The sequence below is a fragment of the Nostoc commune NIES-4072 genome, assembly GCF_003113895.1.
GTDB lineage: Bacteria > Cyanobacteriota > Cyanobacteriia > Cyanobacteriales > Nostocaceae > Nostoc > Nostoc commune.
The window spans coordinates 5,247,608-5,305,278 of the sequence record NZ_BDUD01000001.1 but is presented as its reverse complement, the minus strand read 5'-3'; the positions used below and the strand labels follow the sequence as shown (position 1 = coordinate 5,305,278).

The following is a 57,671-nucleotide window of genomic DNA, read 5'->3' as shown; positions in this document are numbered from 1 at the left end:
TTTGCTACTTTAAATACGCCTTTCGTTAAGGTTCCAGTTTTATCAAAAACAACTGTATTCACTGCATTTAAAGCATCCAAAAAAGTAGAGCCTTTAACTAAGATACCACGTTTAGCTGCACCTCCTACGCCTCCAAAGTAACCTAATGGAATACTTATAACTAGTCCACAGGGACAGGAAATAACTAGTAAAATTAAAGCGCGATAAACCCATTCTGAAGAAGTTGCGCCAGCAATCAATAAAGGAGGCAATATTGCAACTGCTAGGGATGCAAAAACTACTATTGGCGTGTAATATCGGGCAAATTTGGTAATAAATTTTTCTGTTTCTGCTTTTTTACTTTTGGCATTTTGCACCAAGTCTAAAATTTTGGCAATGGAAGAGTCATTAAATAGTTTTGTTACTCTAATGCTGAGAACACCCATTTTATTAATCATCCCAGCTAAAACCGTCTCTCCCAGCCTTACTGAGCGCGGTACAGACTCTCCAGTTAATGCAGATGTATCTACTTGTGAATTCCCATCTATAATTTCACCATCTAAGGGAATCTTTTCCCCAGGTTTGACGACGATAATATCTCCAACATTTACTGTATTTGGGGATACTCTTATTAGTTCTCCCTTTGTTTGAATATTGGCATAATCTGGACGTACTTCTAATAAAGCTTTGATGGAATTACGGGAACGGCTAACGGCAATATCTTGAAACAATTCCCCAATTTTATAAAATAACATGACTCCCACAGCTTCGGGTAACTTATGAATTGCGATCGCCCCTAGTGTCGCTACTGCCATTAAAAACGTTTCATCGAATATTCTACCTTTGAGGATATTGCGCCCAGCAGTTTTTAAAACACTCCATCCACTTAATAAATAAGCAGGAATAAACAGCAGATATTCACCTATTGAATAGAATGTATTGTGTAATTGATTTTCAAAAATTACACCAGGCGCATATAAACTTAAAATCCCTACCAAAGGCAATAGTTCATCTTTCAGATTGAATTCTCCACCGTGATCGTGATTGTGGTCATGGTTATGATTCTCATCATGATTATGATCATGGTTATGATTCTCGTGATGATCATGTTCACAGTTGCAACAACCTGAAGGTTCTGAATGTACTTTCCGCTTCATTTTTTCTGTTAAGGCTAGTAAATTACTTAATATATGAGCCTTTTTCCAAATGTAATGAAAAAAAGAAATTTTTACAAGTTTATAATTTAAGAACGAGAATCTATATCAAACTTATTGCTAAATATTTATCCTATTTTTAGCTAGAATTAAGCTTTTTAAGCTTCTTAAAGATAGCTATACTGATTTTTAGTTGTATAGAATAATGTACGACATGACTTTTGTTCGTAGTGAGCGATTTATCGCTCTGGATAAGACATCAAAGGAAAATTGCTGACATCAAGCTAACAATCACTATCTTGGGGATATAAAGCGGATTTAAAGTTGCTGAAGTACACAACTTAGGTTTTAAAGCCAGATATCAAGCCTGTTTGACTTCTAAGTTCTGCTGTAGCAGCTAATTTGCGATCAAACTGGGTAGATGGGGAACATTCTTAGGTAACAAGTGTCACGCTAGCTATTCTTAGGGAAAATCCACTTGAAGTTTGAAAGTGAATCGAATACCCTAAACTAGTAGACAATTTTCTTAAGTAAATCTATGAACAAAAAAATTCTTCTGAATTTGCTTTCCACTTCCTCAATCTTTATGTCGATGATGTCTACGCTGGTGGCATTTCATCCGGCCCACGCTAGTACTTCTATTACACAGCGATTACTGCACACAGAAGACGGTCGTACCTGTATCACTAACCCACATGGTGGAAAAGATTTTGTGTGCATTCGAGATTCAGAGAGAAAGCAACCCTATACCTCTGCACGTTCTGCAACCATTGTTACATCAGTATCAGATCAAAATATTGCCATGTTGAATTTTACTGACGCGGAAAGCGATCGCGCAATTCAGTTATTTGGTTGCGACTGTCCACTATGTATAAATTCTTTGCGGCAGTTGCAGGGTACTGGAAACTTGGTGTATTAGGCTTGAAAAGCGCTGATAACAACTATAACTTCTGTTAGATAGGCGTGATTAATCACGTATAGAACATATACGAAACCAAACAAGCATTTTTAACTAAATACCACTACTACTCTGTCAAGTTTAAATGAATGGGTAAGTGAGTTCGTAGTAAGGACTTTAGTCCTGATCTTTTAAGCACCCTTTGTGCTTACTACAAACCCTCAAAACTAGCTTGGACATTGTACTACTATTATTTGGTCAAATCTAAATTTATTCTTGGTACAGTTTGTAGGGGCAATTCATGAATTGCCCCAGAGTGCGTTTAGTTTTGCCTAAAAGCGTCCTGTTTATTCAACCACCTCATTCACAGGGAATCTATCAATCAACTGCATCGCTCGATAAGCATTACGCTGGAAAGAGTCTGGTAAATGGGGAACGTGGGGTATTTGCGATAATAAATCCAACGTCCGCCGTAGAATTCTCACCACGTCGCCTTCATCCAAAGTGGTGTTCTCGCAGAGTTCTATCCACTCCATTCCTAGCGCCCATTGTTCCACGATCGCAATTAATTCAAACTCTAACCATATAGGCAGCGCTACGTTATACCGCCGTTGTAGTTGGAACATTTGGCGGCGAATTCCCCGCAATTTTGCTAAGGCTTCTGCTACTTCATCACTAAGCTCAAAGTTAACTTTGCTATCTGGACGGGGAGTTTCCATCACCAAAGCGGCGGCGGCGGCGGCTAAATGGTGCGGATCTAAGTTGTCCAATTCACCACTAGCGAATACTAAACCCAACCACAATTCATTCTCGCCTCGAATGGCGGCAGCAATTCGCCCTAATACTGTGGGCACTAAGTTATCTAAAGCGCCAAAGTGTTGCAGAATTGCGATTAAATTGAGAAATTCTTCCCAATGACGTTGTGACTGTTGCTCTACTTGCCCTTGCAACTGTTCAAGTTCAGCTTCTAGTTCGACATAGCGGGCCCGACGCTTGAAAAGTGTGGCAGCATTGCCTGATTGATGTAGGGGATGAGCTTCTAATTGCTCTTGGATGGCAGCAGTGCGACTGAGTTGTTCTGCTACTTCTGGAGCCAGATTCAAAGATTCTATCGGATCGGGAATACGCGTGGCGATCGCAAATGTTTCTTGATTACCCCGGCGTGACTGTCCTGGCTTCAAAGGCATCTCTGGCGGTGGTAGTAAATCAGGTGGCACTTCAATTCGCGGCAGTTCGGCATACAAATCGACTACATCCCCTGTCGTTGCCACATACCAGCGATTATCATGCCCCAAGCATACCAAGTAAGGAGCTTGACCAGAACCAGGCGATTTGCCCACTAACACTGCGGTTACAGGTGTAGACACTGTGATGTTTTTACCTTTGAGACTTAACAGAGTTCCTGACACTGCAAATCCCAACATCATCCCCAATTCTTCTTGTCTATCTTCCTGCGCTTGCTCTTGCAAGGTTTTCAATATCTGGCGTTCTACTTTCAGGCGTTGCCGCAATTTCTCATAAATAGCGAGTTCATTTTCATCAACTGCGGCGATTTGCTCATGTAGTTGAGCTAATTGGGTTTGCAGTTCGGCAATCTCATCGTATTCTGGCCGTAAATGCAAGGTGGCCATGTACTGCCCAAAGCTGCGTTCTATCAGTTCCCTGGTTTGCTCTAGGGTGTGTGTTTGCAGCAAGTTGAGTACCATGCCATAACTGGGCGTAAACTGGCTTACAAGGGGGTCTGGCTTGGATGTTCCCAAATACGCCGCTTCTTTGGCTCCTTCAAAGGGAGTTTGGACTGTCACCACATAACCTTGTTTATCCATCCCCCGGCGGCCTGCGCGTCCTGCCATTTGCAAGAATTCGGAAGCGTTCAACAGGCGGTGTCCAGTATCGGTACGTTTGGAAAGAGTAGAAATTACCGTTGTCCGGGCGGGCATATTAATTCCCGCCGCCAGTGTCTCAGTAGCGAATACTACTTTAATTAGCCCCTGCTGAAATAGTTCTTCTACCAGTGCTTTCCAAGCAGGCAAAATTCCGGCGTGATGGGCAGCAATTCCCCGGTATAGGGGTGCAATTTGCCCAGAACGCCCGGCTTCGGGATTGCGGGCTAAAAAGTCATCTATCTGTTGCCGCAAAATCTGGGACTCTTCATTATTTACCAGCCATAAATCACCAACTTCTGCCACGGCTTTATCACATCCCCGGCGGCTGAAGATAAAGTAAATCGCTGGTAGCATATCCCGTTGCTCTAACTGACTCAAGGTAAAAACTATTCCAGGAGCCTCTGGTCTACCATTTCTCCCTCTCTCCTTTTCTCCTCCTCTCCCTTTCTTCTTCTGAATCAGGCGGGGGTTAATTTTGGTTTTGCTATCATTTAGCAGGGGAAATAACCCTTTGGGATTGCAAAAGTGAAATTCCAAGGGAACTGGGCGGAAATCTGAGTAAATCAGGTCAGTTGGGCCGTGAACGCGATTGAGCCAATCGGTGAGTTGATCGCTATTGGCAACCGTTGCTGAGAGGGCTGCTAGTTGGACTTCCCGGGGACAATAAATGATTGATTCTTCCCAAACAGTACCGCGCTGGCGATCGTTCATGTAGTGGCACTCATCAAGTATCACCGCTTCAACGTCTACTAATGAGATGCCGACTTGCCCAATGGGTGTACCATAGAGCATATTTCGGAAAATTTCTGTGGTCATCACCAAAATTGGTGCATCTCTGTTAATGGAAGCATCTCCAGTTAACAGACCGACTTGATCAAACCCGAATTTTTCTCGAAAGTCACGCAATTTTTGATTCGACAGCGCCTTTAGGGGAGTAGTATAAAATACACGTTTTCCTCGCGCCAGGGCGCGATAAATAGCGTATTCCCCAACTAAGGTTTTGCCTGAACCTGTGGGCGCACATACAACTACGGAGCGTCCGGCGTTTAGGGACGCGATCGCTTCTTTTTGAAACTGATCCAGATCGAAGGGAAATATAGACCCTAAGTCAAGTTCTGGAGACGGTGCAGGATAATTCACTCAATCACATTTGCAACCAGATTGTTTACTATACTAACGTTGGGCATTGGGCATTGGGCATTGGGCATTGGGCATTGGATATTGCAAAACTTTTACTTAGTCTTCATTGCCCATCCGCTATCCCCCATGCCCAATGCCCCATTCCCTAGTTTCTCATTTTCCCAGTTCTTGCGATCGCTCTGTGGCAGCTTTGACTGCTTCTATTAAAGCTGAACGAAATCCTGCCTGTTCTAGCTTGGCAATTCCCGCAATGGTTGTACCACCGGGACTAGTAACCCGATCTTTGAGTTCTGCTGGGTGCATTTTGGTTTCATGTAACAGTTTCGCTGTTCCTAGTACAGTTTGCAAGGCTAGTTGATTCGCAATTGCTCTAGGTAAACCTGCGGATACTCCGCCATCTGCAAGTGCTTCTACTAGTAGCGCCACGTAAGCCGGGCCGCTACCAGATAGCCCTGTGACTGCATCCATCAGCCCTTCTGAGACTTCTACGACTTCTCCCACAGCAGAAAAAACTTGCTGTGCTATTTGGTGGTGTTTGGCATTGGTGTATGCACCCGAACAAATGGCGGTAATTCCTGCTCCCACTGTTGCTGGGGTGTTAGGCATTGCTCTAATAACAGGCAATTGTACAAATGCAGCTTCTAGCTGACTCAAAGGCACACCTGCTAATATGGAAATGATTAGAGGTGAGTGTTCTTTATTAAGAAGATCAATATCTGTTAATTCTTGAGCGATCGCGCTGAACACCTGCGGTTTTACTGCCAAAAAGACAACTTCTCTGACTTGAGCGAAAACTTGGCTATTATCTGTAGTTACAGCAACATTGTATTGCTGTTTTAAAAAATCTAGGCGTGAAGATAGCGGTTCGCTAACTATAACTTCTGATGAGTCATAAATTCCACGCGCAATAAGGCGGGATAAGAGCGCTTCTCCCATTACCCCACCACCAATTAAACCAAATTTTATAGTCATTGATTGTTTGTCATCTGTCATTAGTCGGTTGTCCTTTGTCATTTGTCACTATTATCAAAACCTATGACTAATCACAAAGGACAAAGGACTAACAACTAATTTAACTTTATTGTGCCATCCGGTTAGTTTCGTTGCCCCAGGTTTGATTTGGAGTTCCTGTAGGACGAGAAGGGCGTGCTGGCGGTTGTGGTACTTCATGAAGAACGCCACCTTGGGTGCTAACTTGGACACAACTTGGCGTAAACAAGAAGATGCTCTCACCGATGCGCTCTTGATGTCCATCTAGTGCGTAAGTACCACCTGCAACAAAATCTACTGCTCGTTGAGCTTGGTCTGGGTCCATGATTGTCAGATTTAATACCACTGACTTGCGTTCTCGCAACGCTTGAATTGCCTGGGGCATTTCTTCAAAGGTGCGTGGTTCGAGTACTAAAACTTCCGAAATTCCGTTAATTGCTCCTGGCATACCAATCACATTCCCCATTGGCTTTGAACCTGCTGTTATATCATCTCCCATTGTAGGCACTGGTTCCCGCCAGCGTCGATTTTGGGCGGCTGGGTTTTCCTGTGGTGCTGCTGGTTGGGGATTTTCTTGCTGATACAGATTTTGGTAATTACTATCTGTTTCTGGTTCTTCTTCGTAATACTCGTATTCAACTTGCTCATTTAGACCCACAAAGTCTCTGAGTTTGGAAAATATATTGTTCATGGTTTGTGTACTCTCCTGGTGCGAATAGCCGATATTGACTTGGCTTAGGATTGATTGAGTAGGAGCAATCGCTACATCGGTGGATACTACAGCAAGTATACTGCTATTTGTAACCCATACTACTGGTTTTAGCGATGAACTGACACTTCTTACAAGGTCTGTGCATCGCCTAAACATAATAATGAGTCAAGATTATATCCTAAGGTTTGTTCAAAGGAAAGTTCTTTTTACCCCATTTTTCCTTAGCGATTGCTCTTGTCAATACTATATCCTTTGTTTCTAATTGCACCAGTCTGCTACAAAATTCTTGTCATCAAATTCTGATCTCTATTAATACCCAAGAGCAAGGCTGATGAGCAAAGGCTAAGAGCGATCGCCAAACAATATTGTTCCTAATCGTACCATCGTTGCGCCTGCTTGCACTGCCAGTTCGTAGTCGCCTGACATACCCATAGACAAGTGTTGCATTTTAATGTGCGACCAGTTCTGCTCCTGGATTGTCTTTGCTAGCTCACGATTGAGATTAAATACATGCAAAATTTCCGGATCATTTAATCCTGAAGGTGGGATTGTCATCAAACCTTGAATTTGTAAATTTTTGTATTGATCGAGTGTGGGTAAATCAGCCAAAAGTTCTGGCACACTCCAACCAGACTTGTTGGGATCGGGGAGAATTTTCACTTGCAGGCAAACCTGAGGACTCACTCCTAGCTGTTGTGCCAATTGATCTAAACGCTGTGCCAGCTTCAAATTATCGACGGAGTGAATCCAAGAGAATTGTTCAAGGGCTTTTTTGGCTTTATTGCTTTGCAAATGTCCAATAAAGTGCCAGGTAATATCCGGTAAGTCTTGCAACTCGGCTTGTTTGCTGGCGGCTTCTTGGATACGACTCTCCGCAAAATCACGAATTCCTGCGGAGTATGCAGACCGAATGGCCTGGGCAGGAACTTGCTTGCTAACAGCAATCAATTTGACTGAAGTTGGCAGAGAGGAGCGAATGGAAACAATACGTTCGGAAATCGAACTGTTCATTGGAAGGTGCGTTGGAAAACACTCTGAAGCTGATCGTACTCCTGAGATTGTCCACTGCGCCGCAGAGTACGTAAGCGATTTTCCAACATCATTCTCGCCTCAGTACGTCCTAGAGACTGGAATTTAACACCTTTAACATCATTTGCAACCAAAAAAAACAAGCGCTGGGCATAAAGTGTGGTGAACAAATCCTGGTTTTCATCAACCATACAGATTTTGTAAAGTAAACCCCAAGTTGGATGGTTTATGTAAGTTTCTGCGTTTTCTGGATTCATTTAAGAGTCAAGGTGTAGTCAAGGTGGAGTATGTATATCTTTTCGCAGTGAATTCCAAACATTCAGACGATAATACCAACATTCGTCAGAATATTTCCTTAAAATGCAAAACTGTGGTTGCGAAGACCTTGATCTAGTTTCTAATGGGCAGATGAAGCTAGTACCGCAAGGCAAAAGTCAAAAGTCAAAAGGTTTTAATTTTGCGCTTTCTGGTTCTAATTTAATGGTAAGTTGATTTCCGCCGGCCTGTACTAGTGGTAGTGAAGCGAAATGGTACAACATGACACGCGAAGCGTGGACTTAAAGAGTAGAGGCTTGTCGATAGATTTCGCCTTATGCTTTGGTGACTCAAATACACCAACCTGGCGGCACAACGCATAAAACAGTCCTGACCCTCTTATGAAAGTTTAGCGTAGCAAGGGAAAACACCCTTTGAAATTTCCAATGGCAACAGCGAACTTTTCAACTTCTTTCCATACTGCCACAACTATGGATGAATGGCACAAAATTGGAAGTGGGGAGATGAGGAAGCAGGGGGAGAAAGAATAACTAATAACCTATTCCCTATTCCCTACTCCCTACTCCCTACTCCCTATTGATTATTTAGCATTTTCAGGGCTGCCAGTTGTGCCTGGGCTTTGTGCAGAGATTCATACCATTCTTTCTCAGGATCGCTGTCTGCAACAATTCCCGCGCCAACTTGTCCCCAGACAATGTTGAGTGCTGAGTGCTGGGGGATGTGTCTTAAGTGCGGAAATAAAGAAGAATTTACTCCCCCTACCTCCCCTACCTCCCCTGCTTCTTGAGACACGGGAGCTAGTAGCAGGGTGCGGATTAAGATATTTAAATCTAAATGACCACGCCAATCTAAATAACCGCAAGAACCGTAGAACAAGCTGCGCCGCACGGGTTCTAGTTCTTCGATAATTTCCATGCAACGGACTTTGGGACAACCTGTGATTGTGCCACCTGGAAACGTGGCGCGGATCAAATCAATAGGAGTGTATTCGCCTTTTAAAGTACCTTTGATGTTGCTGACAAGATGCATCACATGGCTATATCGCTCAATTGTCAGCAATTCATCAACAGTAACCGTTCCCCATTCACAAACTCGCCCTAAATCATTGCGTTCTAAATCTACCAGCATGATGTGTTCTGCACGTTCTTTGGTGTTGCTGAGTAAATCTTGTGCCAGTTGCATATCTTGTTCTGGAGTGACACCGCGCGATCGCGTCCCAGCGATCGGTCTGGTTTCGGCTTGCCGATTTTGCAACATTACTAACCGTTCCGGCGAACAACTGATCACTTCTCCCCAAGGCGTTTGCCAATAGCTGGCAAAAGGCGAAGGATTGATTTTTTGCAAGGCTTGGTAAATTTCCCAACCAGAAGCCGATGTAGAGGCTTGAAATCGCAATGAAAGATTTGTCTGAAAGATGTCTCCAGCTTGAATATATTTTTTCGCCTGGTTTACAGCTGTTTCATAATCTGCTTGCGATGTCAAAAACTGAGGGGGCGAGGGAGATGGGGAAGAAAATTCTACTTTGTTCCTTAACTCCCCTTTTCTGTTCTCTAATTTGTGCTGGAACTCATCGAATTTACTTGCATCACTAACGGCTAGCCAAAGAATTTGTTGCGCGTGATCTAAAACGGCAAAACAATCTGGTTCATACCAAAACGCTATAGGAAATGGTAGGGGATCAATTTTATGATATGGTAACTGTTCAATTTCCCATGCTACATCATAGCCTAGCCAACCTAACCAACCGCCCGTGAAGGGGAGATGGGGAGGTGGGGAAGCACGCAAAGATGGAGGAGAAAATACTACCTCATCCCCCTCATCCCCCTCATCTCTTCCTACCCCTTGCTGTAATAAGTTTTCTAAGAAGGGAAAAACTTCTCCTACTTCTGGTGTCCACATCTGGGGGATGCCATCAACTAGGCGAGGAGCGCCTGCACAGATAGAATATCGGCACAGTTGGGGATGATCGATTGGCGTTGGGTAAGGACTTTCCAGTAGGGTAGCAATTTTCGGTGCGGAGGTGGAGTGAAAAAGAGCAGCAAAAACTTCCGAACCTGTGCGCTTTTCTAAGGGTAGCGATCGCCAATACCAAGCCTTAATCATACTGTTTATAAGCGTTGCAAAATTAGACCTGAGTTCCTATAGCTAGCCGTATTCCCCAGAATAAAATTAAAGTTGCGATCGCCAGCCAGTCACGCCCTTTAAATCGTAAATCATGCCACTGCACTCGATGCTCGTTGGGACTGGTAAAACCCCGCACCATCATTGCATTCGCCATTTGATCGGCTCGTAAGAGCAGATTTTCTAACAGTCTCTCTGCGACTGTCATCCAAACTTTGAATCCTCCTTTCAATCCTAGCTTTTTCCAATTAATTGCCCTTGTCATCACGGAGCGAAATAAGTTTTGCACTTCTTCTAAAACCAAAGGGATAAAGCGCAAGGATAAGGTTAAAGTTAAAGCAATTTCGGTGACAGGCCACTTGAAGCGTCTCAGGGGTTGCATTAGGCTTTCTATGCCAGATGTGATTTCTTCTGGTGCGGTTGTCAGCAGATACAGGTTGGTGCTGTAAATTACGGTAAATATAATTGTACTCAGACGTACAGCCAAATCCAAGGAGCGGCGAGTTACTTTGACTGGGCCTTTGTGAAATAGCACATAGCTGTATTTGCTATTACTTGCTGGTTCTTGAACAATATTTTTAGGATTTACTGGCTGGGTTAATATTTGTTCATTAGGTGGGAGGCGTGGCTGATAATCTACACCCATTGCATCAGGACTGATAGCTCCGATCGCTAAGATAAAAAATGATAGCATTAATAGCCAACCCATTTGCTGCTGCCATACTCGGCGGGGAATTCTAGCAATTAAGGTGGCAAGAATCAATATTACTACCAGCAGCACCCGCCAAAAGTTGTTAGCTAAAACATAGCTTGTTAAAAAGCTCATCAACCAGGCGAACTTGACTCGCGGATCGATTTTATGCAACCAAGTTTGGGGTTGTTCTAAATAAAGTCCAAGTGGCAGCGATCGTAATAAATCCATTTTAAAGTTAGGAGTTAAGAGTTAGGAGTTTTGACTTTTGAGTTAACCTATTATGTTGACATAGGCTTAAAAATAGCAATTTTAGCTTTAACTCATAACTCCTATAAAGACCCGATTAATCGCATCTCCCTTGTACAGACGCGATTCATCGCGTCTCTCTTGTCTTTGATTCATCGCGTCTCTCTTGTCTTTGATTCATCGCGTCTCTCTTGTCTTTGATTCATCGCGTCTCTCTTGTCTCCTAACTTATTTTGACGCGAGTTGCTCGATTAACATTACCAATTTCGGCATCACGAACTTTTTTGCTCCGCCACAGCAAAATAATTGGTGTGCCTTTAAATCCTAGCTGTTGCCGGAATTGGCGTTCAATGTAGCGGCGGTAGTTGTCGTTGAAGCGTTTGGAATCATTGACAAATAGTGCGATCGTTGGTGGTTGGCTACTTACTTGTGTACCATAATAAATCTTGCCCTGACGCCCACCACGGGATGCTGGCGGTGAATGCCAGCTAACAGCGTCTGTTAAGACTTCGTTAATTACTGATGTGCTAACACGGCGTTTGTGTGATTCAGCCGCAGTTTTCACCAATTCGAGAATCTTCTCTACCCGTTGTCCTGACAAGGCACTCACAAAAATTGTTTCTGCCCATTCAGTAAAATGTAACCGTGATTGCAGAGTTTTTTCGTAGTCGTAGATTGTGTAAGAGTCTTTTTCGACAGCATCCCACTTATTAACGACGATGATGCAAGCTCGACCTTCTTCGATAATCCGCCCAGCTAATTTTTGGTCTTGCTCAGTGACTCCATCAACGGCATCTATTACTAATAAAACCACGTCAGCACGGCGAATCGCTTTGAAAGCACGGTTAATACTAAAAAATTCCGTGCCGTATTCGATGTGTTTCTTTTTACGAATGCCGGCGGTATCAATCAAACGGTAGGTTTGCCCCTCTCGTTCAATGACGGTATCAATAGCATCGCGGGTAGTACCGGAAATCGGGCTGACAATTGCCCTTTCTTCCCCAACAAAAGCATTGAGTAAGCTCGATTTGCCCACATTCGGACGTCCCACAATTGCTACTTTGATTTCATTAGTTTCTGGGATGTCTTCAATAGCAGGGATGTGGTTAACTAACTCGTCGAGTAATTCTCCTGTGCCACTGCCATGAATCGCGGATATGGGATAAGGTTCGCCCAGTCCCAATTCCCAAAACTCGGCAGCTTGCATTAAGCCTTGTTCTGGAGATTCACATTTATTTACAGCTAGTAGCACAGGTACAGTTTGTTGGCGCATCCATTCGGCAATTTCTAAATCTGCCGAGGTGGGGCCTGTTTGACCATCTACAACAAAAATAGCGCCACACGCTTCTGCAAGGGCTGTCATTGCTTGTTGGCGAATCAGTGGTAAAAATTCGGTATCATCATTAAAAACTAAACCACCAGTGTCTACCACTAAAAATTCACGACCATTCCAGAAAGCTGGTAGATAAGTGCGATCGCGTGTCACTCCCGGTTCATCATGGACAATCGCCGTTTGTTCCCCGGCGAGTCGATTAACCAGGGTGGATTTGCCCACATTTGGGCGTCCGATAATTGCAACAATTGGCAGTGCCATAAAACCAGGGTAAGTGAGAGGTGTAGTATATCACGTACTTACATTTTACTCGCTTTAAACTGGAAGTTTTAATAATTTCCCAATCATCTGAAGCGATCGCCAGCCTTGGGCAAACTAGCAGCAAGACCGAGAATATAGTAGTTGCCGAGAAGGATATTATACCTTGATACGATCCAATACACCAACCGATGGCTAGGTATAACTTCAATAAATTTGCGATTTGCTGCTCGTGAAAAGTACCCGTGGGGGTACTTTTTAAATTTAATTGGATATTTTATACTAGTGACAAAGGTTTTATTGAATGTCCTAAAACCTATGATATCCAGTTGTCTTGTACATTGAATAAAGACTTTCAAACAACATAAAAGTGGGGAAAGAAGCCAAAATCCCAATAGACACCTCCGAAAAAGAATTGTTTTGACGTAGCAGTGCTATGTCTCTACAAGATTTCTGGGTAAGACATATTTAATTTCTGGAGATGTCTAATAATTATTATCTGAGCAATTTAGAAATTTTAGAAATTATAGCTCCAGGAAATACGAATAACCATGACTCGTAACTTATATGCTTTGCTTATTGGTATTGACAATTATCCTGATTTAAATCATCACCTCCAAGGTTGTGTAAACGACATTACAGCAATAGAAGAGTATCTTAACGAACGATTTGATCAAAAAGAATACCAATTACATTTACAAACGCTTAAAGATCACCAGGCAACCCGTCAGGCAGTCATTGATGGTTTCCGCAAGCATCTTCGTCAAGCTGGGCAAGATGATATAGTTTTGTTTTACTACAGTGGTCACGGTTCTCAGGAGTTGGCACCAAAAGAATTTTGGCACTTAGAACCCGACCATCTAGATGAAACTTTAGTTTGTTATGACAGTCGTACTGAAGGCGGCTGGGATTTGGCAGATAAAGAATTAGCAAAACTTATTGCCGAAGTAGCAGAAAAAGACCCGCACATTACCATTATTATGGATTGCTGCCACTCTGGTTCCGGCACCAAAGACCCATTGCAAGAGAGAGGAATACGTCGCTTACCTACAGACAAGCGAGAACGCCCACTGGATAGTTTTATTTTTTCGCTCGCCGACTTAACGCAACTTTCAGATTCCCGTGACCCGGAAAAACACCCCACTGGCTGGAAAATACCGAAAGGTCGTCATGTACTTCTAGCAGCTTGTCGAGACTACCAAACAGCGAAGGAATACTACGGCGGTGACAAACATCGAGGTAGTTTCTCTTATTTTTTGATGGATACACTTGCTAAAGCCAATGGCAAATTGACTTATCGAGATTTGTTTGGGCGGACAAATGCGATCATCCGCAGTAAAATTACAGCCCAGTCTCCTCAGATGGAAGTGAATAATCCTGAGGATGAAAACAAATTTTTCCTTGATGGAGCGATCGCAGAACGTTACCCCTACTTTATTGTTAAAAATGACCCAAACTATAGCTGGGTAATTGATGGTGGTGCTGTTCACGGAGTGCAACCACCCAAAGACGGCGAAACCACTTTACTAGCACTATTTTCCTTTGATGCCAATATCCAAGACCTGCGTGACCCAACAAAGTCTGTGGGTACAGCAAAACTGACTAGGGTGCTACCAACGCAGAGTCAGGTAGATATCAAAGATGTGCCAAACCTAACTGCTGATGGTACTTCTTTTAAAGCAGTTATTACCAGCCTACCGCTACCACCTTTAGGCGTTCACATTGAGGGAGATGAAGGCGGTGTAACTCTCGCACGCCAAGCACTAGCAACAGCTGGACTTGATGGTAAAGTTTCACCCTATGTGCGCGAGGAGAAAGAAGTAGGTAAAGCCGAGTTTCGCCTACTTTGTCGTCATCAACAGTATTTAATTTCCCGACCGACAGATGACCGACCTTTAGTGGCTCAAATTGATGGCTATAGTCCAGATAATGCAAAACAGGCAATTAAACGTTTAGAACATATTTCCCGTTGGACAACAATTGCGGAACTCTCAAATCCAGCAACTAAGATTATAGCCAATGATGTAGAGATGAAACTCATCTTTGAAAATGAAGAATCATCTCAATTGCAGCAGATGCGTTTGCAGTACACCTATAGGGATGGTAAGTGGCAAAATCCAGAATTTAAACTGAAACTCACCAATAAAAGTCAGAATCCACTTTACTTTGGCTTAGTCAACCTTTCAGACAGTTTCGCGATTAGCGCCCCATTTTTTGAAGCAGGTAGCATTAGGCTACAACCAGGAGAAGAAGTACTGGCTTTAGACGGCGAAAACTTGATACTCGAAGTCCCAGACGAGTTGTGGTCACAGGGGATTACTGAGTACAAAGACATAATTAAATTGATTGTCAGTAACGAGGAATTTGATGCTAAATTGCTGACTCAAAATAAACTTGATGCTCCTCGTCCACCTGCCACAAGAGATTTAGAATCTGCAAATCAAAGTAGCCTTGACCGTTTGATGAATCGAACTCAAAATCGTGAAATCAAAGCCAAAAGTGCAGCAAAGTATGACGATTGGTTTGCACAGGAAATTACCATTACCACTATACGTCCCTTAGACTCTACCCCAGTTTCTCAGACAGAACAAAAATTATTAGGAGTAGGGGTGAAATTACAGGTGCATCCTAGCTTGGTGGCAAATGCTCGCCTAACTACCACACCGCAAGTCAGCCGAGATTTAGGAAATCAAATTTTGCCCCCTATCCTGCGGGAAGATGCAGAAGTTACTCGACCTTTCCAATTTACTAGCAGTCGAGGTACTGACCCTGGATTAAGTGTATTGGAATTGAACGAGATTCAAGATTACACAGTTGTCACCCCAGATGCACCTTTGAAGTTATTAGTAGATGCACCGTTAGCAGACAATGAATATCTTCTTGCTGTTGGCTATGATGGGGAATTTTTCTTGCCTTTAGGTCGCGGTAAAAAAACTCAAGATAGCAAAATAGAAATTGAGATAGAACGATTAACAGCTCCAGTTAGTCAGGGAGAACGTAGCCTGCAAGGGTCTATTCGCATCTTCTTTGAAAAAGTAATCAGTCGCCATTTTGGACGGGAATTTAAATATCCCATTTTAGCAGTGGCTGAGGTGGGAGATGATCGTAAAGTAACTTATAAACGCGATGTGATTGATGTTCAGCAGCGAGTCGCAAAAGCACAAAGAATTGCCCTCTATCTACACGGTATTATTGGCGATACCGAAAGTTTAATTAGTAGCATTAATCAACCAGTATTGCAACCAGATGGGCAAAAGCTTTCTATCAGCAAACTTTACGATGTAGTTCTTACCTTTGACTACGAAAACCTGAATACTTCAATTAAAGAGAATGCTGAAAATTTGAAACGGCGACTAACAGAAGTGGGTTTAGGAGCAAACCACGGTAAAGAACTGCACATTATTGCTCATTCAATGGGAGGTTTAGTTTCTCGTTGGTTTATTGAACGAGAAGGAGGTAATAAAGTTGTCCAACATTTAATTATGTTAGGTACACCAAATGCCGGTTCTCCTTGGCCAGTTGTTGAAGATTGGGTAAAACTCACTTTGGGTATTGGACTCAACAGACTTTCTACAGTTGCTTGGCCTGTAACAGTGCTGACAGGTTTGATGGGAATTCTGGAAAAAAATATTAGAGTAGCTCTAGCTGAGTTAAACCCAAACTCTGATTTTCTCAAATCTTTGGCAGCAAGTGAAGATCCTGACATTCCCTACTCAATTATCGCTGGCAATACGTCTATTATTCCGGCAGCATTGGAGCAACAGCTAGAGAAAAAATCTAGCGTTTTAGAACGGTTACAGCGAAGTTTATTTAACAAAGTTGTAAATTTACCTTTCTTTGGTGTACCAAATGATATTGCAGTCACTGTAGATAGTATTGAGAATATTCCCAAAGGGCGATCGCTTGCACCCTTTATTCAACAAGTAGCTTGCGACCACTTAAGTTACTTCAGCATCGAATTACCAGAAGTCGGCTTAGACGCTTTGATTACAGCGATCGTCGCCCAACAGAAAAAGTAGACAGTTGAAAGGCAAAAATAAGCATTTCCTTTTGTTATTATTGCCTTGATAAATTATATACCAATACAGTTAACTTAAAGATTGTTTGTAGAGATTTGATATGTATTGAGACGTTGCATTGCAACGTCTCAAAGCGAGGTTATCAGTCGAACAAGTTATCTTAACTTAAAAGTATTGTGGTAAAGGCATCAGACCTGCTCGAAAACGAAAAGGATACAGAGCAACTGAATTGATTGATGGGGATCATTAATTTTGAATTTGGAATTTTGAATTCGGAGCAAAGCGAGGTGATGCTTTGTCTGTGCGTGAGATTTTCATAAGTATTCAACTGGAATTGATATTAGATGAGGTCTACTAATGTCTAAGCATAAGTTCAACCGGAATTTTGCGATTATTATCGGTATAAATGACTATATAAATGGTATTAGAGAGTTAGAAACAGCAGTTCCTGATGCTCACAAACTTGCTCAAATTATCCAAAAGCAACATCAGAATCTCAAACAGCAATATCAAGCACAAAATAAATATGAAGTCCAGTTGCTATTGAATAAACGTGTTACCTTTAGCAAACTCAAACAACTGATTGAAGACTTCAAACAAGGACAAATACCTTTTGACAACGAAAAAGTGGCAATTACCGAGAGCGATCGCGTCCTCTTCTATTTTGCTGGACATGGTATCGCCTTAGAGGCTCTAGAAAATCAAGAGGGGCCAGTAGGTTATTTGATTCCCCAAGATGCCACATTAGGAGATAGTAGTACCTACTTGCCGATGCAGGAGTTACATGATGCCCTGAATGCACTCCCTTGTCGGCATCTGTTAGCAATTTTAGATTGCTGTTTTGCAGGCGCTTTTCGTTGGGCAAGTCTCAAGCGAGAGATTCTGCCCAAAGTCACAGTCTATAAAGAACGCTACGATCGCTTTATCAGTGATGCAGCATGGCAAGTAATTACTTCTGCTGCTGATGACCAAAAAGCCCTGGATTCCCTTGGACAGCGCGGAAAAGTACAGGATGGAAACGAGGTTAACTCTCCCTTTGCCAAAGCTCTTTTTGATGCGCTACGTGGGGATACAGAAGAAAGTGCCGACCTGAATAAAGATGGTATCATCACAGCAACCGAACTTTACTCATATCTCAGGGATCAAGTAGAAATTCTCACAGAAAATCATTACAAAAGACAAACTCCAGGTTTGTGTCCCTTGAGAAAACATGATAAAGGGGAATTCATCTTCTTGTTACCTAATTTTGACCGAGATAAATTAGAAGATGCTCCACCACTAATTCCAGAAAATAATCCTTATCGAGGATTGGAATCTTATGACGAAAAAGATAGCAACTTGTTTTTTGGTAGAGAAAATCTCATCAAACAACTTTATCAGCATGTCGTTTCCAAACAGCAAGCTTTGACAGTAGTACTGGGTGCTTCTGGAACAGGAAAATCTAGCTTAATGAAAGCTGGTTTGTTACCGCGCTTGCGTCATTCCCAAGAGCATCAATTTCAGATTTTACAAGTTATGCGACCAGGGGAAACTCCTTTGGAAGCACTAGCACAAGTGTGTTCATCAATTGCAACTGGAATCACTGCTGAAGAGCTAGCAAAAGATGAATACGCCTTAGCAACTATTGTTGAAAACAGGTGTAAGGCTGATCCCAAAACTCAATTATTACTGCCAATTGACCAGTTTGAAGAGTTGATAACCTTATGTAAGAGTGACGAGGAACGAGAGCAATTTCTGAGACTGATCAAAAATGCGGTCGCCAAATTTTCCAAATATATCGATGTAATTGCCACCCTGCGACTCGATTTTGAAGCCCAGTTTCAAAATTCTGTACTCAAAGACTTTTGGAATGATGCTCGGTTTGTTGTACCACCAATGACTCAGGATGAGTTGCGAGAAGCAATTGAGAAACCTGCATCAGAGAAAGTTGTGTACTTCGAGCCTCCCAGCTTGGTGGATGAATTAATTAACGAAGTCGTACAAATGCCAGGTGCTTTACCCTTGCTTTCCTTCACCCTCAGTCAATTGTACCTGAAATATTTGGAGGAGCGAAGGGACAACCGCGCCTTAAAAAAGGAAGATTACGAAAAGTTGGGAAGAGTAGTTGGTTCTTTGACCAAACGCGCTAATCAAGAATACGAGCGGCTAGTTGCAGAAGACATTGCTTATAAAAATACAGTGCGTCGGGTAATGTTGCGGATGATTTCATTGGAGGGTGGGGAGTTAGCACGGCGACAGGTTCCCAAGTCTGAACTGGTGTATCCTGAGCAAGAAGAAAGCGATCGCGTGCAAACAGTCATCAAACGTTTTTCTGAAGCTCGTTTAATCATTGAAGGCTCCAATCCTCAAGGTGAACCTTATGTAGAACCAGCCCATGATGCTTTGGTGCAGGGGTGGGATAAGTTACTAACGTGGAAAAAAGAAGAAGAGGAAAATTTAATTTTGCAGCGGCGGCTAACACCTGCGGCTGAAGAATGGAACAATATCAAAGAGCAGGAAAAGCAACCTAATTCTTTAGTGAAAACATGGGAAAAAGCAGAATCTTTGGCAATTGGAAAAATACAGACTTGGCGACGTAATTGGCAGCGCAGAAAGCAAGAAGAAACTAATATTTCTAGAGGTTCAAGTGTAAAATCAATCGCTTATCTTTGGGATGATGACCCTCGGATCGATCAGTTAAATCAAGTCCTTGATGCCGATGATCGAACAAATAGAGTCCAAAGGCTACACAATGCGGAAGAAGACCATCAATCTCAATATCTAAAAGCAGTTGCCTTTAGTCCTGACGGAAAATACATTGCTGCTGTTAAAAGTACTGAGATTATGCTTTGGGACATCAATGGTAACAAACTTAATTTTCAACAACAGGAAATACCCTCTGATGGTATACAAAATATAAGTTTCTGCTCAGTTGTATTTAGCCACGATAGCAAAAGCATCTATACAGGAGAATGTCAAGGAGACGGCAATTTTCCGATGCCTTCATATAAAGTAGAGGTCTGGCGTACTGAAGAGAAGAATAAATCTCTAATTCAAGAAGAACCAGAACAAAACTTTATATCTCAACAGGGTCAACAATTTTTGTCTCTTGCTGCGTCTGCTGATGGAATGATTGCTAGTGGTAGCACAGACGGCACTATACATCTGTCCCATTCACCAGCAGAAGTTTCACCCATTCTTCGAGGACATACAGATTGGGTCAACTCTATTGCTTTTAGTCCCAAGCAGAAACAACTTGTTAGTGCCAGCAACGATGGCACGATTCGTCTTTGGGATTTAAGCGATTACTTTAGTAGTGCCAAAGTTAAATATGAGGTGGATTACATTTGGGATAATGTCCATGCTGTAGCTTTTAACCCAAATAATAATGAATTTGCTATTGCTCGTAAGAATTCTGTAATGGTATTCAACAAAGAAGGTAATCATGTCGAGCATACCTTTGACCATCTAGAGACGGTCAATTCTATTGCTTATAGCCCCGATGGTAAGACCATTGTCAGTGGCGCTGATGACAAAACTTTACGTTTGTGGGACTTGGAAGGTAACAAACCGCCAATAGTTTTCCAAGGACATGAGGATAAAGTTACTTCTGTTGCTTTCAGTCCAGATGGTAAGAAGATTGTCAGTGGCAGCAAAGATAACACATTGCGTTTATGGAACTTGCAAGGCAATCAACAGCAAGTTTTTCAAGGGCATCAGGAGAATACTGACGAATTTGGAAATAAGGGAGGCGTTAACTCTGTTGCTTTTAGCCCAGATGGTAAAACCATTGTCAGTGGCGCTGATGACAAAACTTTACGTCTGTGGGACTTGGAAGGTAACAAACCGCCGATAGTTTTCCGAGGACATGAGGATAAAGTTACTTCTGTTGCTTTCAGTCCAGATAGTAAGAAGATTGTCAGTGGCAGTGCTGATAAAACCCTGCGTTTTTGGGATTTGAAGGGCAGACTTGTAAGTCCCCAAGTTATTAAGGGACATACTGAGGTTATAAGGTCTGTAGCATTTAGCCCCGATGGAAAAATGATTATTAGTGCTGGTGCAGATAATATGTTGAAATTTTGGAACTTGGATGGTTCACCAGCATTTGTACCCTTCGAGGACTCAGAGGCTACGGGTAGATATCTAAGCGCATTTGCTATTAGCCCTGATAGTAAGACAATCCTGAGTAGCATGGGGGGTACTCAATATTTTTCAAGCAGTTTGCGTATGATACAGAATAAGGATAATTGGGAAAAATGGCTTGAATTAGCATGTAACCGTTTGCATAATCATCCTGTGCTGCTAAACCCTCAAACTGATGCAGAGAAAGGAGCTAAGGCTACCTGTGAGGCAAATGTCTGGAATCGAAAATGAGCTGTTTGTCACTGTTTGTAGCAGAGCAACTTTTTTTTAGATGAAGACAGCACTGCTAAGTTGTTGCTAATTAGCTGATTCGATGAACTGCTCGAAAAGCTTTAATCTGAGGGGGTGACTATTTGTAAAACAACCCTAATCAAAGCGATCGCTATCTCTGTGACAATGTACTATCAACCCCTGCAAATCCCAACAAGTAAGTTCAGGTAAAAGTGATATATGCATTTATTGATATTAGAAGAGGTGCATTAATGTCTAAACATCAATTCAACCGTAATTTTGCGATTATTATTGGTATAAATGACTATGTAAATGGTATTAGAGAGTTAGAAACAGCAGTTCCTGATGCTCACAAACTTGCTCAAATTATCCAAAAGCAACATCAGAATCTCAAACAGCAATATCAAGCACAAAATAAATATGAAGTCCAGTTGCTATTGAATAAACGTGTTACCTTTAGCAAACTCAAACAACTGATTGAAGACTTCAAACAAGGACAAATACCTTTTGACAACGAAAAAGTGGCAATTACCGAGAGCGATCGCGTCCTCTTCTATTTTGCTGGACATGGTATCGCCTTAGAGGCTTTAGAAAATCAAGAGGGGCCAGTAGGTTATTTGATTCCCCAAGATGCCACATTAGGAGATAGTAGTACCTACTTGCCGATGCAGGAGTTACATGATGCCCTGAATGCACTCCCTTGTCGGCATCTGTTAGCAATTTTAGATTGCTGTTTTGCAGGCGCTTTTCGTTGGGCAAGTCTCAAGCGAGAGATTCTGCCCAAAGTCACAGTCTATAAAGAACGCTACGATCGCTTTATCAGCGATGCAGCTTGGCAAGTAATTACTTCCGCAGCAGACGATCAAAAAGCTTTGGATTCTTTGGGTATGCGGGGGGAAGTAAAAGAAGGTAACGAGGTTCACTCTCCCTTTGCGAAAGCTCTTTTTGATGCCCTACGCGGAACTGACAAAAAAGCTGACTCGAATGATGATGGCATCGTTACGGCAACTGAACTGTACTCATATTTGCGAGATCAGGTTGAAGTTGTCACAGAAAAGAATTACAAGCGGCAAACTCCAAGTCTGTGTCCCTTGAGAAAACATGACAAAGGGGAATTTATCTTCCTACTACCTAATTTTGACCGAGATAAATTGGAGGATGCACCACCACTTAATTTAGAAAATAATCCTTATCGAGGATTGCAATCTTATGACGAAAAAGACAGTAAGTTGTTTTTTGGTAGAGAAAACTTAATCAAACAGCTTTATCAGCAAGTCGTTGACAATAAACAAACGTTGACAGTGGTACTAGGCGCTTCTGGAACAGGTAAATCCAGCTTAATGAAAGCCGGGTTATTACCGTGTCTGCGTGATTCCCAGGAGCATAAGTTTCAGATTTTAGATCCCATGCGTCCAGGGGAAAGTCCATTGCAGGCTTTAGCACAGGCGTGGGGAGCAATTGCAACTACAATTACTGTTGCAGAATTAGCAAAATCCGAGCAAGCTTTAGCAAACATCATTGAACGTTGGAGCCAGACTAATCCTCAGATTAAGCTATTGCTAGCAGTCGATCAGTTTGAAGAGTTGATAACTCTGTGTAAGAGTGACGAACAACGAGAGCAATTTCAGAAATTGATCGAGAATGCGATCGCTAAATATCCCGACAAAATCCATGTAGTTATCACCTTGCGACTCGACTTTGAGGGTCAGTTTCAAAACTCCATACTCAAAGACTTTTGGAATGATGATACCCGATTTGTCGTCCCACCAATGACCCAAGATGAATTTCGGGAAGCAATTGAGAAACCAGCGTCTGAAAAAGTGGTATATTTCGACCCTCCCAGCTTGGTGGATGAACTGATCAACGAAGTCGTACAAATGCCAGGTGCTTTACCCTTGCTTTCTTTTACCCTCAGCGAATTGTACCTGAAATATTTAAAGGAACGAAGGGACAACCGCGCCTTAAAAAAGGAAGATTACGAGGAGTTGGGAAGAGTTGTTGGTTCTTTGACCAAACGTGCTAACCAAGAATACGATCAACTAGTTGCAAAAGATCCCGCTTATGAAAAGACAGTGCGGCGGGTAATGCTGCGGATGATTTCATTGCAGGGTGGTGAGTTAGCAAGGCGACAGGTTCCCAAGTCTGAACTAATTTACTCTGACAAGAAAGAAAGCGATCGCGTGCAAACAGTCATCAAACGTTTTTCTGAAGCCCGTTTAATTGTTGAAGGTTCTAATTCTCAAGGTAAACCCTATGTAGAGCCAGCCCATGATGCTTTAGTACAGGGATGGGATAAATTACTCAAGTGGAAAAAAGAAGAGGAAGAAGACATAATTTTACAACGGCGGCTGACACCGGCTGCCGAAGAGTGGAAAAGTGTCGCTAGCAAGGAACAGCCATCAGGTTTGCAAGCCAAAGCTGAAACTGTAATTGATCGGTTAGATCGCTGCTTTTACGTTGTTGAAAACTTATCTAGCAAATTTAGTAAAAAAATCATAACTTGGCTTTTTCAAGGATTGCAGCAAAGACAGCATCAACAAGAGGGTTTAAGAGAGAAACCTATACAGTTTCTTTGGAATAGTAATCCTTATCTTGATGTATTGAATTGGCAACTCCAGTCTCATGACAATTGGTTTAATAAGTTAGAAACAGAATTTGTCCAACAAAGTGTTTTACAGAAACGCCGGAACATTAGTTGGCAATGGCGGATTGCGATCGCAATCATTCTTAGTTTAAGCGGGTTAACTCTTTGGGCGCTGTTTAGTCAAAGAAGTGCAAAGATTGGTGAAACCAGTGCTTCTAGAGAAACGGCAGAAGCAAAGCTACCGCAGCAAGGGTTAGATGCGTTAGTTTATAGCTTACGAGCAGGAAGGTCACTGCAATACCCACTGTTGCAATTATTTAGTCCAGGTGAACAGCTACAAAATCAAGTGACAGGAACGCTGCAAGAAGCAGTTTATTCAGTCCGAGAACGCATTCGCATGGAAGAGGCTAAAGGCACAGTTAGAAGCTTTCTTAGTCCAGATAATCGGCTTCTGGCTAGTGCTGGAAATGACGACACTATCCGCCTGTGGGATTTAAAAGGTCATCTTGTAAAAAAATGGTCAGCAGAGCAAGGCTTGGTCACTAATCTTACTTTTAATCCAGATGGCCAACTAATAGCTACTGCCGGTCGCAATGATACCGTCCGCCTGTGGAACTTACAAGGTCATCTTGTAAAAGAATTGTCAGCAGATCAAAGCTTTGTCAAAAGTATCAGTTTTAGCTCAAATGGTCAGCTTTTAGCTACCGGAGGAGCAAACGATACTGTCCGCTTGTGGGACTTACAAGGCAATCCTATTGGGCAACCCTTTACAAGAAAACTTGTACCTCAACAACAAGAAGAAAAGCTGGTTTGGGGCGTAGCGTTCAGCCCGAACGATCAAATCATCGCTAGCGCTGGCGATGACGGTCTTATTAGCTTGTGGAACTTGCAGGGTCAGCTGTTGAGAGAATGGCAAGGGAATCAAAAGGATATCAGCAGCATCAAATTTAGCCCGGATGGTCAGCGACTAGCAACAGCAGGAGAAGATAAGACTGTTCGCCTGTGGGATTTGCAAGGTCAGCCATTGGCAGAGCCATTTACAGGGCATCAAGGGAGGATATGGGATGTGGTATTCAGCCATGATGGTCAGCAACTAGCTAGCGCTGCTGGAGATGGGACAATGCGTGTGTGGGACTTAAAAGGCAAGCAGTTAGATGAATTTCAAGGGCATCAAGGGCCAGTCAGAAGCGTCAGTATCAGCAAAGATGACAAGCTAATAGTTAGTGCTGGCGATGATGGGACTATACGTGTGTGGAACTTAAAAGACGAACAGGTACAATTCAGACAGCATCAATACCCAGTCCGCAGCGTCAGTTTTAGTCGTGATGGTAAAGAAATAGCCAGCGCCGGAGATGATGGTACTGTCCGCTTGTGGAACTTGCAAGCCCAACAGTTAGGACAGCCATTTCAAGGTCATCGAGGCAAAGTCCTCAGCGTCAGTTTTAGTCCTGATGGTCAGCAAATAGCCAGCGCCGGAGAAGATGGTACTGTCCGCTTGTGGAACTTGCAAACTCAAAAGTTAGTACAATTTCAAATTTATCAAGGCAAAGTCCGTAGTATCAGTTTTAGTCCAGACGGTAAGCAAATAGCCAGTGCTGGAGATGATGGTACTGTCCGCTTGTGGAACTTGCAAGGACAATCAAATCCTCAAGCGTTTTTAGGTCATCGAGGCAAAGTCAACAGCGTCAGTTTTAGTCCAGATGGGCGGCACATAGTCAGCGCCGGAGATGATGCGACTGTACGGTTGTGGAACTTACAAGGTCAACAGTTGGGGTCATTCCAAGGTCATCTAGGCCCTGTTTATGCTACAGCATTCAGTCTTGATGGTAAGCAAATAGCCAGCGCCGGAGATGATGGCACTATCCGCTTATGGAACTTGCAAGGTGAACCAATTAAGCAGCCATTCCAGGTATCTGGCATCAAACTAAAAGCAGTGGCGTTTAGCCCCGATGGCAAGATGATTGCCGTTAGCGGAGACAAAGGTACAGTACAGTTGTGGAATTTACAAGGTGAAAAGTTTGCAGCTTGGATAGGGCATCGAAACTTTGAAGTTGAGAGTGTTAGTTTTAGCCCCGATGGCAAGTTACTAGCTACCGCAGGCGATGATGGGATCGCTGGACTGTGGCACATTCAATCATTCGATGATCTGATACAAGGGGCTTGCGATCGCCTTAGTGACTATTTGCAGAATAACCCTAATGTGGAGAGCGATCGCCATCTCTGTAATAATTTACCATCAACCCCTGCAAATTCAGACAAGTAATACCAATTCGCTTTTTCGCCCATTCGCAATTAAAAAACCTAGATGGAGTAAGACTTTGGTGATTGATATCTGTTGCCTCATTTTGGAGAATTGGTGTAAGGTAAAAGCGATATCTACGACAAGCTACGCCAACACTACATTTTTATAAATAAAAAAGGTAGGATTTCCTACCTTTTACCCAAAAAAAGCATTTTGTAACCAAATACCAAATTCAATATCACACAAGCTTTTGACAAATCTATTGCAAAACTATGACGAGGGTATGACGGTTAATTTGTTGTAATAGACTTCGCTATTGCTCCCAGTTGCAACCCAGGCGAATAGCTACCTTCTTCTTTGATCCGCTTAATTTCAGCGTCTGTGAGCCGCAAATTTAACTTTTGTGCCAATGCTTTCACAATATCTCCCCGGTCAATTACACCAGCGACAGCACCAGCCGGAGACAGGACAGTAATTCGAGGTAACTGCTCATTTTCTAGCTTGTTAATTACCTCAGCTATCGTTGTTGCTTCAGCAACAGTGGGTATTTCTGTCAAGGGATGCACAATGCTGTGTAAGGTTTGGGTTTCCCATTCACTCCTTTGGGTTAAACGAAAATCGTCAATGGAAACTAAACCCCGGTAACGTCCATCAGAAGCAGCAAAATAAATCTGTGAGGGATTGGTTTCTAACAGGTATGAATCGGCAAACGATCGCAATGTCTGATCAGCATCGACAACCCGAAAGTCACGAGTCATCGCATCAGCCGCCACGACTTTGAGTAGGCTTTCTTGCAATGTCGTTACGTTGTCATAGCTGTTAGCGTTGCGGACAGCAAACCAACCTAACAGCGCAATCCATAAACCAAGGACTAATTCTCTAGTCACAAAATCTACAACAAACCCTAATGCGATCGCGCTGTAACCCAAAATTTGCCCAGCCCTTGCAGCCCAGTGTACGGCTTGAAAACGATTACCTGTTATTTGCCATAGTGCTGCTTTTAACACTTGCCCTCCATCTAGAGGTAAGCCGGGAATCAGGTTAAATAGCGCCACTACCAAGTTAATTCTCGCCAAATCTCCGATCATTACACTGAGGGGACTAGTATCGTGTATCACAATAGCTCCCACCCGAAGTAGTAAAAATAGTCCGATACTCACCAAAGGCCCAGCGATCGCTACTTGAAAGGCTTTGAAAGGAGTTTTAGATTCTTCTTCAATAGCAGCAATCCCGCCAAACAGAAATAGGGTGATTGAATTAACTTTAATGCCTTGCGATCGGGCTACTAAGCTGTGACCCAATTCATGTAGCAACACCGAACCAAATAGCAACAGTGCCATAACTATTCCAGCACTCCAAGCTATAACAGGCCCCCATTCCTGATAAGCTACCCCAAAGTTAAGAGTCGCCAACCCTAAAATCACAAACCATAACGGGTCTAAAAACAGGGGAATTCCAAATAAAGACCCAATTTTCCAATTTGTTTGCATTACATTGTCCTAAAACTAGATATTGCCAGTAGTTCCTATACTGTAATTGTTGCGTATATACTTATACATATATTTCTGAGCATCAATTCGATAGTGCCGAGTTACGAAATGCTCTTATTTCTAGAATAGACAATTAATGCCTGTGAGCAAAGCTCTGAAGCGGGGCATTGGGAAGAGGTAGAGGGGCAAGGAGCAGGGAGCAGAGGTGAAATAGATAATTATTTTTATTCTTCCCCTACTTCCCTTGCTCCCTTTTAAGAGTTTTGTATTGATCGTGGCGTTACAAGCAACGCTGCAATCATCACAAAACTATAGACGACCAATGTTAGTCAGTCCTAAAACGATGCCAACGCCAACAATATGACCAAAAGCCATCGCTGCAACGAATGTTGGAATACTAATTGGCAGGATGGGGAACTTAGGGCCAACTAGGGGTTTTTCGATCCTAGTACTTAGTAAAACCATTACTAAGCTGCTGATGCTGATGATGATACCGACTGTAGGATTCCACGCAGGTGTTGCGGGAACAGTTGCCTGGGCTGCTAGTAAAATAGATGAAATCAAGCTTTTGTCTCCTAAAATGTAGACCTACAAAATTATAAAATTACCAAGGCACAAAAGTTTTTCGGATAATTTAGACTTTCTTGATTATTGTAAATTTATTAAATATTCATGCGCGTTAAAATTTGCGGCATCACTCAACCACAGCAGTCTCTAGCGATCGCCTCTCTGGGCGCAACGGCACTAGGATTTATTTGTGTGCCAACCTCACCTCGTTACGTGACTACATCCCAAATTCGGGCAGCAGTAGCAGAACTCCCGGCTAATATTGACACAATTGGTGTTTTTGCCAACGCTAGTATCCCCGAAATCAGTCAGATAGTTGTTGATTCTGGGTTGACTGGTGTCCAGTTACACGGAGATGAATTACCAGATTTCTGCTACCAATTACGTCAAGCTTTACCCAATGTCGAAATTATTAGGGCGCTGAGAGTTCGGAGTCTTGAGCATCTTGACACAGTAGCTGATTACACAAATTACGTAGATACTTTACTACTTGATGCCTACCATCCTGAACAACTTGGTGGTACAGGCAAAACCTTAGATTGGACAATGCTAGAGCAATTTAACCCCAATTGCCCTTGGTTTTTAGCTGGGGGACTAACAGCAGATAATATTATCGAAGCCCTGAGTCAGGTTAATCCTAGCGGGGTTGATTTATCTAGTGGTGTAGAACGCGCACCTGGAGATAAAGATTTAGATAAAGTAGCCGAGTTGTTTGAAAAATTGGGGAGTAGGGAGTGGGGATGAGGGGGAGCAGGGGAGGCAGGGGAAGAATAAAAAGGTATCTATTGCCACTCTACCTCTTCCCAATGCCCCATTCCCCATTCCCCACTCCCCACTCCCCATTCTCTAAAAGAACGCTGCTTGATGGCGAATCAAATTAAAAAATTCTTCGCGGGTTTTGTGCTCCTCTTGGAATGCACCAACCATTGCACTAGTGACAGTCCAAGAGCCTGGTTTCTGGACACCGCGCATCACCATACACATGTGGCTAGCTTCCATCACAACAGCTACCCCTTGAGGTTCCAGAATGGTCTGGATTGCTTCGGCAATTTGGCGGGTTAACCTCTCCTGGACTTGCAAGCGACGAGAATACATTTCAACAATGCGGGCCAGCTTACTTAGTCCTACAACTTTTTGGTTGGGGATATAAGCAACATGTGCTCTACCCATAAATGGCAGCATGTGGTGTTCGCACAGACTAAAGAAATTAATATCCCTAACTAGTACCATCTCGTTATGCCCTTCATCAAAGATGGCATCGTTAACGAGTTCTTCAAGGGATTGGGTGTAGCCACTGGTAAGAAATCGCATTGCCTCGGCCACTCGCTTGGGTGTTTTGAGGAGTCCTTCGCGTTCGGGGTCTTCGCCAACTCCCAATATTAGTGTCCGCACGGCGTCTTTCATTTCCTCCAGATGTTCCTCTTTTGGCGGTGACACATCCGCTTGTCGCCCATTGTGGGTGTTGCGATCGGGTCTAGGAGTTATGGCTTCTGCTAAATCAGGAATCACAGGCGATTGAGGGAAGTTGGAACCGTTGGAACTAGCGATAGTCATGATTTAAGTCTTGGTTATGGTTTAGTCATTGGTCAGTAGAGACGCGATTAATCGCGTCTCTACAATGGTCATTAGTCATTTGCAAAGGACAAAGGACGAAGGACTAATTAAAGTGCGCCAGCGCTAGGCATCAGGGTCAATTCATCAATAACTGCCTCTTGTGGTAAAAGAACTGTGTAGAGAATTGATTGAGCGACAATTTCTGGGGTTAACATTTTGGAACGGTCTAAGTTGACATGGACTGTTTCTGTATCCCACAGTTCGGTATTGACTGCGCCGGGACAGATAGCAGTAACACGAATGCCGTGGGTACGTTCTTCTTGTGCCAGGGTTTGAGAGAGGGCTATCAAACCCGCTTTGCTGACGCTATATGCTCCCCAACCGGGAAACGGCTGCTTGGCGGCAATTGAGGCGACGTTGATAATTGTGCCTGTGCCCCGATCGCGCATTGAAGGCAAAATCCCTACAATGCACTGAAACACGCTGGTAAGATTTAAGTCAATTACCTGCTGCCAGTCCTCTAGGAGGGTTTCGGTTAAGCTGCCTGTATAGGCAAGACCCGCATTGTTTATCAGAATGTCTATATCGCCAAAGTCAAGGGCGATCGCTTGGATCTTTTCTTTTACTTCCAAGATCCGCGCTAAATCTACAGCGTAAGCTTTCGCTTCCACCCCAGTATGCTCTACAGCTTCTCTTACCGCCTCTAATTTCTCCGAAGAACGGCTGACTAAGGCGACATCTATTCCCGCTTTTGCAAAAGCTAATGCCGTTGCTTTCCCAATTCCACTACTTGCCCCAGTAATCAGGGCGCGTCGTTTTTGCTCAACACTCATTCATGGTGTCTCCCAATTTTTTGGCAGTTCCCAAACTCTGTTACCACCCAATTATTTACACTTCTCGGTTTAAATAGATTAAAGGAATCTAAAAATCTGATTATTTCCATTAAGCAACTGCTATAATCCAGTGCAATAGTAGGTATATTGTGGGTTTTACCAGTGAAGACAACAAATCGTCGCCTGGAAAACCACGCCGTATACTCAAATTAGATTACTTGATAATACAAAAGCTACTCAATCAAATTGAGTAGATTTAGCAAACATGCAAATGCCTATGGCTAGATTGTTAAAAATCTTTAAGCACATAGGCAATTATAGCATTTCTGCTCTGTTAATCAATTATTATGTAGGGTTGTTAGTGGGCAACTTCTGTAAAAACGCCAATTTTGCGGAATTTTTCATAGCGCAGTTGACGGCGTTCTGGAGCGGTTAAACGATTGAGTTCGTCCAAATTTTCCAACAGCACTTGCTTGAGAATGGTAGCGGCTTTTAAAGGATCGGAATGAGCGCCGCCAGTGGGTTCAGGCAGTATTTGGTCGATAATTCCTAACTTTTTCAGGTCGTGGGAAATAATTTTTAGAGCAACAGCAGCTTGGGGGGCCTTAGCAGCATCTTTCCACAGAATGGCGGCGCAGGCTTCGGGAGTGGCGACAGTATAAACTGAGTGTTCAAACATGAGTAGGCGATCGCCTACACCAATACCAAGTGCGCCACCGGAACCGCCTTCACCAATAACTGTGCAGATAATTGGTACATCTAAGCAAAACATTTCTCGCAAGTTGTAGGCGATCGCTTCGCCTTGACCTTGGTGTTCTGCTTCTACTCCAGACCAAGCTCCTGGTGTGTCGATAAAAGTTAGTATTGGCATACTAAACTTGTTGGCGTGTTCCATTAACCGCATTGCTTTGCGGTAGCCGCCAGGGTAAGGCATTCCAAAGTTACGGGCAATATTGTCTTTGGTATCACGACCTTTTTGATGACCCAACATCACCACAGGTTGCCCACACAGACGACCGACACCACCAACTAAAGCCGGATCGTCACCACCACAGCGATCGCCATGCAATTCCATCCATTCATCACTAATAGCCTGAATGTAATCGAGAGTACTGGGGCGACGCGGATGACGAGCGACTTGCAGTCGCTGAGACGGGGATAGACTACTGAAAATTTCCTCACGCAGTTGCATGGCGCGTGCTTCTAGTTGACGAATTTGACCAGAAACATCGACGCCATTTTCCTCTGCAAGTTGCCGAATTTGATCGATTCGGGTTGCTAGTTCTGCTAGGGGCTTTTCAAAATCTAACAGTAGCGGTTTACGCTCGGTAGTTGCCATCGTAGGGGTTATCAATTACAAGTTATAAGTTATCTCTATCCTTTGTCCTTTGTCCTTTGTCCAAAGTCCAATTGCAAATAATAAATGACTAATGACCAAGGACAAATGACTAATGACTAAACCAGCAGTGGTCTAAATCCATGTTTTACTGATACCCGACCAATCTGCTCCATTTTTTCTACGGTAATCTGATTCCGTCCCCATGAAAAGTTCGTGTATAACTTCTCAAATTCCAGCAGCATTGATTCGGCAAAACAAGCAAACAACTGGCGGGCTGGCACGTCCATATTGACGATTTTCATAATTTTCCAGTCAATATCCAGGGAATGCTCTACAATTCCACCATTTAACACATGTACACCAGGATACTGAATTTTTGTTGCTAAGTTTTTTGGATAACCACCATCAATCAACAAACAGGGTTGTTTCAAAGTGGTGGGTTCAATTTCTACGCCTTTGGGCATACTGGCAACCCAAACTACAACATCAGCTAGGGGTAATGCTTCTGTTAAACCCATGATTTTTCCCCGTCCCAGTTCGCCTTGTAACTCTTTGAGACGTTCTTGATCGCGAGCTATCAGCAGAAGTTCTTGAACGTCTGTTTTTGCATCTAACCAGCGTGTAACTGCACTGCCAATATCTCCAGTTGCTCCACATATAGCAACAGTTGCTTTTGATAAATCAATTCCCAGTTGTTTGGAGGCTTCTTCCACCTGCTTACAAATAATGTAAGCAGTATGAGTGTTTCCTGTGGTGAACCGTTCAAACTCTAGTTTAATGTTGCGGACTTGGCTAAACTGCTCTAACTTAAAGTTTTCAAAAATAATTGAGGAAAATCCGCCTAAAGCTGTGATATTAATGCCGTGCTTCTGTGCATGGGCCATGGCGTTAAGGATTTTGCGCGTTGCAGCTTTGATGCGGCGACTAGCTAGCATCTCTGGCAAAAAGCAAGATTCTACATACCGTCCTTCAATTTGTTGCCCAGTTACACTGGTGACAATAATGCTATCAACAATTTGCGGTGGGGCGCTACACCAAAAGTCTAGCCCTTGATCGGCATATTCTGGGTATCCCAATTCTTGGGCTACCGATTGAGCGTGTTCCAAACTAGTCAGATGTCCAATTAGACCAAACATGTAGTGATTATTAGGCTTATGCTGTCTCGAAACGGTTGAATATGTGGTTTAGCAGTGGTGAGTGCTGAGACAATATTTTAAGTAGAAAAGAAAGAATAAGTTTTAGATAATTTATTCACTCTTCCCTCTTCACTCATAACTCAGCACTCATAACTCAGCACTCTTTAAGCGGCTATGAGTCCGTAGGCTGACAAGCGCATAATATCGCGGGTCGTAAAACCGATGTTACTTAATGCTTCACCATACTGAATCATAAAGTCTTCTACTAAAGCATCTTTTTCCATTGCCATTGTGTGGGCATCACCCTCTACTTGGTTGAGCATTTTCCAGACTATGGGTAGGTTTTGGCGATTTGCAAGTTCAAGTTCAGCTTTAGATTCTGTAAAATGTTCTTTCAACCAAACTTCTCCAAAGTTGAGGTGGCTATATTCTTCTTTTACTACTCCCTCAGTGATTTTGCGGGCGAAAGCATCAGCGACGGGGATGTAGATGTTATATGCTGCGATCGCAAAACATTCAATAATCAAAGACTGAATCAACAAGCAAGTAACAACCTTTCCGGATGCCGCGGCTGTTTGGAAATTTTGGTGTAGTCCAGAGAAAAATTCTTTAGCAAATTGCAAATCTGGGGTTACTTGCAAATTGCGCCCACAAGCTTCAAATCCTTTCTTGTGACGACTTTCCATCTTGGATAGGCGAATCAATTCATCATGAGATTCTGGCAGCAGTTGGGCTAGTGTGATGTAATTCTCATGGGCTTCTTGTTCCCCTTCAATCACGATCGCATTAATCCGGCTATAAGCATCTTTGTATGTTTCGCTCTTGAAATCTAATTCTTTAGATTGGTCTGTAAGCTGCTGCATGGTATCTTTACTCCTGTAAACCTGATTATTTGACACCAGGATTCAATTTACCCCATGAACTGAGGGTAATAATCACTGTGGTTTAATTTAACTTAACAAGTAACTATGTTTATAGATTAACTGTTGCTGGGTGAGATGCTCTAGTACTAGCGAAACAAATGCTTTGCAGCTCAAGTTATGTTTAAACCAAACCCGAATCTAAAATCTGGTGATTTTTTGAGCCTAGTAGTGTTGCTGCTAGGGGCATTTATCGTTCTACTACCTCTGTTTGTGGTCTTTCTCACCTCCTTTGCACCGACGGCCACCAGCCCAGAAAATTTGTCCAAAAATAGCTGGTCTTTAGCTAATTACCGGGTTGCATGGCAACAGGGAAAATTTTTACTGGCGTTTGCTAATTCTACCCTGGTAGCGATCGCTGTGACGGCGTTTCAGATTGTCACTTCTGCTTTAGCGGGTTACGCCCTAGCACGGCTGAAGTTTCGGGGACGCCAAGCACTGCTTTTGGTCGTTTTAGCAACTTTGGTGATTCCCTTTCAGTTATTGGTGATTCCCATCTTTTTGGTTTTGAAGTGGGGACACCTGATAAATACATACTGGGCGATGATTTTACCTACTGCTGTGAACGGGTTTGGAATTTTCTTGTTACGTCAGTATTTCCAGACAATTCCCGTGGAGTTAGAAGAAGCCGCAGCCATAGATGGGGCGAACCGACTGCAAATTTTGTGGCGGGTGATGTTACCTTTAGCCCGTCCAGCGTTGGTGACGCTGTTTTTGTTCACCTTCATCGGTGAATGGAATGATTTGTTTAAGCCTTTGGTGTTTACGACACGACCAGAATTAAGGACGGTGCAATTGGCGTTGGCTGAGTTTCAAGAACAATTTACGAATAATTGGCCGTTGATGATGGCGGCGGTGACAATAGCGACTGTTCCAGTGATGGTATTATTTCTCATCGGTCAGCGTCAGTTTATTCAAGGTATTGCTGCAACGGGAATTAAGAATTAGTATCGCTAATTTTGCAATGACCTTTATTGATACAAGCGATCGCTATTTTGTATTGTAGTATTGTATTGTTTTGTAGTTAGACGGATAATCTAAGCAAACTCTAGATTGAAATCTTTTACTGACCAAAGACACCACTCTAAAGTATTGAGCAGTATTAAAAGCAACGCAAAAGTTGGTTAGTATAACTGCGCTGTAAAACTATGGCTCGTGATTTATTCCACAATATTGTGAGGTCTGCACTAGAGAAAGAGGATTGGGTAGTGACAAATGATCCGCTCAATATTCGGTGTGGTGGGGTTGATATTCAGATTGATTGATCGCACCTTCTACTAAACTCAGGTATCAGTGCGTTGGCGTAGCCCGTCGTAGACATCGCTGATTCCATCATCCTCAACACCCACATAAAAAACATATTTGATTTTCTAACGACATGAGAAAGATGAAAGGGTTAATGGTAAGTCTTTAACCTGTGGGCTTATCCAAAGCGTAAGCAGAGTGTGAAAGTTGAGGAGGTATCAATTACTCAATCCTTTTGAGCTATTAACGGTCAGTAGCCAGATTCATGAATATTTTAAGGAAATCCCCCAGCATAAATATATGAAGTTTTGTTACAAAATGCGTAATTATAACTAGGCAAGTTGAAGTCATAATTATCGGAGTTCGCCAGAGCTTTAGAAAACTAATGCTTTCCTGCTACTCTAGACTCCGTATTTTTGATTTTTTGTTGCCAAACTGTACTTATAGAAGTCGGGTTAATTTAGTACATTACAAGAGAAGTTCACACATTTACCGAGCTGCAAGGAGAGCAAAATTTATGGATTCTAAAACATTACAGTCAACACCTATAGATGCTGAAATATTACAGAAGTTAAAAGACGAAATTAAGCAGGAATTGTTTAATATCCTCAATAACTCTAACTTAAGTAAGATAATCGAAAAATACGGTATATCGGCACAAGATATTCTTAAACTTGAGTATACACTCAACGTAAATCAACTCCGATCTAATGAATTTGGTGTAGATGAGCAAACCCAGACTTTAAATAAATCGTGTATGGTATTGCGTAAGCCTTGCCCTATAGACAACAATCCTGATGGTTGCTGGATGGACTGCTAAATGATCGATCAGGGGTAATGCATTAATCTCTACTTATTGACAAATATTGAGAGGATGTTTGAAAAGTCTGGTAAGGTATAATTTTGCACTGATAATTGGGCTTAACTGCAATGAGAAATCAAGGTTTTAGCCCTAGATTCAGATGCCTAGATGTACTAATTATCATCTCAAATGACCCTTTTCAAACAACTTCTTAGGCATAGAAGTTTTGTGATCGCAACCTGTCAGATCCTTCCCTTCGGGACGCTGCGCGTAGCTTGCTTCCCCGAAGGGGTACGTGGAAGTCAAAAGTCACCCATTCAAAAATTTTGAACCCCATAAATAAATTTAGTTGCTCTGTAGCTTTTTATTTCTGGTCAGGTTGAGTGTTTACAAAAAATGGATAAAGTTGAACTAAGAGGATATTTAAAAAGCCCTTAGTGATGTATCAAAATACTTTTATATTCTCCTAAATTCACGCCACTTGCAATAAGAGTGGCTTGCCGCACAACCTAGTGACCGCCTTAAAAAGGCAGGGCTGTTTCATTAGATTAAAGGCTCATAATGTCAAGGGTAAATTCTATGATGTATCAAAGCCGAAGCGGTCGGTACTGGAAGTTACGACTAGTCAGTGTTTTGGCATTTAGTGGAACACTTACTTTTTCTGTAAGTTGTGCTTTGTCCCAGATTACACCGGATAACACCTTGGGAATTGAAAATTCAGTTATTACACCCAAGGTGATTAATGGAATCCCTACTGACCAAATCGATGGTGGAGCAATTCGCGATACCAACCTTTTCCACAGCTTTGAACAGTTTTCTGTTCGCACTGGAAACGCAGCTTCTTTCAATAACGCCGCAAATATTAAGAACATCATTACCCGGGTAACAGGTAAATCTATTTCAAATATTGATGGAATCCTTAATGCTAATTACGATGCTAATCTGTTTTTGATTAATCCTAACGGGATTATTTTTGGGCCCAATGCTTCCTTAAATATAGGCGGTTCATTTGTAGCAAGTACAGCGAGTAGTGTGAACTTTGCTAATGGTACTAAATTTAGCAGCACAGATCCCCAAACCATACCTTTGTTGATAGTAAGTGTTCCCACTGGCTTACAATTCGGAGCAAGTGGGGGTTCTATTCGCAATGAATCCCAAGCTAGTCTAGATAAAGCAACCAATCGCTTCAATGCCCCTGCTGGTCTACAAGTGCAACCAGGTAAAACCTTGGCACTTGTAGGCGGTGATATAACCTTGGAGGGCGGAAATTTAACGGCAAAAGGGGGACGAATTGAGCTAGGAAGTGTTGCTAGCAATAGTCTTGTTAATTTGAAGCCAGCGAACCAAGGTTGGGTCTTAGATTATGAAGGTGTCCAGAATTTTCAGGACATTCAACTAATGCAGGGAACTGTTAACGGTTCTGTAAAGCCATCTCAGGTAGATGTTAGTGGTGAAGGTAGTGGAGATATCCAGGTACAGGGTAGGCGCATTCTGATAACTGACCGTTCACAGATTTTAGCTAATACCTTGGGTTCTCAATCGGGAGGGAATTTAACGGTGAATGGCTCAGAGTCCGTAGAATTAATTGGTCCCGGCACACCGTTGACGGCTGTGACTTTTGGTGCAGGAAACGCTGGAGACTTAACGATTACAACTGGGAAGTTGATTGTCAGGAATGGAGCACAAGTCCGAAATGGAGCACAAGTCGGGAATGTAAAACAAAGCTTGGGTTCAGGAGGGCAATTGATTATAAACGCCTCAGATTCTGTGGACTTAATCGGTGGTTTCTCTTTGGGCCGTAATTTTTCTTTCAGTGGATTGTTTAGTGCAACTTCTGATGTTGGAAATGCTGGCGATATAACAATCAATACTGGGAAGTTGCGTATCCAAGATGGGGCAAAAGTAACAACACAGTCTTCAGGAACGCTATCATCAGATGCTAATCAATATTTCCCAGCTACAGGGAAAGGTGGAAATTTGACTGTAAACGCCTCTGACTCTGTAGAAATAGCTGGAATTTCAGCCAATGGTACTACACCCAGTGGCTTGTATGCTTTGACTAATGGCCCCGGAGATGCAGGGAAAGTGACAATAAATACAAATAAATTAATTATCCGGGATGGGGCTACAATAACTGTGAGCAGCGAATTCCCACCACTTCCAGAGAATGTAATATATCAAGGGGATATAAGCAATCTAGGAGCAGCAGGTGAACTAAATATAACTGCTCGCTCCATCCTTCTGGACAACCAAGGAGAAATCACATCTAATAGTGAGTCAGGTCAAGGCGGTAATATTACGTTACAGGTGCAAGACATGTTAATGATGCGCCACGAAAGTAAAATAACCACTAATGCAGGGGGTAATGGAGATGGCGGTAATATCACCATCAATGCACCTAATGGCTTCCTTGTCACCGCTCCTTCCGAAAATAACGATATTACCGCCAATGCCTTATCTGCCTCTGGTGGTAAAATCACAATCACCGCTAAGAGTATCTTTGGTTTTGAGCCGCGCACCCGTGCAGAGGTAGAAAGGCTGTTGAACCCTAAACAGCCATTAGACCCAAGTAGGCTGCTAACAAGTGACATCACCGCGTTTTCTCAGCAAAACCCTACATTAAATGGCACTATACAAATCAATTCACCAGATGTTGACCCCAGTAAAGGATTAGTGGAATTGCCCGTAAATCTGGTTGATGCTTCGCAGCAAATTGTTGCTGCTTGTGATTCTGGTGGAAAAATAGCCAGGAGTTCATTTATTACAACTGGGCGTGGAGGACTAGTAGCCGATCCTACGCAGCCATTGATAGCTGATGATGCGGTGTTGGCAGATTGGATTACACTCTCTCCAGAGAGTCAGAATCGTGCTGGTGTTATTCAGAAAAAAGTGGCTGTTCAAGCGCAGCAAAACACAGAAGAAAAATCACAGAAAGTTAATTCTGTCAATGAACCTACTCAAATTGTGGAAGCTCAAGGATGGGTAATAGATGCCAATGGGAAAGTGGTTCTGGTTGCTCAAGTACCCACTGCAACGCCTCATAACTCCTTGCTCACAGCTACATCTTGCGCTGCTAATTAGACATGAGTTCAACAAACCTCTCCCTACCTTGAACTAAAGTTCAAGTCTGTCCCTCTTTGAACTTGAGAGGAACAAGCTTTGCGTAGTAAAACCAGGGAGAGGTCTTTGTCTTAAGTTGTTTTAGCTAAAACCGCAAGAAGCCTCACATCTCACCCGTAAGGGGAGTGTGAGATGAATTGCGGGGTGATGACGAATTGACCTGCAACCAATTCAATCCGCAGGATTGACAGGGCAGGGGGTCGATGATAGCGAAGCGTTAGCGGGTACTCCCGCGTCGGAATCACCAATTTCAGGTTTTTCTTGCGCTTCGATATACTGCTTCAAAGTTGAGATAGTCACTCCTCCGCAACTAGCAATAAAATACGAACCATTCCAAAAAACATCTTTGGTATAAAAGCGACTCAGGTGGGTTGAAAACTCTTGCCTCAGTCTACGGGAAGTTGTTGATTTAATATTTCCGACCAAAGTACTTAATTGTAGATCGGGGTGATATTGAAACAATAAATGCACATGGTCTGACTCGCCGCTAAACTCTACAAGCTTGCAATCCCATTTAACCAACAAGTCTTCAAGTACGGTGTGCAATCGCGCTAGCATCTCTCCTGTGATAGCTTTGCGACGATATTTTGTTGTCAACACTAAATGAGCTTTAAGGTCACTGATCGACCTTCCTTTTGAAACAAAATCATTTTTCACAGTTTCACACCAGTTCTGATATAATCACTGTATCCCAAAAAAGCTACATTGATTTAAAGGAAGTGATGTTAAGTGCTGACTGCTATTAAGGTGAGGTTATATCCATCGGATGAACAGCAAGTAGCTTTGTCTAAGTCCTTTGGTTGCGCCAGATGGTACTGGAATTACGCCTTAAATACTTGTATTCAGCACTACGAAAACACCGGAAAAGCTTTACCGATTAAGAACTACAAAGGACTGCTCCCACAATTAAAGGTTGAGTATCCCTGGTTAAAATCTGATTGCTATTCTGCTGTGTTGCAGTGTGTAGCTATCAACTTAAACAAAGCTTATGCTAACTTCTTTGAGGGTAGAGCCAAATTTCCTAGATTTAAGTCTAAGAATCACAGGCAATCTATCCAATATCCCCAGAATGTGACTATTGTTGAGAATTGCTTGAATATACCGAAAATTGGCGAAGTTAAAGCTGTTTTTCACAGAGTCATTGAGGGTAAAATCAAAACTGTCACTATCAGCAAGACTCCTACAGACAAGTATTACGCATCCATCCTTGTTGAAAATGATGGAGAAAATATTCAGACTTCAGGTGACAAAACCATAGGTATTGACCTGGGGATTAAAGATTTTGCGATTATCCATGACGGTGAACAAGTTACAAAGTATTCTAATCCTAAGCTTCTGTTGCGACATGAAAGGAATCTAGCAAGAAAGCAGAAAAAACTTGCACGTAAAGTCAAGGGGAGTAAATCAAGGAACAAATTCAGAAAACTTGTAGCTAAGGTTCATGAGAGAGTGTCAAATTCCCGCCAAGATTTTCTGCATAAATTAAGCAGAAAACTGGTTAATGAAAGCCAAATTATCGTTGTGGAAAACCTCAACGTTAAGGGAATGGTACGGAATCGCAAGCTATCTAAATCAATATCCGATGTTGGATGGGGAATGTTTGTTAATTTCATTGATTACAAGTTGAAAGCGAAGGATGGTCAACTTGTAGAGATTGGTAGATTTTTCCCTAGCTCAAAAACCTGTTCTTGTTGTGGACACATCGTTGATGAATTACCTCTAGATATCAGAGAGTGGCATTGTCCTGCTTGTAAAAATCATCATGATAGGGATACAAACGCAAGTAAGAATATCAGAGCAGAAGGCATACGGATATTATCTATGGGCGGAGGGAACCCCGTTCTTGCCGAGTCGAGACGACGTAAGACCAATAAGCCGCAAGGTGGAAAGGCTGTTGTCAATGAAACCGGAAGCCCACACTTACTGCGTCAGCAGAAGTGTGGGTAGTTCACGTACAATCAGCAAATGCGTAGGCATAGCCAGCCGTAGGCATTGTCGAAATAGCAAATGCGTACGCCGAAATAGCAAATGTGTACGCCGAAATAACAAATGCGTACGCCGAAATAGCAAATGCGTACGCCGAAATAACAAATGCGTACGCCGAAATAGCAAATGCGTACGCCGAAATAGCAAATGCGTACGCCGAAATAGCAAATGCGTACGCCGAAATAACAAATGCGTACGCCGAAATAGCAAATGCGTACGCCGAAATAGCAAATGCGTACGCCGAAATAGCAAATGCGTACGCCGAAATAGCAGGGTCTAAATCCCCGTCACAAAACGTAATTGCGAATTGCGAATTGCTTTAACTCGTCTCCTGAATTTGCAGACGTATAGTGTGTTCAGTCGCACCACTAAGTTGCAATTCCATAATTTCACCACCCAGAGGTTCCAAGCAAGTGAGGAGCGATCGCAAGTTGGGTGTACTTGCACCAGTATCTACATATAATCGATCTGCTAAATTACTGATTCGTTTCCAAGTCATGTACAATTTGGCGATCGTTTGTTCAATTTGCGATGCTTGATTCACCAAATCAGCAGCAATGCTCAAACAGCCGACTCTTTGCGCTTCTTCTAAGGCTGTTTCAATATCAACATCTTCCTTTGTCAGCGCCTGGACTTGAGCCGCCCCTTTGAGATATTTGGCCAAATTACGCGCTTCGTTAGTTACCTGTTTCAGGGTATCCACATCAGGATTAGCAGCAATTTCCTTTTGGATAAACTTTTGGTGCGATTCTGGCAGTTTTTCCATTTCCTTCACCAGTGGGGCGATGTAGCGTGGAGGAAGGGTGTTATCTGCTGCTTTTTCTTTGACTGCTTCGGGTAATAAATCTGAGGACATGGCAGTCCATTCATCGCTGAGTTGACGCACTTCTCGCCTAGTGATGCGATCGCCTTTTTGGGCGGCTTCACTCACCATCTGTTGCACTTCTGGCACTGCTTTGGAGGTTTCAACAAATGCCCGTTTGCTGAAGTTGTTCACAGTTCCGGGATCAAGTTTACCGTCTTCGATGAGAGTATCGGCACTATTGGCCAGTTGAATCCAGGAGTATGCTTGACTTTTGCTGATTTCCCGCTCTTTTAACCATCGCAGAAAGCCAGTACCGCGTCCGTCACCACCAACTTTCTCTCTGTCGCGGATAGCGCGTAAAATTCGCCCCCGCCAAATTTCAGTTTGCAAATCAAAGCGATCGCATACTTGCCACGCTACTTCTAGCTGCTGTTGAAAATCTGACTCTAGAATCTGTTCATCTTCTGGATCGGGCAGTTCAAAGCTAATATCTGCTGGCTGTAGTAAAGCAGCAGCAAGGTCGTTTATGGAGTCGGTGTCTTGCACGATTGATGACTAACTAGTGGATGCGATCGGCTTATTATGCCACAATCTGTGGACTCTCACTTAAGGGGGAGCATGGTATCTTGAGTTACAACCAAAAAATATAGTAGGAAGCCGTAAACCAACTTTGTAAAGTCTTTAATTAATTAGAGACAATAAAAATAAAACGATGAATCAGGTAGACTACCTCCGCATAAGCTTAATCGATCGCTGCAATTTTCGTTGTCAATACTGTATGCCAGAGGGAGTAGAACTGGATTATATTCTCAAGCAACAGATGTTGACTGATGAAGAACTACTCACCTTAATTAAAGAGGTATTTATTCCAGTAGGCTTTAAGCAGTTTCGGTTGACTGGGGGTGAACCCTTGTTGCGTCCGCGCGTGGTAGATTTAGTAAGCGCGATCGCAAGTCTCCCCCAAACTCAAGATATTTCAATGACCACCAACGGTTTTTTGCTGGCTCCGATGGCACAAAACCTCTACAATGCAGGGCTGCGACGAATTAATATTAGTCTGGATTCTCTTGATCCCGACATTTTTGATCAAATTATCGGTAATCAGGGGCGTTCTCGTTGGCAACAAGTTTGGCATGGGATTCAAGCCGCCCATGAGGTCGGATTCGATCCCCTGAAGCTGAATGTCGTGGTGATTCCTGGTGTTAATGACCACGAAGTTCTCGATTTAGCCGCCCTGACAATTGACAAACAGTGGCATGTTCGATTTATTGAATTTATGCCCATTGGTAATGTGCATTTGTTTGGCGATCGCGGTTGGGTATCTTCAGCCGAGTTACGAGAATCTATCCGCGATCGCTGGGGCTTGACAGAAGCTCAAGTTCGTGGTGCTGGCCCTGCTGATGTTTTTCAAATTCCCGGTGCGAAGGGGACACTGGGATTTATTAGTCAAATGTCGGAATGTTTTTGCGATCGTTGTAACCGGATGCGCCTTAGTGCTGATGGCTGGCTACGTCCTTGTTTATTAAATGAAACTGGTCAAATAGATTTAAAAACTGCTCTGCGTTCTGGCACTAGCACTGCTCAATTACAAGAGCAGGTGAGTAGTTTACTAGCAATCAAGCCAGAAATTAACTTTAAAGGGCGCGATTCTGGTAATCAGGGTATATACACCCGCACGATGTCGCAAATTGGCGGATAGTCGCGTCGCTTCGCTCCAAAGTCAAAAGTCAAAAGTCAAAAGTCAAAAATTTACCAAGCCCATAAATAAATTTCGGGGCTTTTACCTTTTTCTTTTTGGTCATTGGTCATACTGAATCAAAGGCTAAAAATCTCTAATTTGCTGCAAAACTACAAAATACTTGGCCAGGATAGAGTCAGTAGCATGATTAAATTACTTGACCAAAACAAAAGCAGCAGCCACAAGACACTACTAATTATTCTAAAGTTGCCTTGCTCGATGAAATCAGTACTTTTGATGGATTGCTGCTCGTGCCAAAGTTGCCAAACTCGAAATGCAGTGTAAAGTGTACCAATAATTACCACTAAGCTTGGGAACCAAACTTTACTGACTATTTTTTCAGTGACAATTTGGATAATAAGAACTAGCAAGTATAAGCCAAAGATTTTGCGAATTTCAGGATACTTAAACCAAATATAGGAATCCGGTTTGATTTGGAGAAAATATACGTAGGATGTGTTAGCACAGAGAGTACGGCATCAAACTCGTGTTCATAGTGTGTTACGAACTCCGTTCTAACACACTCTACAATACTTAATTTCGTTCAAAAATCAAATAGTAATCCTATAATAAACGTAATTGTAGGAACAATAAGCCCAATAGCGATCGCTAATAATATCCAGACTCGAATAAATCTCAGTCCAACATCGCTATAGTTAATCATTTGACTAATTGGTAATATTCCAATTGAGGTTAGCCAACCCACAAGTATTACTACTAGAGTTGCCAGTACCATAAACAGGAATGTCGTTTTCCAAGTCATTAATTATTTGCTCCACAAAGCAATTGAGCTTCAAAGTTCTAGGAACGTCGGTTAGAATTGGACTTTGGACAAAAGAGGTAATAGCTTTTATTAAATCTCTGCCTACTGATAGTGTTATCGATCCATTATCCCAAGATATTGTAGTGCCATTGAGTCAGCAAAGATTAAAAATAATAAATAATTTGAGCGAACGCTTTAAATTGAATCATTTTTAGCATTAAAGGTAAGTGTCCTACTTCCTTTGCGTATCAACAATCGTAGGAAGCTTATTGGAGCTTAATTTCTGGACTTTTTAATCATAGCTAGGCTGTGTTTTGCTGATTTGTGCAAGCGGTGCAATCTGTTTGTCATAAAACTCAGGAGATGATTGAAAATGACAATTAATTACGGAATATTAGCCCAACCAGGTGAAGGTGATAGTTATTCAGTAGCAGGCGATGTAGCCACCTTTAAAGCTACGAGCGAACAAACAGATGGCAAATATGCACTGTTTGAAGTAGTACTTGCACCCCAATTAGGCCCGCCACCACATATTCATAGTAGAGAAGATGAAGCATTTTATATTCAAGAGGGTTCGATTGAGTTTTATCTTGATGAACAAACAGTTGTAGCAACTCCGGGAACATTCTTGCATTCTCCCAAAGGCCAACTCCATAGTTTTAAAAATATTGGTTCTGTACCAGCCAAAATGCTGATTTGGGCTACTCCAGGTGGAATAGAAAAGTTTTTTGCACAAGTCGGAACTAAAGTAGAAAATTCGTCAGTTCCACCCTTACCCATAACTCAAGAAGTCATTGACCGGATATTAGCAACAGCTCCTGAATATGGAATTACAATTGTTCTTCCTGAAGCTGATAATTCTCCATAAAATTGTGGTTTTAATTCAATACCGAAAATAATTGGATATTTGCAGGACAAGAAGTAAAAATTATTCAATTGATACTTCTGGCAATATTGCCAGAAGTATTGTTTAAATAAATTAGGACTTACGCACACTCTACGAATTCTCGGCGCTCTTGGCGTCTTGGCGGTTCGAGAAATTAAGCTTTTTAGCAATTTTTGCGTAAGTCCTATAAATTTAATATTAATTATTCTAAATTAAAAAGTGTGAGCAGAGGTTTCGTTTCTTCTGCTCACACTTGGGACTTGCCCTTTGCAAATAACTAAGGACAAATGACAATGACTATTACGCTTGTCGTGAGTAGTATTCCACCACAAGTAGTTCGTTAACTTGTAGTGCCACCCATTCCCGTTCAACAACGCCGTTGACTTTACCAACCAACTTATTTTTGTCAAACTCCAAATGACTGGGGAGATTTGCCAAACCGGGATATTGCAAGTTAGCTTCCACCAACTTCCGCGATTGTGCCCGATCTCTGACGGCAATTTCTTCTCCAGGACGGCATTGGTAGCTGGCAATATTAACCACGCGACCGTTAACAGTTACGTGTCCGTGATTTACCAGTTGACGAGCTGCTGGGATAGTCGGGGCTATACCCAAGCGGAAAACGGTATTATCCAAGCGCATTTCTAGCAATTGCAACAGCACTTGTCCGGTAGAACCAGTAACACGTCTGGCTTTCCGCACATAGCGCAGCAATTGCTTTTCAGTCAAACCGTAGTTGAAGCGGAGCTTTTGCTTTTCTTCTAGACGGATAGCATACTCAGAGCGCTTCTTGCGGTTCTGACCATGCTGACCAGGCGGGTAAGCCCGTCTGGCGCTTTTACGAGTTAATCCTGGTAAATCGCCCAAGCGGCGTACAATTCTGAGGCGTGGCCCTCTATATCGGGACATGAGTTTCCTTAATCTAATCCTGTTTAAACTTTAGCCAAACATATTCAGCCAAACATACTATGATGACATACTATGTTGACATATCTCTGATTTTTAATCAGAGGATTTCTGGTTTTTTGAGGGTGCTTACCTTGGTATGACGTATCCTACCAATGTAGACGCATCAATTATGCCAGTTGCTTTAAGTCGGCAGAACCGACATACTGGCTTTCAAGCCTGAATTCCGGCCTGTCACGCCGTACTCCTGCCAATAAGTTTTTTGTGTTTATTTAGTTTCGTAGGCTACTCAATCATCAGATTGATTTACGTAGTATTCTTACTTTGAAATACTTTTTACGTTGCCTACTTATCTTTCAAACAGTTATATTAACACAATTTCCGGCATAATTAATTATGTCTATACCTTGCTACCGCCGAAATTCTTTAATTACAGAGGATTTTTAAGATATTTGAGTTAGCATAACTTTGGGTGTTTGGAGAATGGCAACGTCAATGAGCAATAAAGCGGTTAATAGAGGTAAGAACAAACAAGCCAGTTCCACCTCCAGGATTTTAACAGTACCAGTGGCTATAGCTGGATGCTTGGCAGCGATCTTACCAAATACAGCGATCGCAGCTTCCTACAACAATGATTATACTGTCTGTGCAGGTCGCCTCCTAAAAGTGGGTGTAACAGCAGAAGCGGCTTCACTTGGTTGTGCAGCAGCACTACGTCCAAAAGATTTGGCTGCTTGCGTAGTTAAAATTGAGAAGGACACCCAAATTGCTGCGACAGATGCCCTTTCTTCTTGTGGGAGGGCCCGGCGTCCTGAGGAGTTAGCTACCTGTGTAGTTGGTGTCAGCTTAAGTACCAAGGAAGAAGTTAATCTGGCAGCTCTAGATTACTGTGGACGTAGTTTGTTACCCGTACGTTTTGGGCAGTGTGTAGTTGGCTTGCGTAGTCAAATCGACTTTCCCGCTACACAGGCGTTAGATACTTGTATCAGTGCTGATGATAGTGTTATCGGTGCTTCATCTTCCTCTCCACCGTCAACTATAATACCTACGGGTTCAAGTCCAAGTTTAGAGACTACCCCATTTCCAACGCAACAGAGTGTTCCAACGCAACCAAGTGTTCCAACGCAACCAAGTGTTCCAACACAACCGGTTATTCCAACACAACCGATTGTGCCAACGCAACCCAGCACGACGAATTAATTACAATCCTTTGTAGTTAACTGAGAATACAGGTTAATTATTAGGGTGGATATTAAAATATCCACCCTAATAATTTGTCACGTTTAAATTGATGGGTAATGTTCCACATTTAAATTGCATATACTAGGCGAACAGGACTTCGGCGTATAATTGTCCTTTGCTTGCAAGTTATGCAAACTCAACACTTACAACACAAAAGTCACAAAATCGCTTGTGACTTTTGTACTACTATTGCTAGTACAGTGTTACAATCTAAATAGATTAACCATCTCCCTACTATTAAGCAACGGACAAAATCAGTGAAAAGCTTATAAATTAAGCTTTTTGAATTTTGTGTAGAGCTAGTCTTCTCTTTCGCCAAAAACTGTCTGTAAAATTACTGGAATACCCCCGTCTTGGTGATATTTATCTGCCCAGGCACGGATAACTTCATCCAATTCTTCCATAGCCTGCTCCATTTTTTCCGGGAGGATATCAAGTTCTTCCAGTAAGCGCATGGCATTTCGTCGCCGTTCTGCCCAATTTTTCATCATGCGGAAATACCGAGCGGTATCTTCTACCATGATGTAAGTGCGTTCTTGATCGTCTGCTGGGGCATAAAAAGGACGGGTAAGAGCATAGAAGGGCATTCCCCAAGGAGAATCAATGCGTGTTACCGTTCCTGAGTAGAGCAGACGGCGCTTGATATGCTCACCCAAGGCTTCACTCAAAGGCATTTGGTGTTCAGGTGGCAAGTCTTCTTGCGATCGCTTATGTAAAAACTCAATCAAATCCAGAAACTCAAAAGAGCTAACTAACTGAGCGTCAGGTAGATTACTGGGCAGTTTTTGCTCAATTTGTCTTTTTTCTTCACTTGTCAGACTGGTACCAGGAACACGCGATCGCCCCGGTTGCCAAGGATACTTTTCTAGCCAGACATAAGGCAATTGAATTAAATAGCGTGGTTCCTGAGAACCCAGCATCTTTAATAGTTTGCCTTCTGTTAGAGCCTGTCTGACTTCTTCTACAATAATTTTTACCCGTTTCGGCTCTAGGTGGTGCAAATGCCCTGTCATCCGCAGGTTTTGCCCCTGCTCTAGATAGGTCATGTAAATTGCACATTTTGCTGCTGTTGCGGCTGCGTCTAAAAATGCCCCATGCCTGTGCCCACTCGTCCGCATGGCACTAAAAGCCAGATAAAGCATGATCTGATCCATCGCACTGGGGTCAAGACGTTTGATCAGATCTATGTCGTTACTCATATTACAGACAATTGAATAGCACGTTTACACAATTTTTAATGGATTGAAAATAGGTAGTATACACCTGGCTGAAGGCAATGTTTTCACTTCAGACTATATTAGTATGCGATAACTATGAAATCCGTGGTAGCCCAAACTACCATTTTCGTATATTTTCTGGTATTAAGGCAGATTTAGTGGTGGTTACTATAACTGTCTGGAGCATCTGACCAGAAAATTACAAACATTACCAAGTTCAGCTTGAAGACCGTTTTTGTCCCAAAAGTCAACTGTGTTGCAAGTAATCTATAAAGCCTCTAACTTCTCTGAGGTTTTTTTCTATCTTTCTAGAGCAACAACGTCAAGCTATTTACACCTTAATTATGGCACTATGCCGACTCGGAGTAAAAACTAGTTTGCGCGGTTCATCTGGGATATCTGTTACTCGAAAAAGATGGTTTTTATTCAGCTTTAGATAATTATTTTTAGCACACAAATGACTAGAAATAATTGGGACTGGTCTAGAAATAAATCGCTTCCCAGATGTAGAAACATTCAGAGGTTAAGCCACACGGCTCGTTGCAAACTATCATCTTGTTCACAACCTCCAGTGATATCTCGCCACTATAAGCCGTTGGCTTGAGGGAAGATAGTAGACATCAAGTAGAGCAATTAATTCCAATTTCCCAAATACCTGTTGTTTTTTCAATTCTCGTTTTTTATCATATCATTCTTTTTTCACTTTGTAACAAATTTATGTGTTTTAAAGTTTATAAATAACGTCTATTTCAATACATTTTTATTATTCCTAAATCAAGGTTTGATGACATTGTTTTCTTCCGATTAAATACGATTCGCAATCAACTTTTTGTGTTGATAATTTTACACAGAAAGCCTTGATTGACTCTGAATTAATTGCATAGTTATTACACTTTTTTGATTATGCTAATAGCCGAATAATTAGTTATTAATCAAATCCAAATAAATAAAACATAGTGAATTTTATGATTATTTAGATATTTTTTTCATGAAAGAATTTTAAATTTTCATGATTTAACTAATTCATTGGCTACTTTTAAGTATATTTTTCCCTCACTGTTTTATATATTTGAGAAGGTTGAATTGCGTAAATAAAAAGAAGAGAATCCGCAGCAAGCTACGATATAAGCTTCTTTCTCTAGGCATCTGGGCGATACCTGCGGCGGGCTACGCCTACGCAGACCAAATTGGCTAGTGCAGACCAACATAAATAAAGATACCATCTCATCAAACACAATAAGTTAAGTTGGCGTGAATAATTAAAGGTTTGTAGTAAGCCGCTCTAACCCTATTTTAAGGGCTGAAGGTCTAATACAAGCCAATTTGATGAAATTTACATTACGTAACATAGTTCATTTTATTCTTACCCACTTACTGAGTCTACCATGCTTAAAAACCGGGTTACTCTAAATACTTCTGCTACTTCATCTCCTAGTTCCAAAACATGCTGTAATGGTCTTAACTCCTTGTCAATCTTCTTTGTGAGCAAGTACTCGTGCCAAATTGCTTGAGTCAGTACTACTCATACTGCTTACATATACGTGTTTACCTATCTGTATCAGGCTAAATCCCTAAAAATATATTACAAGTCAAGTTATTCTAATTACTGTTGACTCATCTATTAAGTGCTATCTCCATCTATAAGTAGGGTGGCGTAAATAATGTAGTGTTTGCGTAGTGTTTCGTAGAGAGCGGCTGGAGCCGCTCACTACAAACTAATTTCAATATTTTTTACATTACATCAGTTAATAGTAATTTGAATTAGTCTCACCGACTTACTTACAGTAGTCGTAAATTATTCGTAAAAATTTAGATCCCCGGCTTCTGTGAGAAACCGGGGATGTTGTTTGTTCAGATGATTTAGAGAAGTTGCAACTAGGCGTATTCGCGTCAGGCTTGGTGCTGGGAGTGATGGGAGCTATACCTCCCACCACACCTAAACGGATTGAAGTCGTCATTTAATTGGTGGGATTAGAGGGTTTAACCTGATTTCGCATTGTTTCTAAGCTGAAAGCAGCCGCGCCAAAGGTTACTAACAACACTCCCAGAATTTGCACAATATCCAAATTTTCTTGAATGATTAGCCCAGCGAAAATCACGGTTAAAACTGGGATAGTAGCACCGATGAGTGCCGATCGCGAACCACCTAGTTTACTAATACCAACATTATTCAGCAAATAGCCGGCAAGAGTTAACACACCCAAAATAAATGCACTTAAAACCAGTTCCAACATCTTAGAGGTATCAACTACTAAGTTCCAATCGCTCGGTAAAGGTAGCATCAAGCAGATAAAGCTCAACAGCAACATGGTGGCGAAGTTAATCAAAGTAAAAGTCACGGGATGCAGTTTGCTAGCACAAACCCGCGTCAGAATTATGTAGGCTGCAAAAGCCACGCCGGAAAGAATAGCGGCGCTGCTTCCCATTGAAGTATTACCTATACCTGGGTTGGGAGAACCTCCTAAAACTAACAATTCACCGCAGCAAATTGCAGCGATCGCACTGATGCGAAATATGGTAGGGCGATCGCGAAACAGAAACCACGACAATAAACCACTAACCATCGGATAGATAAAGAACAGTGCGATCGCCATTCCGGTTGTGACTTGAGCGATCGCAATGTATATGAGAAGCTGAGACAAAAACAGAAAACAGCCACTCACAACTGACAACAGCAAAATCTGCTTGGTAGCTGTATTAGCAGCTGTAGGATTTCCTCTAACTGAGCCAGCCAAGTTTTCTAAGTCTTGCCACAGTGTTGGATGCAGTATCGGCGACAACAATACCATTAGTGGTACTACTACCATAAATCGTAGGGTCAAAATTAATAGAGTATTGCCCAAAGTCGGCGGCAGCAAGCGCTCTACGTCTAATACTCCAAAAATCTGGGAACCTTCGTGGAAAATAACTCTAATGGCTACGTTATAAAGCGACGATAGAACTGCCGATAAAACAATCAACAATAAACCGATTTGGATCGACGATAAACCAGAGGAATTGCGCGATCGCGATTGTGGCGGTTTTGCTTCTGGCTTCGGCTCTAGCGGAGCGATCGGTGAGGATTGAGCTTTGCTCTGCGATACGTTCCTGCGGAGGAGAGAAATTGATTCAGCAGCGTTTCTCCTTCGTAAAGGTTGTGTTGCTTCCGGCTGTGGCACAGATACAGTAGGAGGCTGTAATGTCGTTTCGTTTTCTGATAAGTCCTTATTGAGGACAGAAATTGGTTCAGAAGCGTTTTCTTTTGGTGGCGGAACTACAACCGCATTCGATTCTGATTTAGTTTCCGTTTGGGACAAGTCTTGGCTGGGGACAGAAATTAGGTTTGCGGCGTTTTCTCTAACAACAGTCGGCTCTGATGTCGTTTCTGTTTGGGACGAGTCTTGGCTGGGGACAGAAATTGGGTTCGCGGCATTTTCTCTAACAACAGTCGGCTCTGATGTCGTTTCCTTTGAGGACGAGTCTTTACTGGTGATAGAAATTAAGTTAGCGACGTTTTCTCTAAGAACCGGCGGCTGTGATATTGTTTCTTTTTGGGATAAGTCTTTGCTGGGGATAGAAATTGGGTTTGCGCCGTTTTCTCTAATAACAGTTGGCTCTGATGTCGTTTCGCTTGGTGAAAATTTATTAGCGATCGGGGAAATTGGCTCTGAGGAATTTCTTACTACTTCGCCAACCTGTGGCGAGGATGTCTCAAAAGAACTGTTTTTTTCTGGCTCGGTAAACTGCAAAACAGTAGGTATACCTGCTGTCGCTGGTTTGCGTGAAGCAACTTCAATAGTTTTGTCTAGTTCTCCATGCAGGCGATTAACAAACTCCGCCAAAATCGTTTCCCCTTGCTGCTGCTGGCTGTACATCCGTGACAACTGTTGGGAAAGATTACTTTGATAGTTCTTCAGCTCCTGTTGCAGCGAGTTAAAGGTAATAGTAACGGTGTCATCCAAGCTGTCAAACATGTGTTCGACTTTTTCATTGATTTCACCTACTACATTACTGCTTACTTCAGCCGACTTAAGCGCAGCTTGATCGTAAGACTTGCCCTCTATAGTTTGGTTAGCTAAAGTTGCCAGAGAGGATTGCAGTTGTGAAGATATATGCTTTGCCAGAACTTCTGCCAGTTGCCGAATTAATGCTTGCTGCTCAGTAATTTGGCGCACTTGTTGTAAATGCTCTTTTTCTTCTAGCAAGCTTTGAATATCATCAGATAATCGGTTTTTTTCTGACTGAAGTCGCTTTACGTCTTCCTGCAATCCTCTGAGGACATTTTGCTGAAGATTTTCTAAATCTTCAACTACAGCCCACAGAGCATTTTCTGCTGCTCTGGATAGCTCGCCTCTGACTCTCGGATTTTCTGGTTGCTTCTCGAATCGCCCCATTAGCTTCTAACCTCTAACACCTTGACGATAAAGCTGCTTCCGGTACACTTTATTGGCGCTCATAGTAATTTCATGTATTTTGTCAGATAAATTAAAAATTTTAACAGCACTTCCGCATTTCAACGTAATTCTGTCATACTGAGCACAACTTGGCAAAGCATCAAATTTACCTTACTGCTGAATACACAGTGTTTTCTTCAGGATTGACAAGTATTTTGTCATTCGGTTTTGGATTTTGGATTATCCGTATGGCTGTAAGTCGCTTCAACTCAAACCTTTTTTGTTTTGGTCAGTTTAATTTACATCAACCTATTTGCTATGAGATTTTTACTTTTAAATAAATCTCACTCCAAATAAACATTTATTGTTTTGCTACCAATAGTAATTGTCAAAGACTTGCAGATGGGTGCATCATTGCCACAAACTTGTCTGACTGAAGAGGTAGGGGAGCAGGAGGCGGAGCGCACGGGGAATCCTAGTATCTTCCCCCCTGCCACAAGGGTTTGAGAGCAAATAAATTTATTTATTATGTATGGGGATTTCCCCCTGCTCCCTGCTCCCTGCCCCTTTTCCTCTTCTTGACTTGCGAAATTAACTGTAAATTCGTGTGGAATGTAACTGGTGTGACAGTTTATATCTCTAAATGGAGATTAAAGTATCTTTCTGTGGAAATTCAAAGTTACGCTATCCCCTGCACAACATTCTAATGAATGAGCAGCAGTTCTGCAAAAACCCGCTTTTTTTGAGTTGTTGCAGTTTAGGTTCTACTTTGAGTAGATACAGTAGATGAAAAACCTAGGAAAATATTAATAATTATTTAGAGAAATAAAATCCGGGCAATGCTAAAGATGGCAGCGCTAAGGACAGCACTCGCGGGGATTGTAATTACCCATGCGGCGGCAATGCCTTTTAGCGTTTGAAACTTAATCGACTTGAGATTTTGCACTAGTCCAATACCAACTACACCGCCAACGAGAGCGTGGGAGGTGGAGGCTGGTAAACCTAGCCGGGAGGCGATGAGGATGGTTGTAGCAGTAGCAAGTTCAGCACAAAATCCACTACTAGGTTGTAAGGCAATAATGTTTTCGCCAATAGTGGCGATGACTTTTTTACCCCAGACAGCTAAACCACCAACAATACCAGCACCACCAAGGATTAAAATCCAAATGGGGATGGTGATCCCATCTGTCGGTACGCTACCAGTGCGATTGATATAGACGATCGCAGCTAAAGGAGCGATCGCATTTCCCACATCATTAGAACCGTGAGCAAAGGCGACAAAGCAAGCACTTAGTAGTTGAAATCGAGCGAATAATCTTTCTATGGGATTAGGGATTGGGGACTGGGGATTGGGGACTGGGGATTGAATAGACTCTTCTGTTTTCCCTAAATCTCCTAATTGTCGCCAACTAATGATTGTCAGTCCAACTGCTGCTACTGCACCGGTTAACAGAGGGATGTCGTAAGGGGGGATGTTGAAACCAAGCTCAATTACAAAATTGGTTAGCGGTTCTGTGAGCGATGGTAATACAATTACGCCGAATACACCTAGCAGTGCAGTACTCAACCAGGGAATCCATTCTTGTAACTGGACTACTTGATTGGGTTGATCTAAAATCCAGTGCTTTATTAGACTGTAAAATAAAGCAGCGATCGCACCACTAATTAATGGCGTTAAAACCCAGCCAATGGTAATCAAGCGAATTGATGACCAATCAATTGCACCTACTCCTAAAGCTACCCAACTAAATCCAGCGATCGCACCAACAACTGCATGAGAAGATGACACTGGTAAACCGCGTGATGTGGCAATTTGCAACCACACACCACAGGATATTAGTACCGTTATCATCCCAGTTACGAATATTTGGGGTGTAGCTGCGAATAAAGCAGGATTCGCAATTTTTGTTGCTAGGGTTTCCGTTACCTCATGTCCAAACAACACAGCACCCGTAAACTCTAAAACCCCAGCAATTATCAGTGCTTGTTTGAGGGTAACAGCTTTGGAGCCTACAGAGGTTCCCATCGCGTTAGCGACATCATTTGCTCCGAGATTCCAGGCGACGTAGAAAGCTAGTAGAGCTACGAAAAGTAGGGTAATAAGCATTTTAGGAAGATGAGGGAGATGAGGCAATACGGTTCGGACAAGGTTTTTTGATGACAAGCTCTAGATCGCAAAGACGCGATGAATCGCCGTCTTTACAATAATCAGTCCTTTGTAGAGACGGTGATTTATCGCGTCTCTTACCTTAACCGAACCCGAACCGTATCGGGAGATGAGGAAAATGAGGGAGAAAAATTGCTTCCTTATTCCCCTCATTTCCTTTTACGGATAAATTAAGATTTTATAAGTATCCGGTGTAGGTGCGATCGCTTGCTCAACAGCTGCTGATAAATCTTTTAATGGATAGCGATCGCTAATTAACGCTTTTACATCAATTCGCTGATTAAATACAATATCGGCTGATAAACTCTGAAGCCGATAAGATGAGCTATAACTTCCTATCAAGTCAATTTCCCGACGGTAGAGAATATTGGGGTTAATGGGAATTTCCACCTCATCAGGAAATTCAGCGAAAAATAAGATTTTACCGCCTTTGCGAGTACTATCAAGTGCTTGAAAGAAAGCTTTTTCGCTAGGAACAGCCAGCAGAGTAATATCAACACCCAGTCCACCAGTTAGGGCATGGATTTTTGCTGTTAAATCGGGATCGCGAGCATCAAAAGCCGCCTCTGCACCGACACTCAAAGCTTTTTCAACTCTAGAGGGTAGTAAATCGGTAGCGATCGCTTTTGCTCCGAAATACTTCACCAACATGATAAACATTAAGCCAATTGGCCCAGCACCAGTAACTAATACAGTTTGTCCTGGGGCAATTTGAGCTTTTTTCACCGCTTTCAAGCAGCAGTTAGTTGGTTCTACAAAACTGGCTTCTTCAAAACTAATATTATCCGGGATGGAAATCAACCCACCATTTTCCACAATATGTCCAGGAACTTTGACATAATCGGCAAAACCGCCACCACTGGCGTTAAAGCCTGCGGTAGTGGAGATGTTTTTGTAGACATCGCACATAGAGAAATTATCATTTAGGCAGTAGACGCAACGCATACAGGGGATGTGGTGCATCACTGCTACCCGTTGTCCAACTTGCCAACTTTTGACATTATTGCCTATTGCTGCGATCGTGCCAGCAGTTTCATGCCCAAAAATGCGCGGTGGTTCATAGAGTGGATAACGAATTTTTTTAATATCTGACTGACACAACCCTACAACCCGCACCTGTACCAATACTTCATCTGGTTCCACGGTTGGAACTGGGATTTCTTCGTAAGAGAGTTGATTAACGCCTCTAAATACCTGTGCTTTCACGTTAGTTTTTCCCCGCTCAACGATACTAGATGTAACATTAGTGGTCAACGTTAAGCTATCAAGTTTGAGATTTAATATTATTTGTAAACTTTAGTACTTCTCTACTAAGTAATTCTAAAAACTCAAAAAAACTTATGGGTGGCTTTTTGAGACTTTGAGATTGTTGCTGTAATACTGCAATCATTTGTTGCGGATAGAGTAACTCTTGCAAAACACTACGGTGTCACGTATTGCTGGAGCTAACCATATTATCAGTACAGTTGAACTATCAGTTTCAACAATGGTGAATGCCATTGAATATCCGCAAGTGGAATCAATGATGCATTTTGAGCAGGGACAGATTGAGGTTCTGAAACTTTCTATTCCCAACAATTGCTATGTTGCTGGTCGTAGCGTTGCCGAAATTGCTCAGGATTCCCAATTTCCTAGTGGTTCACTAATTATTGGCTATCAACCCCATCCCCACGAAGATTTGATGATTCCTAACAGTAGTACAATACTGGAACCTCATTCAACTGTGCTGATTGTGACTAAACCAGGATGTTTACATCAAGTTATTGATTTTATTGAACAAAAATGTTGAGCGTAGTTTCTAGCTAAGGGACTTCCAACTAAAAAAATATCCTATCGTGGTATGGGCAGGGGGCAGAAAGCAGGGGGCAGGAGGAAAAAGAAAAATATGATCTGAGTAAATTGGATAATTTATTCTCTGGAAGTCCCTTAGCTACACATATAAAAAAATGGTGTAAATAGTTTTGATGAAACTGTATCGATATATTTATTTAGCGATCGCTGTTATTTTTCTTGCATCTTGTCAATCAGCTAAAATTCCACCAAAGTCACAACCCGATGCCATTACAGCAACCCCATTGCAAAAAATCGTGACGGTGGATAAGAATTTTAAGATAGCAAGCGGTCAAACTGTTTATGTTCCTGTCTACTCTCATATCTATCATCACAATCGGCAGGAGATTTTCGAGTTAGCAGTTACGTTAAGTATTCGGAATACAGATTTGACTAATGCGATCGTTATTACTTCTGTGCGCTACTATAACTCAGAAGGGAAACTAGTTAAACAATATTTGGAGCGCCCTATTCAACTTGATGCCCTAGCTTCTACAGATTTTTTTATAAATAGAAATGACACCACTGGAGGTTTAGGTGCAAACTTTATTGTCGAGTGGGTAGCCCAAACAGAAATATCCGAACCGATAGTGGAAGCAGTCATGATTGGTACTGACTTTCAACAAGGAATTTCTTTTATCAGTCCTGGTAGGGTCATTAAAAATCAAAATAACGATAAGCGATAAGCGATCACTTTTAAAATAATTTGTAATTCGTAATTCGTAATTCGTAATTAAGTTTTTCCTCGTTCTCATGCTCCGTATGTGAATGCATTCATTGAGTCACCGAAACAGTGCTCTCACGAAGCTCAAAGGTTTATCGACAAAGGCCAGACTAT

At 42.3% G+C, this 57,671-nt stretch carries 39 protein-coding genes and 1 pseudogene (1 of these 40 cut by a window edge); 15 read left to right on the top strand and 25 right to left on the bottom strand.

Annotation, left to right across the window (positions count from 1 at the left end):
• Positions 1 to 1,136, bottom strand: the 5' portion of a protein-coding gene (locus CDC33_RS23545; RefSeq protein WP_109010976.1) for a heavy metal translocating P-type ATPase. It extends 853 nt beyond the left edge of the window; 1,136 of the gene's 1,989 nt are visible here — the first part of the coding sequence; the start codon lies at positions 1,134 to 1,136; its stop codon lies off the left edge, out of view.
• A gap of 535 nt (positions 1,137 to 1,671) precedes the next feature.
• Between CDC33_RS23545 and CDC33_RS23540 the strand changes: the two genes are divergently transcribed.
• Entirely contained in the window at positions 1,672 to 2,052 is a 381-nt protein-coding gene (locus CDC33_RS23540; protein WP_109010975.1) for a hypothetical protein, read from the top strand.
• Positions 2,053 to 2,378: 326 nt separating this feature from the next.
• Here the strand turns inward: CDC33_RS23540 and CDC33_RS23535 are convergent, their stop codons facing one another.
• From CDC33_RS23535 to der, 8 genes are all read right to left on the bottom strand, one after another.
• Positions 2,379 to 5,057: a DEAD/DEAH box helicase gene (locus tag CDC33_RS23535; RefSeq protein ID WP_109010974.1), complete on the bottom strand. Its 2,679-nt coding sequence runs from the start codon at positions 5,055 to 5,057 to the stop codon at positions 2,379 to 2,381.
• A gap of 153 nt (positions 5,058 to 5,210) precedes the next feature.
• Entirely contained in the window at positions 5,211 to 6,029 is an 819-nt protein-coding gene (proC, locus tag CDC33_RS23530) for a pyrroline-5-carboxylate reductase (protein WP_109012681.1), read from the bottom strand.
• A 106-nt stretch (positions 6,030 to 6,135) separates the two neighbouring features.
• Positions 6,136 to 6,738, bottom strand: coding sequence for a cell division protein SepF (locus CDC33_RS23525; protein WP_109010973.1), 603 nt, complete (start codon positions 6,736 to 6,738; stop codon positions 6,136 to 6,138).
• A gap of 363 nt (positions 6,739 to 7,101) precedes the next feature.
• Positions 7,102 to 7,770, bottom strand: coding sequence for a YggS family pyridoxal phosphate-dependent enzyme (locus CDC33_RS23520; protein WP_109010972.1), 669 nt, complete (start codon positions 7,768 to 7,770; stop codon positions 7,102 to 7,104).
• The gene (gene pipX / locus CDC33_RS23515) at positions 7,767 to 8,045 is read right to left on the bottom strand and encodes a transcriptional coactivator PipX (protein ID WP_109010971.1); all 279 of its coding nucleotides are present in this window, start codon (positions 8,043 to 8,045) and stop codon (positions 7,767 to 7,769) included. The genes CDC33_RS23520 and pipX overlap by 4 nt, the downstream gene beginning before the upstream one ends.
• Before the next feature lie 592 nt (positions 8,046 to 8,637).
• Positions 8,638 to 10,167: an anthranilate synthase component I gene (locus tag CDC33_RS23510; RefSeq protein WP_109010970.1), complete on the bottom strand. Its 1,530-nt coding sequence runs from the start codon at positions 10,165 to 10,167 to the stop codon at positions 8,638 to 8,640.
• Positions 10,168 to 10,189: 22 nt separating this feature from the next.
• Positions 10,190 to 11,107, bottom strand: a complete 918-nt coding sequence (locus CDC33_RS23505) for an energy-coupling factor transporter transmembrane component T family protein (protein ID WP_109010969.1) — start codon at positions 11,105 to 11,107, stop codon at positions 10,190 to 10,192.
• Positions 11,108 to 11,348: 241 nt separating this feature from the next.
• On the bottom strand, positions 11,349 to 12,719 hold the full coding sequence (der, locus tag CDC33_RS23500; RefSeq protein ID WP_109010968.1) for a ribosome biogenesis GTPase Der: 1,371 nt from the start codon (positions 12,717 to 12,719) through the stop codon (positions 11,349 to 11,351).
• A gap of 548 nt (positions 12,720 to 13,267) precedes the next feature.
• On the opposite strand from der, the gene CDC33_RS23495 reads away from it, so the two are divergent.
• The 3 genes from CDC33_RS23495 to CDC33_RS23485 all read left to right on the top strand — a co-directional run bounded on the left by CDC33_RS23495 (position 13,268) and on the right by CDC33_RS23485 (position 25,935).
• On the top strand, positions 13,268 to 16,735 hold the full coding sequence (locus CDC33_RS23495) for a caspase family protein (protein ID WP_109010967.1): 3,468 nt from the start codon (positions 13,268 to 13,270) through the stop codon (positions 16,733 to 16,735).
• Between the two features lie 357 nt (positions 16,736 to 17,092).
• Positions 17,093 to 21,088 (top strand): nSTAND1 domain-containing NTPase, encoded by a 3,996-nt coding sequence (locus CDC33_RS23490; protein WP_109010966.1) that lies wholly within the window; start codon positions 17,093 to 17,095, stop codon positions 21,086 to 21,088.
• 251 nt (positions 21,089 to 21,339) lie between these two features.
• Positions 21,340 to 25,935 carry an nSTAND1 domain-containing NTPase gene (locus CDC33_RS23485; protein ID WP_109010965.1) on the top strand — a complete coding sequence of 1,532 codons (4,596 nt, stop codon included), beginning with the start codon at positions 21,340 to 21,342 and terminating at the stop codon, positions 25,933 to 25,935.
• A 269-nt stretch (positions 25,936 to 26,204) separates the two neighbouring features.
• Here CDC33_RS23485 and CDC33_RS23480 read toward each other — a convergent pair whose 3' ends face one another.
• On the bottom strand, positions 26,205 to 27,404 hold the full coding sequence (locus tag CDC33_RS23480; RefSeq protein ID WP_109010964.1) for a site-2 protease family protein: 1,200 nt from the start codon (positions 27,402 to 27,404) through the stop codon (positions 26,205 to 26,207).
• Between the two features lie 309 nt (positions 27,405 to 27,713).
• The gene (gene psaK / locus CDC33_RS23475; RefSeq protein WP_109010963.1) at positions 27,714 to 27,968 is read right to left on the bottom strand and encodes a photosystem I reaction center subunit PsaK; all 255 of its coding nucleotides are present in this window, start codon (positions 27,966 to 27,968) and stop codon (positions 27,714 to 27,716) included.
• Positions 27,969 to 28,076: 108 nt separating this feature from the next.
• Here psaK and CDC33_RS23470 point away from each other — a divergent pair, with 108 nt between their 5' ends.
• Positions 28,077 to 28,715: a phosphoribosylanthranilate isomerase gene (locus CDC33_RS23470; protein WP_109010962.1), complete on the top strand. Its 639-nt coding sequence runs from the start codon at positions 28,077 to 28,079 to the stop codon at positions 28,713 to 28,715.
• 102 nt (positions 28,716 to 28,817) lie between these two features.
• Here the strand turns inward: CDC33_RS23470 and folE are convergent, their stop codons facing one another.
• From folE to CDC33_RS23445, 5 genes are all read right to left on the bottom strand, one after another.
• A complete protein-coding gene (folE, locus tag CDC33_RS23465; protein ID WP_109010961.1) occupies positions 28,818 to 29,525 on the bottom strand; it encodes a GTP cyclohydrolase I FolE in 708 nt (235 codons plus the stop codon).
• A 107-nt stretch (positions 29,526 to 29,632) separates the two neighbouring features.
• Positions 29,633 to 30,358 carry an SDR family oxidoreductase gene (locus tag CDC33_RS23460; protein WP_109010960.1) on the bottom strand — a complete coding sequence of 242 codons (726 nt, stop codon included), beginning with the start codon at positions 30,356 to 30,358 and terminating at the stop codon, positions 29,633 to 29,635.
• Between the two features lie 358 nt (positions 30,359 to 30,716).
• Positions 30,717 to 31,697: an acetyl-CoA carboxylase carboxyltransferase subunit alpha gene (locus tag CDC33_RS23455; protein ID WP_109010959.1), complete on the bottom strand. Its 981-nt coding sequence runs from the start codon at positions 31,695 to 31,697 to the stop codon at positions 30,717 to 30,719.
• A 116-nt stretch (positions 31,698 to 31,813) separates the two neighbouring features.
• The gene (locus CDC33_RS23450; RefSeq protein ID WP_109010958.1) at positions 31,814 to 32,833 is read right to left on the bottom strand and encodes a long-chain acyl-[acyl-carrier-protein] reductase; all 1,020 of its coding nucleotides are present in this window, start codon (positions 32,831 to 32,833) and stop codon (positions 31,814 to 31,816) included.
• Between the two features lie 164 nt (positions 32,834 to 32,997).
• Positions 32,998 to 33,696, bottom strand: a complete 699-nt coding sequence (locus CDC33_RS23445) for an aldehyde oxygenase (deformylating) (RefSeq protein ID WP_109010957.1) — start codon at positions 33,694 to 33,696, stop codon at positions 32,998 to 33,000.
• A 177-nt stretch (positions 33,697 to 33,873) separates the two neighbouring features.
• Between CDC33_RS23445 and CDC33_RS23440 the strand changes: the two genes are divergently transcribed.
• The 4 genes from CDC33_RS23440 to CDC33_RS23425 all read left to right on the top strand — a co-directional run bounded on the left by CDC33_RS23440 (position 33,874) and on the right by CDC33_RS23425 (position 38,881).
• Positions 33,874 to 34,701 (top strand): carbohydrate ABC transporter permease, encoded by an 828-nt coding sequence (locus CDC33_RS23440; protein WP_109010956.1) that lies wholly within the window; start codon positions 33,874 to 33,876, stop codon positions 34,699 to 34,701.
• 200 nt (positions 34,702 to 34,901) lie between these two features.
• Entirely contained in the window at positions 34,902 to 35,018 is a 117-nt protein-coding gene (locus CDC33_RS23435; RefSeq protein ID WP_244919329.1) for an element excision factor XisH family protein, read from the top strand.
• A gap of 497 nt (positions 35,019 to 35,515) precedes the next feature.
• Entirely contained in the window at positions 35,516 to 35,818 is a 303-nt protein-coding gene (locus CDC33_RS23430; RefSeq protein ID WP_109010955.1) for a hypothetical protein, read from the top strand.
• Positions 35,819 to 36,379: 561 nt separating this feature from the next.
• Complete coding sequence (locus tag CDC33_RS23425) at positions 36,380 to 38,881, top strand: beta strand repeat-containing protein (RefSeq protein ID WP_369694342.1); 2,502 nt, start codon at positions 36,380 to 36,382, stop codon at positions 38,879 to 38,881.
• Positions 38,882 to 39,091: 210 nt separating this feature from the next.
• Here the strand turns inward: CDC33_RS23425 and tnpA are convergent, their stop codons facing one another.
• Entirely contained in the window at positions 39,092 to 39,577 is a 486-nt protein-coding gene (tnpA, locus tag CDC33_RS23420; RefSeq protein ID WP_109010953.1) for an IS200/IS605 family transposase, read from the bottom strand.
• A 72-nt stretch (positions 39,578 to 39,649) separates the two neighbouring features.
• Between tnpA and CDC33_RS23415 the strand changes: the two genes are divergently transcribed.
• A complete protein-coding gene (locus CDC33_RS23415) occupies positions 39,650 to 40,867 on the top strand; it encodes an RNA-guided endonuclease InsQ/TnpB family protein (RefSeq protein WP_109010952.1) in 1,218 nt (405 codons plus the stop codon).
• A gap of 358 nt (positions 40,868 to 41,225) precedes the next feature.
• Here the strand turns inward: CDC33_RS23415 and CDC33_RS23405 are convergent, their stop codons facing one another.
• On the bottom strand, positions 41,226 to 42,257 hold the full coding sequence (locus CDC33_RS23405) for a hypothetical protein (RefSeq protein WP_109010951.1): 1,032 nt from the start codon (positions 42,255 to 42,257) through the stop codon (positions 41,226 to 41,228).
• Between the two features lie 166 nt (positions 42,258 to 42,423).
• Between CDC33_RS23405 and moaA the strand changes: the two genes are divergently transcribed.
• Positions 42,424 to 43,410, top strand: a complete 987-nt coding sequence (moaA, locus tag CDC33_RS23400; protein ID WP_109010950.1) for a GTP 3',8-cyclase MoaA — start codon at positions 42,424 to 42,426, stop codon at positions 43,408 to 43,410.
• 583 nt (positions 43,411 to 43,993) lie between these two features.
• Here the strand turns inward: moaA and CDC33_RS23390 are convergent.
• Positions 43,994 to 44,212: a hypothetical protein gene (locus CDC33_RS23390; RefSeq protein WP_109010948.1), complete on the bottom strand. Its 219-nt coding sequence runs from the start codon at positions 44,210 to 44,212 to the stop codon at positions 43,994 to 43,996.
• 373 nt (positions 44,213 to 44,585) lie between these two features.
• On the opposite strand from CDC33_RS23390, the gene CDC33_RS23385 reads away from it, so the two are divergent.
• Entirely contained in the window at positions 44,586 to 45,080 is a 495-nt protein-coding gene (locus tag CDC33_RS23385) for a quercetin 2,3-dioxygenase (protein WP_109010947.1), read from the top strand.
• A gap of 318 nt (positions 45,081 to 45,398) precedes the next feature.
• Here the strand turns inward: CDC33_RS23385 and rpsD are convergent, their stop codons facing one another.
• Positions 45,399 to 46,007, bottom strand: coding sequence for a 30S ribosomal protein S4 (rpsD, locus tag CDC33_RS23380; protein WP_109010946.1), 609 nt, complete (start codon positions 46,005 to 46,007; stop codon positions 45,399 to 45,401).
• A gap of 492 nt (positions 46,008 to 46,499) precedes the next feature.
• On the opposite strand from rpsD, the gene CDC33_RS23375 reads away from it, so the two are divergent.
• Positions 46,500 to 47,204, top strand: a complete 705-nt coding sequence (locus CDC33_RS23375; RefSeq protein WP_109010945.1) for a hypothetical protein — start codon at positions 46,500 to 46,502, stop codon at positions 47,202 to 47,204.
• A gap of 341 nt (positions 47,205 to 47,545) precedes the next feature.
• On the opposite strand, the gene hetR is transcribed toward CDC33_RS23375, so the two are convergent.
• From hetR to CDC33_RS42105, 5 genes are all read right to left on the bottom strand, one after another.
• Complete coding sequence (gene hetR, locus CDC33_RS23370) at positions 47,546 to 48,445, bottom strand: heterocyst differentiation master regulator HetR (protein WP_109010944.1); 900 nt, start codon at positions 48,443 to 48,445, stop codon at positions 47,546 to 47,548.
• 1,976 nt (positions 48,446 to 50,421) lie between these two features.
• Positions 50,422 to 52,836, bottom strand: a complete 2,415-nt coding sequence (locus tag CDC33_RS23365) for an EamA family transporter (RefSeq protein ID WP_109010943.1) — start codon at positions 52,834 to 52,836, stop codon at positions 50,422 to 50,424.
• A gap of 817 nt (positions 52,837 to 53,653) precedes the next feature.
• Positions 53,654 to 54,943, bottom strand: coding sequence for an inorganic phosphate transporter (locus CDC33_RS23360; RefSeq protein ID WP_109010942.1), 1,290 nt, complete (start codon positions 54,941 to 54,943; stop codon positions 53,654 to 53,656).
• 219 nt (positions 54,944 to 55,162) lie between these two features.
• A complete protein-coding gene (locus tag CDC33_RS23355; protein WP_109010941.1) occupies positions 55,163 to 56,209 on the bottom strand; it encodes a zinc-dependent dehydrogenase in 1,047 nt (348 codons plus the stop codon).
• A 58-nt stretch (positions 56,210 to 56,267) separates the two neighbouring features.
• The gene (locus CDC33_RS42105) at positions 56,268 to 56,393 is read right to left on the bottom strand and encodes a VapC50 family PIN domain-containing toxin (RefSeq protein WP_501193672.1); all 126 of its coding nucleotides are present in this window, start codon (positions 56,391 to 56,393) and stop codon (positions 56,268 to 56,270) included.
• 42 nt (positions 56,394 to 56,435) lie between these two features.
• Here CDC33_RS42105 and CDC33_RS23345 point away from each other — a divergent pair.
• Positions 56,436 to 56,792: pseudogene (locus CDC33_RS23345) on the top strand (TrkA C-terminal domain-containing protein); the annotation flags it as partial.
• 175 nt (positions 56,793 to 56,967) lie between these two features.
• Positions 56,968 to 57,519 carry a DUF3124 domain-containing protein gene (locus CDC33_RS23340; protein ID WP_109010940.1) on the top strand — a complete coding sequence of 184 codons (552 nt, stop codon included), beginning with the start codon at positions 56,968 to 56,970 and terminating at the stop codon, positions 57,517 to 57,519.
• Positions 57,520 to 57,671 lie beyond the last annotated feature (152 nt).

What these genes read in the sequence shown, in the direction of transcription:
- CDC33_RS42105 (WP_501193672.1), bottom strand. Translation starts at nt 56,393, where the DNA reads ATGATTGCAGTATTACAGCAACAATCTCAAAGTCTCAAAAAGCCACCC.
- CDC33_RS23435 (WP_244919329.1), top strand. Translation starts at nt 34,902, where the DNA reads ATGGCTCGTGATTTATTCCACAATATTGTGAGGTCTGCACTAGAGAAA.
- CDC33_RS23390 (WP_109010948.1), bottom strand. Translation starts at nt 44,212, where the DNA reads ATGACTTGGAAAACGACATTCCTGTTTATGGTACTGGCAACTCTAGTA.
- CDC33_RS23540 (WP_109010975.1), top strand. Translation starts at nt 1,672, where the DNA reads ATGAACAAAAAAATTCTTCTGAATTTGCTTTCCACTTCCTCAATCTTT.
- CDC33_RS23430 (WP_109010955.1), top strand. Translation starts at nt 35,516, where the DNA reads ATGGATTCTAAAACATTACAGTCAACACCTATAGATGCTGAAATATTA.
- CDC33_RS23480 (WP_109010964.1), bottom strand. Translation starts at nt 27,404, where the DNA reads ATGCAAACAAATTGGAAAATTGGGTCTTTATTTGGAATTCCCCTGTTT.
- CDC33_RS23450 (WP_109010958.1), bottom strand. Translation starts at nt 32,833, where the DNA reads ATGTTTGGTCTAATTGGACATCTGACTAGTTTGGAACACGCTCAATCG.
- CDC33_RS23425 (WP_369694342.1), top strand. Translation starts at nt 36,380, where the DNA reads ATGATGTATCAAAGCCGAAGCGGTCGGTACTGGAAGTTACGACTAGTC.
- CDC33_RS23385 (WP_109010947.1), top strand. Translation starts at nt 44,586, where the DNA reads ATGACAATTAATTACGGAATATTAGCCCAACCAGGTGAAGGTGATAGT.
- CDC33_RS23365 (WP_109010943.1), bottom strand. Translation starts at nt 52,836, where the DNA reads ATGGGGCGATTCGAGAAGCAACCAGAAAATCCGAGAGTCAGAGGCGAG.
- pipX (WP_109010971.1), bottom strand. Translation starts at nt 8,045, where the DNA reads ATGAATCCAGAAAACGCAGAAACTTACATAAACCATCCAACTTGGGGT.
- folE (WP_109010961.1), bottom strand. Translation starts at nt 29,525, where the DNA reads ATGACTATCGCTAGTTCCAACGGTTCCAACTTCCCTCAATCGCCTGTG.
- moaA (WP_109010950.1), top strand. Translation starts at nt 42,424, where the DNA reads ATGAATCAGGTAGACTACCTCCGCATAAGCTTAATCGATCGCTGCAAT.
- hetR (WP_109010944.1), bottom strand. Translation starts at nt 48,445, where the DNA reads ATGAGTAACGACATAGATCTGATCAAACGTCTTGACCCCAGTGCGATG.
- CDC33_RS23445 (WP_109010957.1), bottom strand. Translation starts at nt 33,696, where the DNA reads ATGCAGCAGCTTACAGACCAATCTAAAGAATTAGATTTCAAGAGCGAA.
- CDC33_RS23375 (WP_109010945.1), top strand. Translation starts at nt 46,500, where the DNA reads ATGAGCAATAAAGCGGTTAATAGAGGTAAGAACAAACAAGCCAGTTCC.
- CDC33_RS23340 (WP_109010940.1), top strand. Translation starts at nt 56,968, where the DNA reads ATGAAACTGTATCGATATATTTATTTAGCGATCGCTGTTATTTTTCTT.
- CDC33_RS23495 (WP_109010967.1), top strand. Translation starts at nt 13,268, where the DNA reads ATGACTCGTAACTTATATGCTTTGCTTATTGGTATTGACAATTATCCT.
- proC (WP_109012681.1), bottom strand. Translation starts at nt 6,029, where the DNA reads ATGACTATAAAATTTGGTTTAATTGGTGGTGGGGTAATGGGAGAAGCG.
- CDC33_RS23510 (WP_109010970.1), bottom strand. Translation starts at nt 10,167, where the DNA reads ATGATTAAGGCTTGGTATTGGCGATCGCTACCCTTAGAAAAGCGCACA.
- rpsD (WP_109010946.1), bottom strand. Translation starts at nt 46,007, where the DNA reads ATGTCCCGATATAGAGGGCCACGCCTCAGAATTGTACGCCGCTTGGGC.
- CDC33_RS23505 (WP_109010969.1), bottom strand. Translation starts at nt 11,107, where the DNA reads ATGGATTTATTACGATCGCTGCCACTTGGACTTTATTTAGAACAACCC.
- der (WP_109010968.1), bottom strand. Translation starts at nt 12,719, where the DNA reads ATGGCACTGCCAATTGTTGCAATTATCGGACGCCCAAATGTGGGCAAA.
- CDC33_RS23490 (WP_109010966.1), top strand. Translation starts at nt 17,093, where the DNA reads ATGTCTAAGCATAAGTTCAACCGGAATTTTGCGATTATTATCGGTATA.
- CDC33_RS23360 (WP_109010942.1), bottom strand. Translation starts at nt 54,943, where the DNA reads ATGCTTATTACCCTACTTTTCGTAGCTCTACTAGCTTTCTACGTCGCC.
- CDC33_RS23525 (WP_109010973.1), bottom strand. Translation starts at nt 6,738, where the DNA reads ATGAACAATATATTTTCCAAACTCAGAGACTTTGTGGGTCTAAATGAG.
- CDC33_RS23455 (WP_109010959.1), bottom strand. Translation starts at nt 31,697, where the DNA reads ATGGCAACTACCGAGCGTAAACCGCTACTGTTAGATTTTGAAAAGCCC.
- CDC33_RS23520 (WP_109010972.1), bottom strand. Translation starts at nt 7,770, where the DNA reads ATGAACAGTTCGATTTCCGAACGTATTGTTTCCATTCGCTCCTCTCTG.
- CDC33_RS23440 (WP_109010956.1), top strand. Translation starts at nt 33,874, where the DNA reads ATGTTTAAACCAAACCCGAATCTAAAATCTGGTGATTTTTTGAGCCTA.
- CDC33_RS23485 (WP_109010965.1), top strand. Translation starts at nt 21,340, where the DNA reads ATGTCTAAACATCAATTCAACCGTAATTTTGCGATTATTATTGGTATA.
- CDC33_RS23470 (WP_109010962.1), top strand. Translation starts at nt 28,077, where the DNA reads ATGCGCGTTAAAATTTGCGGCATCACTCAACCACAGCAGTCTCTAGCG.
- CDC33_RS23460 (WP_109010960.1), bottom strand. Translation starts at nt 30,358, where the DNA reads ATGAGTGTTGAGCAAAAACGACGCGCCCTGATTACTGGGGCAAGTAGT.